Below are 56,271 nucleotides of genomic sequence, written 5' to 3'. Positions count from 1 at the left end.
CGCAGGTGGGCGGCGTACCCGGCAGACGGATCGGTCCGGCGGGCCTCCTCGATCCGGCGCTGCAGCACCTCGCGCAGCTGCTCGCCCTGCTCACGCGTGCGCAGGATCGAAGGACTGCGCAGCAGTTCGACGGCCGCCCGCACGTCGGCATCGACGTCGTCGTCCAGCTTCCACTGCAGTTCCACGCCGAGCCCGTGCGAGGTCCGTACGGTCCTGAGCGTGTCGTTCAGGGCGGAGACGAGGCCGGCAGCGGTGACGACCTGCGTGGACAAGTGGTCACCGAGTTCGCCGGCGAGGAAGCGCTGGAAGACCTCGCTCTCACGCTCGGTGAGCCGGCCGCGGGCCTCGGCGGCCCGGTCGGCGATGCGTTCTCCTACGACGGCGACGTCGTGCGGGCCGTGGTCGTCGACCAGGCGGCAGATCTTGATCCCGGCCAGTTCTTCGAGTTGCGCGTCGTACCCGCCGGCCAACTGGTCGCGCAGTGCCGTGTGCCCGTTGAGGAGTGTGCTGTCCGAAACCTCCTTCCCCGACCGGTCGAGACCGCCCCGCACCGCGTCGGCCAGCTCGCGCAGGGACCGGATGCGGTCACGGACGTCCGCACCGGGGTCGTCCAGCAGCAGTGCGGGCAGGGAGGAACGGTCCAGGGCGGCGCCACGGATCACCTCCGGACGACCGACCGCACCGCGCAGGGTGCTTCCCGCGGTGATGACGGCCGCCTGCCGGTCCAGCAGCAGTTCGCGGCTTCGCTTCTCGTCCTCCTCCGCACGGATCCTCCGGTCGCGGAGGTCGTCGTGCCCCCGCCGGGCTCCCGGCAGCGCCCCGGTGGCGGCTGCGACGCGCTGCCTGGTCTCCTCCTCGCGGGCGAGGATCTCCTCCTCGGAGGAGCCGACGGCTTCTTCGCGGGTGCGGAGGTCCTGCTGGGCCCTGCGCAGTTCCCCGAGTCGCAGGCCGTAGCCCTCCGCCGCCTCCAGGCGGTCGCCGTGGGCCCGTGCGTACCTGGCGTGATCGGCCCGGTGCCGGTCCAGCCCGTCGGCCACGCCGCGGATGGCCCGGCACATGCGTCCGGTCCCGTCGAGCAGGGTGGCGAGGGCGGTGCGTACGCGGTCCAGGGCGTCGGCGTCGGTGGGGAGGTCGTGGGCCGTCGCGGTCGCCTCCGCTTCACTGCGAGCCGCGACGGCCCGGGTGCGTGCCTCTTCCGCCAGGCGTGCCGCCTTCGTCGCCCTGGCCGTCATGTTCCGCAGGTCCTTCTCCCCGGAGTCGAGCTCGTGCCAGGCGCGGGTGAGGGACTGCGGCCGGGGGAAGCCGCGTTCCGCCGACGCCAGGTCCCGGCGGACGGCGTCGAGCCCGTCGAGCTGTCCGCGGTGGTCGGACAGCAGCTTCTCCGCCTCCGCCCACCGGACTTCCAGTTCGGCGAGCTTCCGGCGTCGTGTCTCGGCGCGTACGGCGGCGCCCACGTACTCGGCCCCGTCCTTGGAATGGCGGCCGCGCAGGGGACCGAGGCGCCAGCTGCCGTCGTGGAACACCGCGCAGGCGGCGGTGACTTCCCGGGCCGGGGCAAGGGCGACGGCGGACAGGAGGTGCCGGACCCGTTCGGGTGCGATGCCGGTGTCCGGGTGCGCTGCGGGGCGCAGCGCATCGACCAGAGTCGGTCCGTCCGGCAGTACGGCCCCCGGCTGGAGCAGGACGTCTCGCGTCAGGGGATCGAGGAGCGCTCCGTCCCAGGTCACCCAGGCGTCCAGCACCCCGCTCGCTTCGAGCGCCGCCTCCAGGCCCGCCCGGTCGGCGGGGGACAGGTCGTCACGGAAGTCCACCAGCCGGTAGAAGGGCGCTCCGGTGTTCGGATCGCGCTCGGCGGTGCGGTGGTACGGGACGGGCGGCTCCGGATCGGTTCGCCGCTCCCACTCCTCCTTCTCCCCGCTCAGGAGGTCGCGTTCCTCGGTCAGCCGGGCGACGCGCAGCGCGAGGCCGTCGCGCCGTTCGGTCAGCTGCACACCGTACGGCTCCAGCACCGTCAGGGCGGTCCGCTTCGCCTGCCCGTCGATGTCGGGCGGCAGCACCCGCTCGGCGAAGGGGGCCTGCGGCGAGGTCTCACAGGCGACCGTGGCACGGACCGCATCCAACGGAGGGCAGTCCGGGCCGGCCACGGCCCGCAGGCGCTCCAGCCACGCCTCCACCTGACGGAGGTAGCCCGCGCTCTCCTCGGCCACCTTCTCGCGGTGGCCTTCGAGGCGGCCCGCAGCATCCTCCGCCTCCCCTTCGAGCCGTTCGTGTTCGGCATCCGCGGCGGCAGCCCGCCCGCGTGCCTCCATCGCCCGGGCGACCAGGCCGACCACCTCCTGGACCCGCCGGATCCGGTGCTTCACCACCGTGCCGGCGTCCTCCAGCTGTCCTTGCCAGGACCGCAGGGCGGATTCCGCCGCGGTGGCGTCCACGGCGGTCACCCGTTGGTGCCGCACGATGCGGACTCCCGCGTCAGGTCCCGTGAGTTCCGCCGCCGAAGCCCCGGCCACATCCGCCCGGGGCAGGCCGACCGTCTCACCGAGATGGCCTGTGGGGAGTCCCGCCTTCTCGGCCTGCACGACGAGCTCGCGGTGATCCGTGCCCAGTTCGCCGAGGCGTTCGCCCAGCTGCCCGATGCCCTCGGCCAGGCGGTCTGCCGCGCCCTCTTCCGTGTCGTGCGCCTTGGTGAGCGCGGCGAAGGACGTTCCGGCCGACGTGTCCAGCGCGGCGACCGTGGTCCGGCGCTCGGACAACTCCTCCAGACTGCGGTACGCGCTGCTCGCACGCAGGGCGTCGAGTTCGGTCCGGGCGGCCTGCTCCTCCTCGCGCAGCGCGCTCAGACGTGCTTCGGCCTCGGCCTCCTGGCCCTTGAGGGCGCCCGTCCGCTTCGCCGCGTCCCCGGCCTGCAGGCGTTGCCGCGCCAGGGCGTCCAGTTCCGCGTCCACCTTCCCCGCACCCCTGAGCAGCACTCCGGACAGATAGCCGCGGTAGACGCCCAGGAAGGTGCGCAGGGCCCGGTCGGTACGCTCCAAGCGGCCGAGCTCCTCCCGGACGGCGTCGAGGTCGTGGAGGTTGCGCGCCACCTTCTCCACCACGTCGTCGTCGAGCCCGGGCAGCGTCTCGCTCAGCAGGGAGGCGACCCCGCCGGACTCGATCCGGTCCCCGACGGTGGGACGCCGCAGCCGGTGCAGGAGCTGTGTGAGGTTGCGGTACCGCGTGGTGTCGGTGATGCCGAACAGTTCACGCGCGACCCGCGAGCGGTGCTGGACGGAACGGTCCGTGACGTTCTCCGCGCCGACGGCCTCCTTGAGACGATCGACCGGCAAGGGCCTGCCCGCCTCGACCAGGCGGAAGTCCTCGCCGACCCGAAGCGGCGTGACGAAGAAGACCGGTACCGCCTTCTTCGTCGACTTCGACGCCCGGATGGCCGCCCCGAGGGTGAGGTACCGGACCCCACCGTCCTCCGTCGTCATGCGGAACTCGACCCACAGGTATCCGAGGCGGTTCGTCTGCTCGAAGCCGTCCAGCATCAGCCAGACGAGGCTCGTGCGACCCGTACCGGTGGCGTCCAGCGCGCGGGCGTCGCCGTCCAGCAGGTACGGGAGCAGCATCTCCAGGGCCTTGGACTTGCCCGCCCCGTTCTTCCCGCGCAGGAGCAGCCGTCCGTCGCCGAAGTCGAATTCCTGTTCGTCGTACTGCCAGACGTTGAGGATGCCTGCGCGGTGCAGGCGAAAGCGCGTGCCGGCCGAAGTGGCGGATCGCTGAAGGGGGATGGGGCCGTGTGCGCCCGGGGTCATAGCGGCAGCTCCTGCTGTATGTCGATGCCGGGTGTCGCTCCGGCGGGCCGGCGTTCGGTGACGTGAGTGGCGTAGCGCGCGGCCGCGGCGAGGAGTATCCAGTCGGTGTCGGTGTCGGTGTCGGCGGCGGCTGCGGTGGTGTCGGCGGTGCCGGGGCCGGTGCCGGCGGTGCCCGCCGCGCGGGCGCCCAGCACGTCGGTCACGGAGCGGCCCTCCGGGACCGCGTCGTCGTACCCCTCGGGCAGCCCCCGGCCGGTGGACCGGAGCGGACCGGCGGGGGCCACCAGCCGCATCCGGCTCAGCAGGTCCAGAACCGCCCTCCGCAACGAGGCGGGATCCTCCAGGTGGTCGCGCTGCCAGTTGCCGCGCTGCCCGTACTCCGTGACGAGCTCCGCCAGCAGCTCGTCCACCAGGCCGTCCGCAACGGCGACCCCGATGACGAGCCGCCCTCCCGTCGCCGGGTGCCCCGGCTCGGCGGGCCGCAGCCGTTCCACGAGGCGCTCCACCAGGAGGAGCGAAGCCTGGGCGACGGTTCCGGTACCGGGCAGGTGCAGGTCCGTCAGCTCCTCCTCAGGGTCCACCAGCGCCACGCCCTCGCCGCGGATCTCGGCCTCCAGCCCAAGGAGCTCGGAGAACGCCTGGGCCTCCCGGCGTTGCCGCGTCCGCAGCCAGTCCCTCTCGGCGTCGGTCAGCTCATCCAGGTACACGACGGGCGTTTCCACGAGCATCCGGCGCACATAGGTGCGGGGACCGCCGAACCCGGGGTCGGCAGCCCGCCTCACCAGGTCCGCCCCGTCCAGGCTCTGCGTGAGCGGGCCCGAAACGATGATCCGGGCGATCTCCCGGTCCACCGTGATCAGCGCCTCGCCGCCTTCCTCCTGCACGAGCGAGCCCACACTGCCTTCCGTCTCCGTCAGGACACCCCAGTCGATCAACTGGCGAAGGGCGGCGACCAGAGTCCGCTTCTCCACGGCCCGGCCCGTTTCCTCCAGCTTCACGCCCGCGTCGGCCGCCGCGGCCCTGATGTCGGCGACCAGCTGGGAAAGCAGCATCTGCTCCGGGGCGGTCACCAGCACGGACAGCGCGAGCGCGAGACAGGAGTAGGTGCGCGGGGTGAAGGCGGCACCGGTGGACCGCTCCAGCCGGTGTCCCGCGCCGGCGCCCAGTCCGGCCTTGAACAGCCTTGCGTAGGAGGTGTCGACCAGGAGCCGGTAGCCGAGCACCTGCTGGAACCGCTTGCCCAGCCAGTCGGCGTGCCGCCGTATCAGGGGGAACAGATCTGCGTAGGGACCGGCCGACGTCACCAGAGGACGGGCGAGTAGCAGCCGCCCGGCGGCACGGCGTTCGGTGGCCAGGGCCACGTCGTGTGCCGAAGGAAGCGTCACGACACGCCCACCTCGACCTCACGCCCGGCCGAGCCGGCCGCACGTCCGATCTCCAGCTCCAGGTCGTCCAGCAGAAGGTCGCCGTCGGCGGAGTGCAGCACCGTCCTCGCACCGGGGGAACGGCGTACGGTGAGCCGGACGCCGAGCTCGGCATCCTCGCTCTGCGCGGACTCCAGGCCGAACTCCGGCGCCTCGTCCAGGTCTCCTCCGGCTTCCCCGGCTTCCCCGGCTCCCGAGCGCCGCAGCCGGGCGTTCCCCAGTGCTGTCGCCAGCAGCTCCAGCAGCAGTCCGAGGGCCGCCGAGGTGAGGCGTACGTCTGCGAAGCGACCCGCAGCGCTGCGCAGTTCGTCCGCGGCCGCCCGTCTGGCCTCGGCCTGTGCACGGGCGGCCTCCTGCAGGTGCCGCTTCTGCGCCGAGTGGTCCTCCATGGCCGACGCCCGGCCCCGCTGCGCGCGACTGCCCCGCTCGCGCAGCGCCACCGGCACCTCGACCACCGGGCCGTTCCACCAGCTGGTGTACGCGGGTACCGCCTCGTCGGAGGCCGGCGGGACACCCAGGTGGCGGGCGCCGTAGAGACCGAAGGCAGCGACCGCGATGTCGTGCGCGTCCTCCGGAGACGCCTCGTCGAACCACCGGGCGAGCCGGAGGAGGTCCTTGCGCCGCGACATCTCCCCCGAGGCCGAACGCAGCATCCGCTTGGCGTTGGTCAGCAAGGACTGCAGCGCGCGCATGGTGGCGTCACGCAGCTGATCGACCTGGCTCCCCTGCCCGTCGACGTCGGAGAACCAGCCGCGCAGCCCCTCCCAGTCGGCCTTCTCCCGGCCCCGGCTGCGCTGCACCCGGCCCTCGGAGCGGCCGCCGGACCCCGGAACCCCTGACAAACCGCGGGCGTGGGCGTCGAGGCGCTCCAGCAGGCCGGGGAGGTGCGGCCACAGGAGGTCGAGGACCGACGCGATGCGGGGAGCGCGGAAGGCCACGTCCTCCCTGATCGCCTCGACGTAGTCGAGCAGCAGTTCCTTGAAGCCCTGGTACTCGGCACTGTCCAGGTCGTAGCGCGCCAGCACCTGACCGAGGTAGGCGTAGAAGTCCCGCACGGAGTCCGCGAACTCGGTGAACTGGACGAACAGCGTGCTGACCCGTTCCAGCGCGTCCTGCGGCTCTGTCCCGCCGGGCCTTTGCACCAGCTCGTTCAGCTCGCGCAGCCCGCGCTCGACCAGCGCCAGCAGCTCGCTGCTCACCTCGCGGGCCGCGTCCGCCCCGGCCAGGACCTCGTCGGCGTCCCGCTGGATCCGCTCGCCCAGCTTCGACAACTGGTAGCGGGACCGGGACCGCTGGTACTCGGTGATGCTCGACGCCTTCACCGAGTGGCTGCTCCGCAGCAAGGCACCCCAGTGCACCAGCCGTTCCAGCCGGGCGGTGAGCGTCTCCGCGTCCAGGGTGACCGCCGGCCCACCGGACTCGGCCAGTTTCGTCAGGACGTCCGGCACCGCGAGGTCGGCCAGGAGGGTGCCGCAGAAGACCCGCATGACGGCGACGTACTCCAGCCGCTCCGGCGCACTGAGATACGCGTATGCGTTCAGCCGTTGCCACGTATCGTCGCGGTCGGTCTCCGGTGATGACTTCTGTGCAGGTGCCCCCATGGCATCGAGGTTACGCACTGACACCGATGGCGTGAGGGGAGTTCGGCGATCTTCCGCGGGGCCCCGCCTCTGGCCGGAAAGGGGACCGGCCCTCCGCGTCCGGCCGAGACGGGGGAAGACGGTCACCAACCGATGCGGCGGCTCACGCTGAACGCCGCGCTCGACCTGTGGCCGTGAAAGAGCCTCAGTCCCCCGCCGGGGGCAGCAGGTGGGAGCAGGTCGAGCGTGCCACGAACGCGATGCCGTCGTAGTCCTCGGCCGGGACGAGCGGGGCGGTGTTCAAGCGGTAGAAGAAGCGTTGGACGTTGGCGCCGAAGCTGCGCTGTGCGTGCGGGGCGTGCAGCCAGGGCGCGGCGTCGGCGGGGGAACCCGCGGCGCGGAGGTCCGCGTAGTAGTCGCCGGGTACGGCGTGCGTGAGTCTGGCCTCCAGGGAGCGGAGGCCGGTGCCGATGCGGTGGCGGGCCGGCGGGCGCTGAAGATCGTTGCCGCGGCGGGCCAGGAAGGAGCCCTTGCCGAAGAGGAGGGCCAGCGCGTAGTAGGCGTCGCCGTACCGTTCGCGGAGTCTGCTGCCGAGGGCCGGCACCTGTTCCCCGTACGTGCCCTTCGCGATGTGCCCGTTGTGCGCCCAGACCATGACGCGCGCCCCGGGGTCGTCGTCCACGAGCCGGGCGACGGCCTCGGCCATGTAGCGGTCACGCGCGGCGTACACGCCGTCCTCCCCGGCCGAGGCCGCGAAGGGCCGGGTCACCAGGTCGGCGGCGCCGACCAGGATCCGCGCGTGTTCCAGAGCCTCGTCGGCGTCGTCGCCGGGACCCGACCGCTCGACGTGGTCCGCGACGAGGCGGGCGATCTCCTCGGCGCGCCGCATCAGGGCCTTGTCCGGGTCCGGAAGCGAGCCCGGGCGGGCCCGGGCCAGTACGTCCAAGGCGCCGACGCGCCCCGCCTGATCGGGTGCCGTCCGGCGCAGAAAGGCGGTGACGGCCTCGACCGAGTCGGTGCAGAGCTGGGGGTCCGTTCCCGCGAAGCGGACCCGGTGCTCTTCGGGCAGGCCGCGGTTGTGGGCGCGCAGCCACTCGACGAGGTCGACCATCTCGCGGGTGCGCCAGGTCCAGAAGCCCAGCCGGGCGACGAGCCGTTCGGGGGCGCCCGTGCCGTACCGGACGTACGCGTCGAGCGCGCGGGCGGCGGACTGGCTGGCCTCCATGGCGAGGGTGGTGAACCCCTCCTCACGGACCAGGAACTCCACGATGCGGTGCTTCAGCCGGAAGAACTCGCCCGTGCCGTGGGTGGATTCCCCCAGACCGACGATCCGTGTCCCCCGCAGTGCCTCGCCCAGTGGCTTCAGGTCCTCCACGGGAGCGCCGGGGGTCAGGGTGCTCAAGGGGTGGGCGTGCTCGTTGAGCCATCGGGCGATGTCGTCGGGCACCGTTTTGCCTCTCCTCCCCGCGTGCGGCAGGGCGGCACGGCGGCACGTGGGCGCGCCCCGGCCTCGCGCACCCGTTCATGAACCAGTTCGTCGCCTCCCGGCAGGCCGCGAGGATCTCCTGGAGGTCCCGTGCGGAGTCCGGTCGGCCATGCTCGGATTACACTCCCGCGACGTTGACGACAACCTCGTCCACCCCCGCCCGATCGTATTCGGACAGCATGTCGAGGGCCTGCAGGACCAGCGCGTTCTCGCCTTCCCCAGGGCTCATGGCCAGAGGCTGCAGCGATGCCCGAACGCGGCGGAGCGGCGCGGTGACTTGAGTGAGCGGCCGCGATTGCCGTGCCGTGGGGACCGCACCGAACCGGCGAGTTCGGCGGGGATCACGCACGTCCGATCGAGGGTTCGTCCAGTGATTCCGGCCGGTCGTGCAGGCAGCGGCGCTGGGTTCAGTGGCAGAGCTCCATGATGGTGTCGTCGAAGTCGGGGAACTCCTGGACCGCCAGCTCGATCACGGCTGCCGCCGGCCGCCGCTGGTGCGGTGCGAATCCTTCGGCGATGGCTGCCAACTCCGGATTGGGGCGTGCGTTCCAGTCGGGCTCGTACGAGGTGGCGGCTTCCCAGGGGCCGAAGCCGTCGGCCAGTAGCCACAGGAAGTCGCCCAGGTCGCGGGCGACGACACCGGTCTCTCCCTCGGACCCGAGGAAGACGACGGGCTGCTCGGCCAGAGGCCGGCTCGGGCGGATGAGCCAGAACGCCGCGTACCCGCCCGTGCCGTCCTGTCCGAACACGCGGAAGTCGCTGCCGTCCAGTTCGTCGTTCCCGGTCCATGCCTGGAACCAGTCGGTGGTCTCGGCAGCTGACAGGAAAGCCTGGAAGGGCTCGAAGTCGACCCCGGTCTTCCCATCGGCGTAGTCGAATCGAACGGCCATCGCAGTGGCCAGCGCGGCGGGGAACTGTCGGTCATCGGTCATCGGTCGGCGTCACGGAGACAGGCTAGCCAGGGGATCGGACATCGACGCTCTACGGGCCTGCCCCAAGGTGCGGGGGTGTGCCCGGCATGGGCCGGCCGGCTGCGGGTTCTCCCCGGGTTCTCCCCAGGAGCCCTGGGGGCCACTTCCGGACCTTCGCAGGAGCGAGGTTGGTCAACGGTGCTGATGTGCGGTCTACAGCCAGTCGCGCTTCTTGAAGATGACGTACAGGCTGACGCATACCGCTGCCATCAGGAGAATGGCGAAGGGGTAGCCCGCTGCCCAGTGGAGCTCCGGCATGGCGTCGAAGTTCATGCCGTAGATGGTTCCCACCAACGTGGGGGCGAAGAGGATGGCGACCCAGGCGGAGATCTTCTTGAAGTCGTCACCCGCACGCCGATGACCTGCGAAAATCGACTGGGAAGGCGCTCTGACCTGTGGCGATCCGTCTTTCCGACCCTTTCGCCCTGCTGTCGCCGTCCTGGTACTGACCCTGACGTTCTGGGCGGTGATCTGGCCTTACCTAGTAGGGGCGGTGGCCCTCGGCGTAGTCAGTGGTGGCGGTTGGTGGCTGTGGAGGACGGACCGTCTCGTGCGGGGCAATGACCAAAGGTGGCGCCACGAGAATGGGATCAGCGCGGGCCATCGGACGCTCGCCGAGGTCGACGTGATGGACGGCACGCGGTTCGAGGACTTCGTGGCCGACCTCTGCCGACGGGACGGCTGCACGGAAGTCCGCCGCGTCGGCCGCACGGGCGACGACGGCGCCGACGTACGTGGACGGCTGCCCGACGGTCGCACAATGGTGATCCAGTGCAAGCGGTACAACCCGAAGCGGAAGGTGTCCAACGGAGAGGTCCGCAACCTCCTCGGCTCCCAGGTGCACTTCAAAGCCGAGGTCGCCGTCTTCGTCACCACCACGTACTTCAGCGCCCCCGCCGAACGCTGCGCGGTGCAGAACGGCGTCGTCGCTGTCCACCGCGATCATCTCGGCCTGTGGAACAACGGCGCTGCGCTCCCGTCGCTTACCGTGGTGAACGGCGCTGGCCAGGGAGACCATCGACACCGTACCCTCCGAAAGGACACGTACGAGTAGTTCCCTGGGAGCCGAAGGGGCACCCCGAGGCCCGCCGCGAGGCTGATGGTGTGGGCTTACCAGTGCCGTTGCCCGACCAGGGGTGGCCTGCGGCACCCCTGTGTGTTCGTCATCGGCAGACGAGGATGCCTCCCAGGCAGGTGACGCGGAACGCGCCTTCTGCATGGATGGTCTCTTCCACTCTTTCTCGGGCGCGCTCTACCGTCTCCTTGAAGGGGACACCCATCTGATCGGCCCATGCCTCGTACGAGGCCAGGTGGGCGACCACGGGCGCCGGGTCGGTCACTTCGATCACTCCTGGGAGGGGGATCGTCCGTACGTCCTCGAAGACGGCGCCGAGGACTGCGGGGGCGTCCTCCAGGGTGAAGCGGGCAGAGAGCTGGACGCGTGCCGGACCCTCTGGGATGCCGAGGACCTCGCCGGCGGCTCGTCGCCAGAGGTCTTCCAGTTCATGTTTGTCGGTGCGGCTGTTGGTGGATGCGATGGCGATGCCGCCCTTGGCCAGGACTCGGCCCAACTCCCGGACGGCGCGTGCCTGGTCCTCCACGTGGTACAGCATGTGCATGGCCAGGGCGGCGCCCAAGGACCCGTTCGCGATGGGGAGCTGCTGGACGTCCGCGGCCACGGCGCCAGCGATGCCTGCCAGGATTCCGGGGGAGACGTCCATGGGGAGAACGGTCAGGTCCGGCCGCTGGGTGCGTATCCGCTGTACGAACTTGCCGTTTCCGCAGCCCACGTCAGCCACCGCGCCGCGTACGCCTGCCAGTTCCTCCACGACGAGGCCGGGCAAGTCGTGCCGCGGGGTCTGCCACTGGTAGAGGGACTGGCGGGCTGCCAAGTGCCGGCCGGTGCCGTACGCCTGAGTGGAGAGGAGGTGCCGGTCGGTGACCGAGGGCTCGTTCGTGGGCTGGGTGCTCATCGCGGCTCCGTGGGTGTGCTGGTGATCGCGGGGCGGGAGGTGACCTCGTGGATGTGTTCACGGAGATCGACTACCGACCGAGAGTCACGGTACGGCCCGCTGGCGATGAGCGTGTCCAGTTTGCGGAGCCTGATGGTGATGCTCGCCGTGTACTGCTCCGCCACGAGCACCGTGTCGAGTTCCGCACTGGCCACGTCCACCTGGCCGTTCGCGAGGTAGGCGGTGGCCAGGTCCAGGTGCGCGGCGTGCAGGTCTCCGGGGGAGCGGTCGTCTTCAGGCCCTGTCTGGTAGAGCTCCACCGCGCGGGTGGAGGCCGTGATCGCGCGCTGTACCTGTTCGTCACCGCCGACGGCCAGCAGCGTGGTGCCGGTATAGGCCCATTGCTTGGCCTCGGGGAAGGCGAACACCCCCGGCAGCTCATCCAGGTCGGCGATGGCACGGGCCTCATGGGCAAGGGCGAGGGAGCGCAGCGCGCTGCGCCCGTCTCCGCCGGCCGCGAGGGCCCGGGCTTCCAGGCTCAGCAGTCGTGCCGTGATCGTCCCGGAGCCCGGGCCCCGGCCATCCTCGTATCCGGACCTCGCAAGGTCTGCGGCCCGCCGGTAGTCGCCTGTCCAGTACGAGGCCAGTGACTGGAAGGAGCGCGCCCAGGCTCGCAGCCTCGGGTGTTCCGCGCTCTCGGCGCACTGCACCACGGTCCGGGCATGGGTGGCGGCCGAAGGCTGGTGGCCGAGGTCGAGGGAGACGTGTGCCGCGAGGCCCGAAAGCCATCCGGCGACGACGTACAGATGTCGGGTCTGGTGTGGGTGCTGGCGGCCTTCGACCAAGGCGAACACCTCGGTGCGCAGGGTGCGGATCTCAGGGATCAGCAGGGTCAGCGGCCGGCTGACGAAGTCCCTTGCGAGGCGTTCTAAGTCGGCGTCGAGCTGCTCCAGGACCAGGGCGTTGACGTTGGTGGCGGCAGCGTGTCGAGCGAGGCGGGCTGAGAGCTCCGCGTCCGCGATGATGCTGCCCGCATCGTCTGCGGGCGCTGCGGAAGTGCCGAGCGTGCGTGGTGTTCTTGAGCGTGGGGTCGCCCCCTTCGGGTGCAAACCCAGCACTGCCTCGTTGTCGACTTGGAACACCGCGCACAGAGCTGCCCGGTAGTCGCCGGAGGGCCAGGTGATCGCTCCGCGTTCCAGCCGGGAGATCCAGTTCGCATCGAGCTCGGGGTCGCGGCCGGTGGTCGCTCGGACTTGGGCGCAGACCTGCTCCGCTGCCTGTGCCTGAGTCCACCGGCGCTCGTTTCTGAACCTGCGCAGGGCCTCGTTCGCCATCATCCCGCCGTCCGCTGGTCGAGTCGGGCGCCCGGAATACTAGCGGGATTCTGCCTAGTTCGTGCCTACAACGTGCCTACAGGAATGCCCTGTTAGGGGCCCTGGTGGCGGAGTTGACTGAACCCCTGCCCCCCGCTCAGACAGCCCCGGGAGAGCCTCCGTGATCACCCACGCAACTCCGGTCCGGCGCGACATCACGTACCACCACGACGACCACCAGGCAACCCTGCCGATCGAGCTGCACCGCTCTGACGGCACCAACGAAACCGCGACCCTGATCCTCGACCCCACCCAGCTGGAGGTTCTGTACGCACAGCTGGACCGGGCGATCGGGATGCGCGAGGCGGCTGCGGGGCACTCGGGATGACGACTACCCCCGCCCCGCAGGCCCGCGTGCAGACGGACATCATTCGTGCCCCGTGTGCCCGTGTCCTCACGCCCGACACGTATGGGATACCGGGTGGCGAGGTACGGGCGGCCACGACCCTGCTGTCGGGCCACGTCCGACTGCTGCTCGGCGAGTCGGGTGGAGGTACTCAGGCCCGTACGGATGCCGAGCGGCTGCTGGCGCGGCAGCCCGGTGAGGGGCGGCTCGGGCCTGGATCCACATGCGGGCTCTTGCCCGCGTCTGCCGCGCACTCCTGATCGAGCACCAGGTGCACGGGAAGCGCGGCGTTGCCGCCTCCGGCCGGATCCCGCAGGACTTGAACGTGGTGGCGAGGCAGTGAGACAGCGGATCGCCGTGATCGACTACGTGATCCTCTGCGGCGCCATCGTCGGCTGTCTCCTGTCCGCTACCGAGCACTGACCACCCGCCGCTTGCGGCGGCGGGGAACGGCGGCTGCGTCCGCACCGCCGAGAAACCGAAGTGATGGAGGCACGTCATGAACCGACCCAAGCCCCAGACCAACCCGAGTACGGCCGTTACCGCGGAGGCGGTCCGCCGGCTGCAGCAGCGCGTGACGGCGTTCGCCGCCACGGGCACCACCAACAACTCCCCGACCACCTACCACCGGTAGATCCTGCCGGTCCGCGAATCGGTGCGGAGGGGGACGTCCGCTGTCTCCCTCCGCGCCACCCCCGCAATCCTTCCCGACCGTGCAAAGGAGCTCCCCATGGCAGCCGCCCCCGTCGGCCTGGAACTGACCTTCCTGGGCCACCAGACCTGGCACATCACCGACGGCCTCTCCTCCGTCCTCCTCGACCCGATCCTCGCGACCGCCTTCGGCGCAGGGAGCCTGGAGTTCGCGATCTGGCCGCCCCGCACCGTGGACACCCAGGGCATGCCCACCCCGAACGCCGTGATCCTCAGCCATGAGCACCTGGACCACTTCCACCTGCCCTCCCTCGACCTCCTGGCCCGCACCGTGCCGATCTACACCGGCACCACCACCCCGGCCGCCGTCACCGACGCCATCGAGTCCCTGGGCTTCACCGTTCACCGCCTGGACCACACCCAGCCGCTGAACGTCGGCGACATCGAGATCACCCTCTACCCCGCCGGCGCCCGTACCCTCTTCTGGGAGAAGCGGGTCTCCCAACCCCTGGTCCGCCTGTCTGGCACCACCGGGAACGACGTCTTCATCGGCGTCGACGCGGACGTCTCCGACCTCTACATCGAGCAGCTGGCCCAGGGCGTTCTTGCGCCGCCGCGGCTCGCGGTCGTGTCGAACAATGCCCAGACCGTCCCGTACGGAGCGCTCGGCGCCGACAACAATCTGCTGCCCGGCATGGACGGCCCCCGCAACCGCACCACCGGCGTCCAGATCCTCAACGGCCTCCTCATCGATTACCTCAAGCCCCTGGACGGAGTTCGCGACGTCGCCCTGTGCGGCAACGGCTTCACCGCGCCGCGCAGCCCCCACGGCCCCTTCCTCTACGCCGATCACCAGGCCCTGGCCGCCACCGCAAACGAGCTCCAGCACCTCTTCCGCGTACACGGTCCCCGCCCCGGTGACCGCCTGACCGTCCCGGCCGGCGACGGTCCGCTCACCACTTCCCGCGTCCCTTGGGTCACCCCCGACCCCGTGCTGGAGAAGACCGCCCTCGCCGCGCTCGCTTTCTTCCTCGACTCCCCCCAGCGCGTTGAGCCGACCCCGGTCACCCCGGCCCTGGACAAGGAGGAATGGGAGAGCGCCGAGAGCCTGGTGGCCGAGGAGCTGCCGCGCCTGGCCCGCGAGCTGATCGCCACCCGCACCGGCGCCCTGGCCACCAGCATCCACGACTACCTCCACGGCCCCCTCGGTGCCCACCGCGTCGTACTCCGCCTCCTCGACCCGCCCGGCCGCCCCGGCGACGTCGACACCTACGCGTGGAATATCACCGGACCCACGTGGAACAAGGTGGAGACGACCAGTCGAGAGGAGGCCATGGCCGCCTACCCCTTCGGCATCGAGATCTACTTCCAGGACCTGGCCGCCGTCTTTCTCGGCCGCGCCCAGATCTGGGACGTCGTCGGCGGCTCGTACCAGGGCTGGCACATCGGCGAGAACCTCGATTCCCCGGTCTACGCCCTCTTCGCGATCTACGGCGAGCACCAGCGGCCCGATCTCGCCGCCCGCTGCTACGCCCACAGCCTTGCCGCGCTCGGCGTCCACCAGGAGACCTCGGTATGACCACGGCCCCCGTCGGGCCGCTGGACGGTGCCGCCCGCACACGGCCCGACGGGTGGCTGGCCACCCCGCTCAGCACCGACCGGGCCGCTGCCGAGCGCGAGGCCCACGCCATCCTCGACCGGCACCACGCAGGCGAGCCGGGCCCGGTGTACTGCCTCACCGCCCGCTACCGCACCGCAGTCTTCGCCCTCGGGACACCACCCCGCCGGATCCTCAAGCGGCACGCGGACGAAGGCGCCTACCAAGGCGAAGTCCTCGCGTACGAACTGCTGGCCGGCGAGCGCGTCCTGCCGGACCTGCACCGCGTCTGCGACACCTCCCGCACCTTGCTCGTCGACTACGTCGGCCAGGCCGTCACCCTCACCAGTACAGACGCGTTCGACGAGCTGATTCGGGCGGTCGCCACGATCCACACGGCCTCCGCCCGCTGGTATCCGGTGGTCGGCGAGGCCATGGCAAGGTGGCGAACTGGCGCCGCCGTCAGCGCACCAGCGCCGCAATGGATCAGCCATGCCGACGACTGGCGCCGACTCCTCCAGCTCGTCAGCGATGCCCATGGCTCCGACCACGTGCCCCTCGGACACCTCGACCTCAAACCGGAACACGTACGCCGCCGCGACGACGGGTGCCTGGCCCTCATCGACGCCGAAACCCTCCGCCCCGACATCACGGGGCTGGCCGACCTCATCACGCTTGCCTTCATCGCAGGAGATGAGCCCAAGCTGGCGCCCCGCTGGGTGCGCCACGCCTACCTGCACCACGTCAACGAACTCGGCGCGCAGTGGAACGACCACAGCCTCGTATGCGCCCTCACGGCGTTCGCCTCCGCCACCAGCCTGCGTTCCCTGCACGGCGCCCACGAGTGACCGACACAGCGGTACCGTGCCAACTTCCCGACGCATAGGAGAACCCCAAGTGCTGCGCGGTATCCGCACCATCATGGTCTTCGTCGACGACCCCGAAGCCGCCGCCCGTTGGTGGGGCGACATCTTCGTATCCGAGGTCAAGCTCGACATCAACGGCACCGCCGTCTACGCCTGGCTGGACCTCGACGGACTCGAGTTCGGTTTCCACCAGGCGTCCCCCAAGGCCAACCCCCACGGTGGAAGCACCGTCCCGTACTGGCCCGTCGAAGACCTCAACACCGAACGCAAGCGCCTCCTGGACGCCGGCTGCATCCACCACCGAGGTCCCCTCGACGTGGAACCCGGCCGACGCATCTGCCAGCTCGTCGATCCGTTCGGCACGATCTTCGGACTCGACGGGCCTTGACACCGGAGCCTGCCCATGCGCCACTGGCCCATCACCGAACTGGAACTCTCCACCCCCGACCTCGTTCTACGTCTTCCCTCGAACGCGGAGCTCGACGAGCTCGCCCAGGTCGCCGCGGAAGGCGTCGTGCCCGACGGCGCCGTGTTCTTCCCGCAGCCCTGGGCCTCCGCCCCGCCGGCTGAGCGCGCCAGGAACGTCGTACAGAACCATTGGTGGGCGCGAGGCGACTGGAGCCGCGACAACTGGCGCCTTCTCCTGGCCGTCTTCCACGAAGGCCAGGTCATCGGCCAGCAGAACCTCTCCGCCCGCGACTTCGCCACGACAGGCGAGGCCCGCACGGGCTTCTGGCTCGGCCGCCGCTTCCAGGGCCAGGGCTACGGCACCCAGATGCGTGCCGCAGCTCTGGCCCTCGCATTCGACGGCCTCGACGCATCCCGGGTCACCTCCACTGCCTTCGCGGACAATGCTTCCTCCCGAGGCGTCTCGCGGAAGTTCGGCTATCAGCCCAATGGAGTGCACCGCATTGCCGTGGAAGGCCGGCCTTTCGATGCGTATGAGGAAGTCATCGCGTCAGCCGACTGGCAGGCGCATGACCGTCTCGTTCCGGTCGCGGTGACTGGTCTGTCCAGTGCCATCGAGTACTTCCGATGACCGACTCCCTGCCCAGTCCGGAGCCTGAGCGAACTCGACTGCGTATGTCGAGCCCGAAGAGTCGATCATTGCGTCGAGAACGCGGCATCGCCGAGCTCCAGCCAGGAGGGGTAGCGGTGAATTCCCTGACCGAGGCTGCGGTCGACGTCGAGCTCCCCTGGGGCGGACCGGAGCCCGACCGGGAGAAGCAGAGCTTCCCGCTCGTCCTCACGACGTCGTACGGCAACGCCATCCGTGCCAACATCTTCAACGACGAGGCCTGGAAGCCGGCCCTCGCCGCGGCCGGAGTCATTCCCGTACGGGAGAAAGGTGCGCGGTGGAAGGCTTCGCGCAAGGACGGCTTCCACGTGCTCCGGCACACTTACGCCTCGGTCCTCCTCGAAGCGGGCGAGTCCGTCGTCACGCTCGCCCGGTGGCTCGGTCACTCAAGTCCGACCATCACCCTGGACCACTATGCCCACTTCATGCCCGAGGTCGGCGGCAAGGGTCGCGCGGCCATCGACGCACTGCTCGGCACGGTGCCCGAGTACGTACCTGAGGGCCTCGTCTCGTCCCACCAGAGCACTACCGGTCTCACCGAAGCGTGACGAACCACCTCGACCCGCCGATGCCTTCAACAGTCGGTCACAGCGAGGAGACGCGCCGCATGGTCAGGGTCGAGGTCCCATTGCAGGGTGATGGCCGTCATGCCGTCCAACTGCAGGTAGTCCTCTGTTGGATGATCAGTCGCTCCTTGGGCGATGGCACTAGCGGGGTTCGCCACGCCAGAGTCCCGGATGGCTGGGCCCTCGGCTATCTCGCTCTCCACCCGGCGAGCGAGGGTGTCGAGGAAGTCGAGGATCACAGCGATGACCGGATCCTCCTGGTGGAGTCCCGTGATCACCCGGCCTGCCTGCCTGCCTGCTGGAAGTGCGCCACCGCCTCGTCGGCGGTGTTCTGGTGCCTCGCGTCTGTGTCCCTGAGCGTCGCGAGGTGAGCCAGCACGGAGAGGCACTGGAGGGCCTCGTGGGCGCCGATGGCAGCGTCGGTGAGCGGGGTCGGGTGCCCTTCAGGAAGCTCGGTGCTCCAAGCGTCGAAGAGACCGGTTCCCGGCCATAGGGTCGTCTGAAGCTGTTGCGCCATGAGCCTGACTGGCTTGCCGTCTACAAAGGGAACGAGCAGGACGGCCCTACGGCTGCCCGGGGAGCCGGGATCGTGCTTCAGCAGCGAGCACAGCTGTTCCACTGCCGTCGGCCACTGAGTGAGTTCGGCGAGCTCCACACCCACCGCAAGTTTCGCGGCAGGCCACTCCGTTGAGTCCGGGTCTGAGACGGGTCTGGTGTACACGCTGACGCGGATCCCTGCGGCCCTGGCGGTGGACTGGAGTTTCAGGGGCAGGGCATCTGCTCGTGCGGCGGCTCGGCGGGCAAGGTCTGCTGCCCGAGTGAGTGCCTGCGCGGAGGGTCCTGATCGCGCCGCGGCCGTGAGCTTCTTGGGTCCGAGGGTGCCCCCGGCGAGTTCGGCCAGAACGGCATGCAAGTCGGCGAGATTCCTTACGAGGTGATCGAGGACGTCCGGAGGATCCTGGCCGATGAGGTGCCAGCGCTCCTCATCCCGCACCTGCATGGCGAGGCTTGGCAGGCTGTCGCCGACGTAGCTGTGCTGGCGAGCGCTGCGTACCCGTTGGGGTCGGCGAGCCTTCGCGTGAGGTTCTCGGCGATCCCGTTCACCAGGTGTTTCAGGTGGTCGCTTCCGCCTCCTGGAACGTCGTCACCGACGGGGAGCGTCAGTGACGCGGCCCAGTCCTGGAGCGCTGCCTGCGTCGTGTGTAGGCCTTCGGCATCTTTGGGCCGACCATGACCGACGCACCAGGCTTGGGCCAGATCCGTCAGGTATTGGTGGAGCACGGGGAGCGAGGAGGCTGCGGTCGCGGCTCGGGTGGTCCAGTCGGTATGGGCAGCCACCGTTGTGCCGATCAGTGTGCGGGTGCGAGTCCACGCCACCGCGGCGGGTGATCTGTCGTATTGCCGCTTCAGAAGGCTGACCCCGCTGGTGAAGTCACCAATGGTCAGGGGCAGCCCACCGGGTAGCAGATTTCTGGATGTCGACACTCTCGCACTGTGGAAGGCAGCGCAGCAGCATCCGCCCGAGCTCCCTGACCTCCTGTTCGGCGTTCGGTCGTGCCTGGTCCGACGCGTGGAGCAGACGGGCGTATACGACCCGGCTGCCTTCGCGATCGACGATGGACGCCTCGTGACCCACGGTGAACGGGCCACGAGGGTGCCCAGCACACGCTCCTCCCCGCCTGCGAGTTGCAAGAGCTCTTCGGCCAGGGGCACCGATGCGGTCCGGGCTGTGGAGAGGATGTCGCCCAGGAGATCGACCGGTGCGCTGGCGAGTAGCTGGCCGAATGGCGAATCGGCGAGCACCGTCGGCCCACCCGCGAGATCCAGACCAGTCCCGGCAAGGACGGCGAGCAACCGCTGGGATTCGACCGGCTCCTCGCACTAGGACAGAAGGAGGCAGATCGCTACCTTGCCGAGCCGTTCCACCAGCGCGTCGCGCAGCGGCGAACCGGATGTATCCGCCGCTCGGATCTCGGTGATGGCCGCGGCGATCTCGGGTTTGAGCTGCGGCAGCAGGTCCCCGTCCACGAGCGCGAACTGAAGGCTGGTGCGGCGCAACGCGGGTGGGATCCGGTGTCGGTCGAGGGTCCGGAGCCAGTCGGCCGCAGTGCGGTTGACGTCGACCAGCCGAAGAGCCTGCAGAACGCCGGTGGTCGCCTTTACGGAGGGGCGCCGGCCGAGTTCGACCACGATCTGGTCCAGTACGACGGGATCCAGCGCGGGGTGTTCGGTGAGGACACCGGCGATGAACGGCTGAAGCTGTGAGTCTGCCAGCATGCGCATCACCGCGAGTACGGTCTCGTCCAAGATCGGCGGCGGAATCGCGTGCACGGCGTCGGCCAGATGCGCCGAGCGCAGCCGGTGCAGCCCGGACAGGAGTCCCCGTCGTTCGTGGACGAGATGCTCATCGGCCAGGCGGGACAACGCCGTGCGAAGGTCCGTGTCTCCAAGGCTCAGCTGTTGCTGAAGTGCCCGTACGGACAGGTCGGCGCCCCACTGATGGGCGATCGAGATCCTGGCCAGGATCTCGATCTCTGTCTGCCGCCCTTCGGCCACGCGCCGCTCGACCTGCTCTGACAGGACATCCGAGAGCCTGCGTCCGCAGGTGAGTAGATGCGTGAATTCCAGGGTCAGGCCGTTTGCCGCGTCGTACGCTTCCCGCCAATGCGCGGCAGCCGTGGTGCCGGTGGCCGACAACCCGGCGTGGATCTGCTCGGCGACCTCCTCATCGAGGGTGACCTCGATCTGGGTACAGTCGACCCGGCTTCGGAGGGGCAGAAGGTGTTCGCTCCGGACCGAGCCCAGGAGCAGGACACCGGGGATCGGGGCGAGCTCGCGGTAGGGGATATCCCATGCCTCGGCCGCTCCGATACCGATGCCGTCCACCACGAATCCGACCGGAGAGCGAGTCGAGGGTTGCAACGCCCTCGCCAGCCTTACGAGCGGGACGGCGTCGTCCGCCTGGAGCCGCCTGATGCGGTACCAGAGCACGTGTCTGGTCACGTAGGCAGCCGTCCACCTCACGGCGGACTTGCCGATGCCCGACGGGCCGGTCACGAGGACACTCTGACCCCGTTGGATCGCATCCGCCACCCGCCCGGTCAGGACAGGCCTGGGGGCCGGAAGCCCGGCAGTGATGTGGCCGGGCCGCACGTTGACGCCTTCGTGGAAGCCGGCGGCCTGGAGCGGCCGGTCGAAGTCGACAGGCTCGCAGAGGCCCGTGGCCAGTGCCTCCTCCAGCGATGCACGGTCGATGGGTTGCGCGACCTCGGTCGCAATCCCTGCAATGTTCGTTCGACTTAGTCCTGCCGCTCCCGACAGGGTCGTCTCAGCGTTGGCATCGGCCCGTCTTGCGACGGCGCTGCGCAGGGCCAGCACGACTGCCTCCGCAGCTACCGGCAGCAGCCCGAGCCGATGGGCTAGAGCGGTAAGGGTGTCGTAGGCGGCGGCACGCCATGGCAAGACGTAGAGACTGGCGGCATTGCACCATGCGTCGATTTTATCTTTGGTCAGGCCGGTCTTCGCGGCCTTCGCGGTGAATGCCTGTAGCAACCGGCGGCCTCGCGGTAGGTCACTCAAGGGGTCGCCCCACTGGGTGAACCATTCCCCTTCAACCGGCCGCTCCAGGACAAGAAGGGGGCGACCCTCCGGTCGAGCCTGTACACGCTTCGCGTGTGCCAGGGCCATGGCGACAAGGTGCTCGGCAACCTCGGGTGCGGTGAAGTCGCCGATCCGTTCCTGGCGGGACTTCACCTGGACGTGCCAGGGTGTCGGTCCATCACACGAGAGGTTTTCCAGACCCTCCGGGACGATGCGATCGGAGTAGAGGGCGCCGGACAGAACGCGGCCGCAGAGCCAAGCCCCCACAGCGTCTTGACAGTGGAACCCGCGGCCGGCGCGTGCTCCCGTACGCGTCGACACCCACAAGGCCTCGCCAGGTCCGTTGTTCGGTTCGCTTTGCTGCACGGGCACAGGGGGCTGGACCCGCCTGCTATGCCCCCTGCTCTTGCGGGTCATCCGAGAAGCGTTGCAGGCCCGTTGGACAGCCGTATGGCTTACCGGCACGAAGTCTCCGAGACGGTCGCTGAGGAGCTTCCTCAACGATCGCTTGTTTTCGCGCTGCCCAGGGGCGACGGGATCCGAATTGCCACTGGTGACTCGACACTCGCAGGAGCCGATGGAGATGGTCCAGGGCACGCCGGTGTGGTGGATGTTCTGCGGGCCGTTCGGCAGCTCCCAGGGAAGCGCTGGCGTTGTGTTCGCCGGCACTCTCGGTGACGGTCAACGGCGGCTGTCCGACTCAACCTGAAGCGCACGGAACGCGTGGAGCGGCAGGTGGGAGGGGCGCGGCTCGCTCCCTGGCGCCGCGCATTCTCCCCAGATTCTCCCCAGGGCCCCGGATTGGCTCCTCGGAGGCGTTCACTGTAGCGAACTCAACCAGAGACTCTTGCTCGCCGTCTACAGCCAGTCGCGCTTCTTGAAGATGACGTACAGGCTGACGCATACCGCTGCCATCAGGAGAATGGCGAAGGGGTAGCCCGCTGCCCAGTGGAGCTCCGGCATGGCGTCGAAGTTCATGCCGTAGATGGTTCCCACCAACGTGGGGGCGAAGAGGATGGCGGCCCAGGCGGAGATCTTCTTGATTTCCTCGTTCTGTTCGAAGCCCGCCTCGGCCAGGGCGCGCATTTCGGCGTTCTGTTGTTGGGAGACCAGGGTGGCGTTGACCGTGAGGATGTCCGTGAGGGCCTGGCGGAAGCCGTCGACGCGTTCGCTCGTGTGTGTCACGTGGTCCGCCACGTCGCGGAGGTAGCGCTGGAGCTCCTCGTCCGTGCCGTACTTCGCGAAGCCCGCCATCAGGCCGTGGAGCATGCCCACCAGGGGGCGGGTGGCGCGCTGGAACTCGACCATCTCACGGGAGAGTTCGTAGATGCGGCGGGAGACCGCCGGGTCGCCGCGGAAGACCTCCGTCTCGATCTCGTCGATGTCGGTCTGGACGCCCTCGACGACCGGGGCGTAGCCGTCGACCACTGCGTCGAGGATGGCGTACAGGGCCGCCTCCGGGCCGAGGGAGAGGAGTTCCGGGTTGCCCTCCATCCGGCGGCGGACGGCGGAGAGGTCCGGGGCGCCGCCGTGGCGGACCGTGATCAGGAAGTCCGGGCCGACGAAGATGTGGAGCTCGGCGAAGTCGACCTCCTCCTGGGCGTCGAGGTAGCGGGCGGCGCGCAGGACGACGAAGAGGGTGTCGCCGTAGCGCTCCAGCTTGGGGCGCTGGTGGGCCTCCAGGGCGTCCTCGACGGCGAGTTCGTGGAGGTTGAACTCGGCAGCCAGGGAGTGGAGTTCGGGCTCCGTCGGACGGTGAAGGCCGATCCAGGCCATCCCGTCGGGCTCCTCGCGCAGCTGCCGGAAGGTCTCGGCGAGGGTGGCGGGGGAGGCGATCCGGCGGCCGTCGCGGTAGACAGCCGAGTCGATCACGCTGCGGTGGTTCGGCGGAGCGGGGGCCTCCGGTGCGGGCTGCGGGCTGGTCGGCGGTCCCGCCGGAGGGGCGGGGGCGGCCGGGGCGGCGGGGCGTCGCCAACCCGTGCGCTTCGCGGCGGGCTGCGGCGGGCGGCGGTCTGGGCGCTCCGACATCGCAGGTCAGCTCCCGGTCGAACGTGTGTTTACGGGCAAGGGGCAGGATATAGCGGACAAAGGGGCGACCGATGTCGGGCAGGGGACTTCCGGCCCGCTCCGGACCGCTTCCGTTCGGGGTTGCGGACGAAAGCTGTCCGCAAGGGGGGTTAGTTTGCTGCCATGGCTTCCAGGACGACACACCCCGTACTCGGTACCCGCGCTCTGAACCGTGCCACGCTCGCCCGCCAGTTGCTGCTGAGCCGCGCCGAGATGTCCGCGGGGGACGCCGTCGCGCACCTGCTCGGGCTGCAGGCGCAGAACGTGAAGCCGCCCTACTTCCAGCTGCACGCCCGGCTGGCTGGCTTCCGGCCCGCGGAGCTGGCCGGGCTCATGGAATCCCGCGATGCCGTCCGGATGGTCACCATGCGGTCCACGATCCACACGCACACCGCCCAGGACGCCCTGACCCTGAGGCCCCTCGTCCAGCCCGCCCGCGACCGCGAGGTCAACTACTTCCGCAAGGGGCTCACGGGGGTGGATCTGGACCGGCTCGCGAAGCGCGCCCGCGCCTTCGTCGAGAGCGAGCCGCGCACCATGGGCGAGATCCGCGAGGAACTGCTCCAGGAATGGCCCGACGCCGACCCGCAGTCCCTGTCCGTCGCCGCCCGCTGCCGGCTGCCGCTGGTCCAGGTCACCCCTCGTGGGGTGTGGGGGCGCAGCGGTCAGGTCCGGCTCACCACCGTCGAGAGCTGGCTCGGGAAGCCCGCCGGCGCGGCGCAGCCCGTGGACGAGGTCGTGCTGCGCTACCTCGCCGCCTTCGGGCCGGCCTCCGTCAAGGACATGCAGACCTGGGCCGGACTGACCCGGCTGCGCGAGGCCTTCGAGCGGCTGCGCCCGGGTCTCCTCGTCTTCCAGGACGAGAACGGCGTGGAGCTCTTCGACCTTCCCGACGCCCCGCGCCCCGACGTGGACACCCCGGCGCCGCCGCGCTTCCTGCCGGAGTTCGACAATCTGCTGCTCTCGCACGCCGACCGCACCCGCGTGGTCGCCCCCGAGATCAAGGGGCGTACATGGACGGGGAACCAGGCCCACTGCACCCTGCTGCTGGACGGGTTCCTCGCCGGACTGTGGAAGCTGGACGGGCGGGCGCTCACCGTCGAGCTGTTCGGCCCGGTCCCGAAGGCGGCGAAGGAGGAGATCGTCGCCGAGGGGGAGCTGATGGTGGAAGGGATGGGGGAGGGGGAGGCCGGTGGGGGTGGTGGTGCGGCGGTGCGGTTCGGGGCGATCAAACCCTGACGTGCGTCCCCCGGACGGTCCGGGACGGTCCGGGGCGGTCCCGGACCGTCCCGGACCGTCCGGACCCGTCCCGGACCGTCCCGGGCGGTCAACTCACGGCTGACGCCGCACTGGTGGTCCGTACACCGAAGGCGGCACGATGCCCGTCATGACGACCGAGAGTACGCAGGACGACGCCACCGCCCGGTTCCTGGCCGCCCGGGACTTCCTGCTGGAACGCCGCGGCGACTACGAGGCCGCCCGCGCCGGGTTCACCTGGCCCCGCCCCCACCGCTTCAACTGGGCTCTGGACTGGTTCGACCACATCGCCGCCGGGAACGACGCCGACGCCCTGCGCATCGTCGAGGAGGACGGCACCAGCCGGGGCATCACCTTCGCGGAGCTCGCCGTACGCTCGGGCGCTGCCGCGAACTGGCTCCGCGGGCAGGGCGTCGCGCCCGGCGACCGGATCCTGGTCATGCTCGGCAACCAGCGCGAGCTGTGGGAGGTGATGCTCGGCGCGATGAAACTGCGCGCCGTCGTCATCCCCGCCACCCCGCTGCTCGGCCCGGCCGACCTGCGCGACCGGGTCGGACGCGGCCAGGTGCGCCACGTCATCGCGCGCGCCCTCGACACGGCCAAGTTCGACGAGGTGCCGGGCGACTACACCCGGATCGCCGCCGGGGAGCAGGTTCCCGACGGCTGGCTGCGGCTGGCGGACATGGCGGCCGCCGACGGCGATTTCACGCCGGACGGCGAGACCCTCGCCAGCGACCCGCTCATGCTGTACTTCACCTCCGGTACCACCGACCGCCCCAAGCTCGTCGAGCACACGCACGCCTCGTATCCCATCGGGCACCTCTCCACCATGTACTGGCTCGGGCTGCGCCCCGGCGACGTGCACCTCAACATCGCCTCGCCCGGCTGGGCCAAGCACGCCTGGTCCAACCTCTTCGCCCCCTGGAACGCCGGCGCGACCGTCTTCGTCCACAACTACACCCGCTTCGACGCCGAGCGGCTGATGGCCGAGATGGACCGGCACGGCGTGACCACCTTCTGCGCCCCGCCCACCGTGTGGCGGATGCTGATCCAGTCCGACCTCACCAAGCTGGCCAGGCCCCCGCGCGAGGCCGTCGCCGCCGGGGAGCCGCTCAACCCGGAGGTCATCGAGCGGGTCCGCGCGGCCTGGGGCATCACCGTCCGCGACGGCTTCGGTCAGACCGAGACCACCCTCCAGGTCGGAAACTTCCCCGGGGTGCCCGTCAAGCCCGGTTCCATGGGCCGGCCGGCACCCGGCTACGAGATCGTCCTGCTGGACCCGGTCACCGGCAAGGAGTCCCCCGACGAGGGCGAGCTCTGCGTGGACCTGCGCACCCGGCCCGCCGGGGTGACGACCGGCTACCGCGACGATCCGCAGCGCACGGCCGAGGCCATGGCGGACGGGCTCTACCGCACCGGTGACATCGCCGCGCGCGACGCCGACGGGTACCTCACCTACGTCGGGCGCTCCGACGACGTGTTCAAGGCCTCGGACTACAAGATCAGCCCGTTCGAGCTGGAGAGCGCCCTGCTGGAGCACGAGGCGGTGGCCGAGGCCGCCGTCGTCCCGGCTCCGGACGCGCTGCGGCTGGCGGTCCCGAAGGCGTACGTCACTCTCGCGGGCGGCTGGGAGCCGGGGCCGGAGACGGCCCGGGTGCTGTTCGAGCACTCCCGCGCGGTGCTGTCCCCGTACAAGCGGATCCGCCGCATCGAGTTCGCCGAGCTCCCGAAGACCGTGTCCGGCAAGATCCGCCGGGTGGAACTGCGGGAGCTCACCGCGGCCGGGTCGGCGGGGGAGTACCACGAGGCCGACCTGGACTGAGCGCAGCGCCTACGGGCTGCTGCGCGGCGCGCGCGGCAGCCCGTGCGGGCGTACGTACGGGGAGTACTACGCGGGCAGGTGCGCCTCGATCGCGGCGATGACCTCGGGGGCCTCCGGCTCGGTGCGCGGGCGGAAGCGGGCCACGACCTCGCCGGCGGGGGAGATCAGGAACTTCTCGAAGTTCCACTGGATGTCCCCGGCCTCGCCGTCCGCGTCCGGGGTCTTCACCAGCTCCGCGTAGAGGGGGTGCCGGTTCTCGCCGTTGACCTCGGACTTCTCCAGGATCGGGAAGGTCACGCCGAAACCGGCCGCGCAGAAGGTCTGGATGTCCTCGGCGTTGCCGGGCTCCTGCTCACCGAACTGGTTGCAGGGCACGCCGATGACGGTGAAGCCCTTCTCCTCGTACTTGAAGTGCAGGCGGGCCAGTCCCGAGTACTGCGGGGTGAGCCCGCACTGCGAGGCGGTGTTCACCAGGAGGATCGCCTTGCCCTTGTGGGCGGCGAGGCTGGTGGGCTCGTCGGACAGCGTGGTCAGCGGGATGTCGTACAGGCTCATCGGGCTCTCCTGGGCGAGAAGTAGGCAATGCCTACGAGCTTAGGGGGTAGCTTGCCGATCACGCCGGGCTCACCGGCACCACCGGCACCACCGGCACCCGCCCGGACCTACCCGCCCGAGCCTATGCGTCCGGGCCGACCAGCGCGTCCGCCGGGTCGTTGACCGGCTGTGGCATGCCCGTCAGGTCCATGACGAAGAGTGGTATCCCGAGATCGTCGGCGCGGGCCCGCGCGTCCTGCGTGTACCCCGCGAGCGCGAAGTAGACGCTGGTCGCGGAGGCCGTGAGCCCGTTCAGCCAGACGCACTCCACCGCCCGCAGCCCGGCCGGCGCCGTGGTCGGGTCCACCTGGGCGACCAGGCCCGGAGCCCGCAGGTCCACGGTCGCCGCCGGGATCGGGCGCCCGTCGGGCTGCCGTACGTCCCGGAAGCCGAGCCAGCGCAGGTACAGCGCGGCCGTGGCCACGGCGTCGCGGGCCGTACGGATGGTCACCGGCCGGAACGCGGGCCGCGGCACCGGTGCGGCCGGCGGCGGGATGTGCGCCGGGCGCCCGCCCGTGGATCCGCCCGCCGGGCCGCCTGCCGGCCCGCCTGCGGGGCCGCGCCCCGCACCGCCCGGATCCGGCCGGGCGGCCGTCTGAGGCGGGTCCGCCGGACCCGCCGGACCCGCCGGGCTCCCCGTCCCCTCCAGCGGGTGCACCGGAATCAGGACCACCGTCCCGCACGAGCCGCAGCCCAGCTCGGGATGCGGCCACTCGCTCTCCCGCCCGCACGTCGTGCAGCGCACCGTCACCCAGGTGTCCGACCAGGTCCGGTGGGTGAGTGGAACCGGCGGCGCCGCCAGGTCCAGCGGGGGGTGGACCGGGCTTCCGCAGGCGCAGGGGAAGACCGGGGCGGTGTAGCCGTTCTCGCGCAGGCACGCCGGGCAGCGCACCGGTACCGCTTCCGCCATGAGACCTGGACCCCCTCGTCGCTGTGCGTAGGTCCATGCTCCACCACCGGCGACCGCCGGGGGGAGGCCGCACGCCTTTTCCGGGGGATTCCCGCCGGTGGATCAGTGATTTGTACAAGTCGCCGACCGAGATGCGGCTTTTGGTGGCTTCCGAGGTCCCTTACCGCCTTGACGTCGCCGGAGTCGCCGCTTAGCTTGTTCCGTATAGCAGAACAAAACTTCCGGATTACGGAAAAGCCTGACCGCCAGACCCGCAGGAGAACTCGATGCCTCGTATGACAGCCGCCGCCGCTGCAGTGGAGATCCTCAAGCTCGAGGGTGTCGAACAAGCGTTCGGTGTCCCCGGTGCTGCGATCAACCCGTTCTACCGAGAGCTCAAGAACGTGGGCGGCATCGCGCACACCCTCGCCCGCCACGTCGAGGGCGCTTCGCACATGGCCGAGGGCTACACGCGTGCCAAGGCGGGCAACATCGGTGTCTGCATCGGTACTTCGGGCCCGGCCGGCACCGACATGATCACCGGCCTGTACTCCGCGATCGCGGACTCGATCCCGATCCTCTGCATCACCGGTCAGGCCCCGGTCTCGAAGCTCCACAAGGAGGACTTCCAGGCCGTCGACATCGCCTCGATCGCCAAGCCGGTCACCAAGAAGGCCACGACCGTCCTGGAGGCCGCGCAGGTCCCGGGCGTGTTCCAGGAGGCCTTCCACCTGATGCGCTCCGGCCGTCCGGGCCCGGTCCTGATCGACCTCCCGATCGACGTCCAGCTGACCGAGATCGAGTTCGACCCGGCCACCTACGCGCCGCTGCCGGTCTACAAGCCGCAGGCCACCCGCGCCCAGGCCGCCAAGGCCCTGCAGTTCCTGCTGGAGTCCGAGCGCCCGCTGATCGTCGCCGGTGGCGGCATCATCAACGCCGACGCCTCCGACCTGCTGGTCGAGTTCGCGGAGCTGGTGAACGTCCCCGTCATCTCCACCCTGATGGGCTGGGGCACCATCCCGGACGACCACGAGCTGGCCGCCGGCATGGTCGGTGTGCAGACCGCGCACCGCTACGGCAACGCGACGTTCCTGGAGTCGGACTTCGTCTTCGGCATCGGCAACCGCTGGGCCAACCGTCACACCGGCTACAACCTGGACGCCTACACCAAGGGTCGCAAGTTCGTCCACGTCGACATCGAGCCCACCCAGCTCGGCAAGATCTTCGCCCCGGACTTCGGCATCGCCTCCGACGCCAAGGCCGCGCTGGAGCTCTTCATCGAGATCGCCAAGGAGCTCAAGGCCGAGGGCAAGCTGCCGGACTTCTCCGCCTGGGCCGCCTCCGCGCAGGACCGCAAGGCGACCCTGCAGCGCCGTACGCACTTCGACAACATCCCCCTGAAGCCGCAGCGCGTCTACGAGGAGATGAACAAGGCCTTCGGCCCGGAGACCCGCTACGTCACCACCATCGGCCTCTCCCAGATCGCGGCCGCGCAGTTCCTGCACGTCTACCGCCCGCGCAACTGGATCAACTGCGGCCAGGCCGGCCCGCTCGGCTGGACCATCCCGGCCGCCATCGGTGCCGCCACCGCGGAGCCGGAGACCCCGATCGTCGCGCTGTCCGGCGACTACGACTTCCAGTTCATGATCGAGGAGCTGGCGGTCGCCGCCCAGCACAAGGTCCCCTACGTCCACGTCCTCGTGAACAACGCCTACCTGGGTCTGATCCGTCAGGCGCAGGGTGGCCTGGGCATCAACTTCGAGGTCAACCTCGAGTTCGAGAACATCAACACCCCCGAGCTGGGTGTCTACGGTGTCGACCACGTCAAGGTCGCCGAGGGCCTGGGCGTCAAGGCCATCCGCGTCACCGACCCGGACAAGCTGGGCGAGGCCTTCGAGGAGGCCAAGAAGCTGGCCCAGGAGTTCCAGGTCCCGGTCGTCGTCGAGGCCATCCTGGAGCGCATCACCAACATCGCGATGAGCAAGACGGTCGACATGAGCGACGTCACCGAGTTCGAAGAGCTCGCGACCGAGCCGGGCCACGCCCCGACCGCGATCAAGGCCCTGCAGGTCTGATCACCCCCGAAGGACCAGCACCCGGTCCGGCTGTACGCGGCGACCCCCGTCCCTCCGCAAGGAGGGCGGGGGTCGCTCCGTGTTCCGGGGCGCCGCCGCGGTCGCGTACGGAGACGCCGCCACGACGGCTCCTGTACGACGGCTCCCGTACGACGGCGTCCGTTCGGGGCTTCGTCACGTGTGTCGACCGCCGGCGGCCCGTGCGGGCGGCCCGGCAGAGGACACTGACCGGTGCTCCGCCGCGGCCGCGGGGGACAGCGGAGAGTGAGGTGGCCGGCGTGGCGGAGGCTTCGACGGGCGGGCAGGGCCGTGACGGCGAAGGCGACGGCTCCGCCGAGGCCGAGGCCGAGGCGGATGCCGGGGCCGATGTCGAGCGCGGGGGATACCGACAGGAGCTGAAGCGCACGCTGGGCTCCTTCCAGGTCTTCGCGATCTCGTTCGCCTTCATCTCGGTGGCGGTCGGTGTCTTCGGGACCTACGACGAAGTACTCCGGACCGCGGGACCGGTGGGGATCTGGCTCTGGCTGATCGCCGCGGTGGGGCAGACCCTGGTGGCGCTGGTGGTCGCCCAGTTCGCGGCCCGCATCCCGCTCAGCGGCTCCTCCTACCAGTGGGCCTCCCGGCTGGCCGACCCGCGGACCGGCTGGTGGTTCGGCTGGCTGACCTTCTGCTTCCTGGCGATCGCCGTCGTGGCGATCGACAACGCGCTGGCGAGCCAGTCGTTCATGCCGCTCGCCGGCATCGCGGCGGACGAGGACACCGCGCGCGTGATCACGCTCGTGGTGCTGCTCGTCCAGGCCGTCATCGCCATTGCCTCGACGCGCCTGGTCAGCTGGATCAACTCGGTGGCGGTGGGGCTGGAAGTGGCCCTCGTCGTGGTGGTGGCGATCGCGCTCGTCATCGCCGTGGCGGTCACGGGCGACGGCTCGGCAGCCAACCTCACCTCGCGCGGAGTCGCCGCGCACACGCCCGGCTACTTCGCCGTCGGCGGCGGGCTGATGCTGGCGATGATCATGGGTCTCGCCACCCTCGTGGGCTTCGACTCCGCCGCGAACCTGGCCGAGGAGGCCAAGGACCCCCACCGCACCGTTCCGCGCGCGATCGTGGGGTCGGTCGTCGCCGCGGGAATCCTCGGCATGCTCTTCCTGATCGCGCTGACCGTCGCGATCGAGGACGTCCCGCGGATCAGCGCCGACGGGTCGCCGGTCGCGGCGATCATGCGCGAGAACCTCGGTCCGGCCGCGGAGAAGGTGCTGCTCGTCGCGATCTCGTTCGCGTTCTTCGGCGCCGGGATCGTGGTGATGGTCTCCTGCTCGCGGCTGGTCTTCGCGATGTCGCGCGACGCACGCTTCCCCGCGCACCAGGTGATGCGGCGGGTGAACCCCCGTACGCGGACGCCGGTCCCGGCGACCCTGCTGATCCTCGCGCTCGGGTTCGTCCTGATGGTGGCGCTGCCCGGCGCTGCACTGCTGGAGCTGATCACGGCGTCGACGATCCTCCCGGCCGTCATCTACGGGGCGACGATCGTCCTCTACCTGGCCGTCCGCGGCCGCCTGGGCCGCCAGGAGGGCGCCTTCGACCTCGGACGCCTGGAGCTGCCGGTCGCCGTCTGCGCGCTGGTCTGGACCCTGCTCGCGCTGTTCGTCCTCGTGACGCCGCGCGAGGCGCTGGTCCCCGTCGTGGTCGTGGCCGGCCTGCTCCTCCTGGGAGGGCTGTTCTTCCTCGGCATGCTGGTGTTCGACCGCGAGGCGCTGGACACCGAACCCGGCGAGGACATCTTCCGCAAGGTCCACTGAGGAGAGCTCCCGTCCCGGGGCGGGGTCCTGCCCGGGCACGGCAAAGCGCCGAGTCACGGGACCGTCCGTGACTCGGCGCTCTGGTTTGTTACCGCCCGACGGTGCGAGGCTGGCGCGACAGGACGTTCGCACCGCCGGGCGGAGTGTGTGGGGAGGTGGGTACCTCCGCGTGCAGGGGGCTCTGTGCGTAGCCCCTGTGCGAAGAGGATCGGCTGGGACCGTGGCGGGCGGGCGACGAGAACTCCGGCGTCGTCTCCCTCAGGTCAAGAGACGGGCCTCGGAACCCATTACCACCGCACTGGCTCGCACGCTCGCCACGGTCCTCGTCCTGCCCTCACCGTGTACCACCCCTCATCCGGGTCCACGGGTCGGGCTGAGCACCCGGGGCCTGACCTCCCGTCAGGCCCCCGGTACAACCGGGTGGCTCAGGCGTCGCGCAGGGCGCGGACGGCCTCCTCGACGCGCTTGCCGTAGTCGGCGTCGGCGGCGTGGAAGTGAGCCAGGTTCTTCTCGATGACGTCTTCCAGGGTGACCTGCGACAGACCGCCGGCGATGTTCGCCACCAGACGCTGCTTCTCGGCCTCCGACATCAGGCGGTAGAGCTCACCGGCCTGGAAGAAGTCGTCGTCCTTGGTGTGGGCCGGAGCCTCGTGGGTGCCCGTGTAGCCGGAGACGGCCTTCGGGGCGCCTAGCGCCAGACCGGTCTCGGCCGGACCCTGGTACGAGTTGGGCTCGTAGTTCTTGTCGTGGCGCGAGCCGTTGCGCAGCGCCATGACACCGTCGCGGCCGTAGTTGTCGGCCTCCGTCGCCTTCGGGGCGTTGACCGGCAGCAGGGTGTGGTTCACACCGAGGCGGTAGCGCTGGGCGTCGGCGTAGGCGAAGAGGCGGCCCTGGAGCATCTTGTCCGGCGAGGCGGTGATGCCCGGGACGAAGTTGTTCGGGGAGAAGGCGGACTGCTCGACCTCGGCGAAGACGTTGTCCGGGTTGCGGTCGAGGACCAGACGGCCCACGCGCTGCAGCGGGTAGTCGCTGTGCGGCCACACCTTGGTGAGGTCGAACGGGTTGAAGCGGTAGTCCGCGGCCTCGGCGGCGGGCATGATCTGCACGTGCAGGGTCCACGAGGGGTTCACACCGCGCTCGATGGCCTGCAGCAGGTCGGTCTGGTGCGAGTTCGCGTCCTTGCCGACGAGCTCGGCGGCCTGCTCGCCCGACAGGCTGCGGATGCCCTGGTTCGTCTTGAAGTGGTACTTGACGAAGAAGGCCTCGCCCTGCTCGTTCGTCCACTGGTACGTGTGGGAGCCGTAGCCGTTCATGTGACGGTACGACGCCGGGATACCGCGGTCACCCATGAGCCAGGTGATCTGGTGCGTCGCCTCGGGGGCGTGCGCCCAGAAGTCCCAGACGTTGTCCGGCTCCTGCTTGCCCGTGAAGGGGTCGCGCTTCTGGGAGTGGATGAAGTCGGGGAACTTGATCGGGTCCTTGATGAAGAACACCGGGGTGTTGTTGCCGACGAGGTCGTAGTTACCCTCTTCGGTGTAGAACTTGAGCGCGAAGCCGCGCGGGTCGCGGACCGCGTCCGCGCCGCCGAGCGAGTCGGCGACGGTGGAGAACCGCAGGAAGGTCTCGGTCTTCTTGCCGACCGTGTTCAGGAACGCGGCGCTGGTGTACGCGGTGACGTCGTCGGTCACCTCGAAGTAGCCGTACGCGGCCGAGCCGCGGGCGTGCACCACACGCTCCGGGATGCGCTCACGGTTGAAGCGGGCGAGCTTCTCGAGGAGCTGCTGGTCCTGGACCAGGAGCGGGCCACCGACGCCGGCGGTGGCGGAGTTCTGATTGTCGGCGACCGGGGCGCCGGACTCGGTCGTCAGCGTGCGCTTCGACATGGTGACCTTCCGTACGGGGTAACTGCTGACGGAAAGCGTCTTCCGTCATGCGGAACAGCCTAATTTCGGCACGAACTAAACGTCAACAGTTTGTTGAACGAAGTTGAAGGGTGAGTGGTAATCCGGACGGCGCCGGCGCTTGGGCGCGACAGGACAGGTGTCAGCACCGGCGCCATCCGGAAACTCAGGTCCCCCGCGAGAGGGGGAGTGCTCAGATCTGAGCGCCGGAGAGGCGCTCGACGGCACGGAGCAGGGCCGAGTGGTCCAGGCCGCCGTCACCCTGGGCGCGCAGCGAGGCGACCAGCTGGGCGACGACCGCGCCGACCGGCAGGGCGGCACCGACGTTGCGGGCGGCGTCGGTGACGATGCCCATGTCCTTGTGGTGCAGGTCGATCCGGAAACCGGGCTTGAAGTCGCGGTTCAGGAAGTTGTCCTTCTTGCGGGTCAGGACCGTGGAGCCGGCCAGACCGCCGTTGAGGACGTCCAGGGCGGCGGTGAGGTTCACGCCCGACTTCTCAAGGAAGACGACGGCCTCGGCGCACGCCTGGATGTTCACCGCGACGATGAGCTGGTTGGCGGCCTTCACCGTCTGGCCGGAGCCGTGCGGGCCGCACAGGACGATGACCTTGCCGAGGGCTTCGAGGACCGGCAGGGCCTCGTCGAAGTCGGCCTGCTCGCCACCCACCATGATCGACAGGACGGCCTCGATGGCGCCGGCCTCGCCGCCGGACACCGGGGCGTCGATGACGCGGATGCCCTTTGCGGCCGCATTCTTCGCGAGGTCGACCGAGGTCTGCGGGGTGATCGACGACATGTCGATGATCAGCGCGCCGGACTTCGCGTTCTCCAGGATGCCGTTCTCACCGTAGGAGATGGCCTCGACCTGCGGGGAGGCGGGCACCATCGTGATGATGACGTCGGCGTCCGCCACGGCCTCGGCGATCGAGCCGGCCGCGGTGCCGCCGGCGGCGGCCAGACGGTCCAGCTTGTCCTGCTCCAGGGTGAAGCCGGTGACCGGGTAGCCGGCCTTCAGGAGGTTCTCGGCCATGGGGGAGCCCATGATTCCGAGACCGATCCAGGCAATCTTGGGGAGGTTGCTCATGATGAGGGTCCTTCTCTTAATGCTTTGTACGAAAAGTTCGTGAAGTGCCTGGCTGATCGCCCGGACTTTGTCCGCCTACTTCGCGGCGCGGGCCTCGGCCGGCAGCCATGCGAAGGAAGCGGCAGCGTCGGCGGCCTTGTACTCCAGGCCTACGTAGCCCTCGTATCCGGCCTTCTTCAGCTGGTCGAGCAGCTCCTCCAGGGGCAGCTCGCCGGTGCCGGGGGCACCGCGTCCGGGCTTGTCCGCGATCTGGACGTGCCCGGTCTTGGCGGCGTACTTTTCGATGACCTCGGAGAGGTCCTCATCGTTCATCGCCAGGTGGTACAGGTCGAGCAGGAACTTGGCGTTGCCGAGGCCGGTGGCCTCGTTCACCTTGTCCACGACCTCGATGCCGGCCGGTGCGCTCACCAGGGGGTAGAGCGGCGACTCGGGCTTGTTGAGGGTCTCGATCAGGAGGATCGCGCCGACGCGGTCCGCGGCCTGAGCCGCCACGACCAGGTTCTTCAGGGCGAGCTCGTCCTGAACGGCCGGCTCCACGCCTTCGACGCGGTTGCCGTAGAGGGCGTTCAGTGCCTTGCAGCCGACCGAGGCCGCGAAGTCCGCGGCCACGTTGATGTTGGCGTTGAAACGCTCCGACTCCTCACCGGGTACCGAGACCGCACCGCGGTCCGGGCCCGGCAGTCGGCCGGCATAGAAGTTCAGTCCCACCAGCTGGGTGCCGGCGTCCTCAAGAGCCTTCTTGAGGGCGTCGAGCTCCTCCTGTGCGGGGGTGGGGGTCTCGATCCAGGGCCACCACAGCTCGACCGCCGTGAAGCCCGCCGCGGCGGCGGCCGCGGGGCGCTCCAGGAGCGGGAGTTCCGTGAAGAGGATCGACAGGTTCACATCGAAGCGCTGGTCCGTGTATCCCATGAGGGGTGTGCGCTCCTTCCGTATTGCGGAAGTTATTTTCTGTCTGATGGAAGATTGCATGGGGGTCCGCGCGGATGTCAAGTGCGGACTGCCGAAAAGTCCTCCCCGCCCGCCGCCCGACCGCCACCCCTCAGGGAGGCGCTGTCGCGCCGCCCCTTCCTGCCCGGGTAGCTTGACGGCGTGCGATTGAGAGTGGAGTTCACGACCGAGCCCTTCGATCTGGAAGAGGCTCCTGCCCATGCCGTGGCGGCCCGCGAGGTCATCCAGAAGGCCCAGCTGGACGCGGTGGACGTCGGCCCCTTCGGCAATACCGCCGAGGGCGAGGCCGACCGGGTGCTGGCCGCGGTGGAGGCGCTGCTGCGCGACTCCCTGGAGGCCGGCGCCACGCGTGTCTCGCTCCAGGTCAACGTGATCGGGGAGGAGGTGTCATGACCGAGCCCCGCGACCACCCCTTCATCACCGCGGTCAAGCCGCTGGTGGACGCCATGGGCGGCGAGCTGATGGATCCCTCCCTGGCGCAGCCCGACGACGTCGTGCTCGCCTGGGAGGGCCAGGACCTGCTGGCGGTGCGCCTGCCGCAGCTCTCGGACTCGCTGGACCACATCCTGGCGGCCCTGGAGCGCCGGTTCGGCGTACCGTTGGCGCAGCTCGACCGAAAGTCCAAGCAGGACGTCGTACGGATACTGGAGGCGCGAGGCGCCTTCTCCGTGCGGCACGGCGTGGAAACGGTCGCGGGCGCCCTGGGCGTGAGCCGCTTCACCGTCTACAACTACTTGAACAGGGACTCCGGCACCCCCAAGGGGGCGGGCAAGAGCAGCCAGGAGTGAACGGCGTCTGACTCACGGTGACGAGCCGCCGCCCAATTCACCCGGGCGGCGGCTTTTGTGTACGGGAAGTTTCAACAAAGTGTTGACGCCGTGTTGTCGAGGGCGTTAGCTATGCGCAGCCCGTCAAAGCAACAACAGGCCACGGAGGCCTACCGTGACTTCGAGTCCGACCCCGGGTCTCACCCGGTTCAACGCCTTGGACGACAGCGCGGCCACGGCCGAGCTGCACGAGGTGTGCGCCAGCTCGGCGTGGGGGAGCAAGATGCTCGCCCAGCGCCCCTTCGCCACCGCCGACTCCCTGTTCGCCGCGAACGAATCCGCCATGGCGGAGCTCACCGCGGACGACCTGGGCGAAGCGATGGGAGGCCACGCGCCGATCGGCCGGCCGAAGCCGGGAGACCCGACCTCCGCCCGCGAGCAGCGCGGCATGGCCGGTGCCTCGGAGGAGCTCAAGAGCGAACTCCTCGAACTGAACCTGGCCTACCAGGACAAGTTCGGCCACGTCTTCCTCATCTGCGCCACCGGTGCGACCGGTGAGTTCATGCGTGACGCGGTCAAGGTCCGGATCGACAACTCGCCGGAGCAGGAGCGGGAGACCGCCCGCGGCGAGCTCGTCAAGATCAACAAGATCCGCCTCACCCGTCTCGTCGAACGCGCAGAAGCAGAAGCAGAAGGAGCGTGACCATGAGCACCGAAACCACCGCGTCGGTGTCCACGCACATCCTGGACACCAGCATCGGCAAGCCCGCCGAGGGCGTCGCCATCTCCCTGTCGGCCCGTACGGGCCTCCACGGCGAGTGGGCGGCCCTGGGTGGCTCCGCCACCGATGCGGACGGGCGCTGCAAGGACCTGCCGGCGCTGCCGGAGGGCACCACACACGTGCGTCTCGACTTCGAGACCGAGACGTACTTCGAGAAGAAGCAAGCCGAGGCGCAGCAGGACGCCCCCCGCGTAAGGGACAGCGGTGCGTTCTTCCCCGAGGTCACCATCACCTTTGCGGTGAACCCGGGCGAGCATTACCACGTACCGCTGCTGCTCAACCCGTTCGGCTACTCCGTTTACCGAGGGAGCTAGCATGGCCACGATTCTGGGCCAGAACCAGTACGGCAAAGCAGAGAACCGCGTCGTCAAGATCACGCGGGACGGCGACACGCACCACATCAAGGACCTGAACGTCTCGGTCGCCCTCTCCGGCGACATGGACGACGTCCACTACTCCGGCTCGAACGCCAACGTCCTGCCGACGGACACCACCAAGAACACGGTGTACGCCTTCGCCAAGGAATACGGCATCGAGTCCGCCGAGCAGTTCGGCATCCACCTGGCGCGCTGGTTCGTCACCAGCCAGGAGCCGATCCAGAAGGCACGCATCCGGATCGAGGAGTACTCCTGGTCCCGGATCGCCACCTCGGACGCCAACTCGAAGTTCATCGGCTCCGACGAGGTGAACCACTCCTTCGTCCGTGAGGGCCAGGAGACCCGGGTCACCCAGATCACGTACGACGGCACGAACTGGGAGGTCATCTCCGGCCTCAAGGACCTCGTCGTCATGAACTCCACGAACTCCGAGTTCTGGGGTTACGTGAAGGACAAGTACACGACGCTCAAGGAGGCCTACGACCGGATCCTGGCCACCCAGGTGTCGGCCCGCTGGCGCTTCAACTGGTCGGACGACGAGCAGCGGATGCCCAACTGGGAGAAGTCCTACGCCGAGGCCCGCAAGCACATGCTCCAGGCCTTCGCGGAGACCTACTCCCTGTCGCTGCAGCAGACCCTGTACCAGATGGGTTCGCGCATCATCAACCACCGTTCGGAGATCGACGAGGTCCGCTTCTCGCTCCCGAACAAGCACCACTTCCTCGTCGACCTGGAGCCCTTCGGCCTCAAGAACGACAACGAGGTGTACTTCGCCGCGGACCGTCCGTACGGTCTGATCGAGGCCACTGTTCTCCGGGACGGCGCCGACGCCCGTATCCCCGTGGACATGACCAACCTCTGACGCGGGACGCGCGTCCCGGGGCTCCGCAGTGGCCCCGGGATCGCGCGACACTCCCAGCTTCCTGAATCGGCACCCGGACGTATCACACGGGGCGGCAGTACTGTCAGCTGTCAAGGCCCCCGGCTCCGGCACTCAAATCTCCTGGGCCTTGCCGTGCCCGCACCGCCACTGAAAGCACGAGGAAGTCCCATGGCAGCATCGGCAGCCCATGACAGCGCCGCCCTGCGCATCGTCATCGAGAACTGTGCGATCGCGACCGTCGACGCGAACGACACCGAGTACGCCTCGGGTCACATCGTCATCGCCGGCAACCGGATCGAGTCCATCGGCGCGGGCAAGGCCCCCGAGAACCTCGACAACGTAGTCCGCCGCATCGACGGCACCGGGCACCTCGTGACCCCCGGCCTGGTCAACACCCACCACCACTTCTACCAGTGGATCACGCGTGGTCTGGCCACCGACCACAACCTCTTCAACTGGCTGGTCGCGCTGTACCCGACGTGGGCGCGCATCGACGAGCAGATGACGTACACGGCCGCGCAGGGCTCCCTCGCCGCGATGGCCAAGGGTGGTGTGACCACCGCGATGGACCACCACTACGTCTTCCCCAAGGGCTCCGGCGACCTGTCCGGCTCGATCATCCGCGCCGCGTCCGAGATGGGTGTCCGCTTCACCCTCGCCCGCGGCTCGATGGACCGCAGCGAGAAGGACGGCGGCCTGCCGCCGGACCACGCCGTCGAGACCCTCGAAGGCGCGCTCGCCGACACCGAGGCGACCGTCAAGAAGTTCCACGACGCCTCCTTCGACTCGATGACCCAGGTCGCCGTCGCCCCGTGCTCCCCCTTCTCGGTCTCCACCGAGCTGCTGAAGCAGGGCGCCGAGCTGGCCCGCCGCCTCGGTGTGCGCATGCACACGCACGGCTCCGAGACCGTCGAGGAAGAGCAGTTCTGCAAGGAACTGTTCGGCATGGGACCGACCGACTACTTCGAGTCGACCGGCTGGCTCGGCGAGGACGTGTGGATGGCGCACAGCGTCCACATGAACGACTCCGACATCGCCGCGTTCGCCCGGACCAAGACCGGTGTCGCGCACTGCCCGTCCTCCAACGCCCGTCTGGCCGCCGGCATCGCCCGCGTCCCGGACATGCTCGCCGCCGGTGTCCCGGTCGGCCTCGGCGTGGACGGCACCGCCTCCAACGAGTCCGGCGAGCTGCACACCGAGCTGCGCAACGCGCTGCTGATCAACCGCCTGAACCCGGTCCACCGCGAGCGCGCCCTGAACGCGCGCCAGGCCCTGCGCCTCGGTACGTACGGCGGCGCCCAGGTCCTCGGCCGCGCCGACAACATCGGTTCGCTGGAGGCCGGCAAGTGCGCCGACCTGGTGCTCTGGAACCTCAGCACCTTCCTGCACTCCTCGATCGCCGACCCGGTCACCGCGCTGGTCTTCGGTGCGGCGGCCCCGGTCACCGCGTCGTTCGTCAACGGCAAGCAGATCGTCGAGAACAACCGCCTCCTCTTCGCCGACGAGGACGCCATCGCCGTGTCCACGCGGGAAGAGGCCCAGCGCCTCGCGCGGATCTCCGCGCAGGCCTGATCCCACGGAGTCCGGCCGGGGGGGACGGCCCCCGGCCGGCAGCCGCGGACCCGAGCGGGGTCCGTGGACAGCCGTTCCCGGGTAGCGCCTGAGGAAATCCGAAGGCGCCCCGGGGGCGGTGACTCGTGCAACCAGCCCCGCGGCGCGCAGGACGCGCCCTTGCCGCGGCACCCCCAGCTCACGAACCGGTCCGGCTCGCTCCGGCCGGGGCCCTGAGCCGGACCGCAGCGCGGAACCGATGATCGGGCGACTCGTTTCCGCACCCCTTGGGACAAGTATTCGCACCACCCACAACCGCATACAGGCTCGACTCGCACCGCTTTCGCACCACCTCCAAGACACCATGCCCCTGCCGGCGTGTTCAACCGAACGGAGGAAGCCGTGGCCCAGGCGCCCAGGTTTCGCAAAGATGCAGATGCAGTCGCAGTACCGGAGGAGAAGCATCCGGTCGATGAGACCCTGCCTCCGCTGAAGATGTTCACGAGCGGTCTGCAGCACGTGGCCGCCATGTACGCGGGAGTCGTGGCCCCGCCCATGATCCTCGGACCGGCCGTCGGGCTCTCGGCCACCGAGACCGCCTTCCTGATGGGCGCCTCGCTCTTCACGGCAGGCCTCGCCACCCTCCTCCAGACCCTCGGCTTCTGGAAGATCGGCGCCAAACTCCCCTTCGTCAACGGCGTTTCCTTCGCCGGAGTGACCCCGATGATCGCGATCGGCAAGGGGGAGGGGGAGAACGCCCTTCCCGTCATCTTCGGCGCGATCATCGTCGCCGGAGCCGTCGGCTTCTTCGCCGCCCCCTACTTCGGCAAGCTCGTCCGCTTCTTCCCGCCGGTCGTGACGGGTACGGTCATCACCCTCATCGGCATCTCGCTCCTGCCCGTCGCCTTCAACTGGTCACAGGGCGGGAACCGCACCGCCACCGACTACGGATCCCTGCGGAACATCGGCATGGCCGCCGTCACCCTCGTGATCGTCCTGCTGATGCGCAAGTTCCTGCGCGGCTTCCTCCAGCAGATATCCATCCTCCTCGGCCTGGTCGCCGGCACCCTCATCGCCCTCCCGCTCGGCATGACCAGCTTCGACGCCGTCAAGAACGCCTCGGTGGTCGGCTTCCCGACCCCCTTCCACTTCGGCGCCCCGCAGTTCCAGGTCGCGGCCGTCATCTCGATGTGCATCGTCATGCTGGTCTGCATGACCGAGTCCACCGCCGACATCCTCGCGCTGGGCAAGATCGTCGGCCGTCCGGCGGACGCGAAGACCATCGAGGGCGGCCTGCGCGCCGACACCCTCGGCAGCGCGATCAGCCCGCTGTTCAACGGGTTCATGTGCAGCGCCTTCGCCCAGAACATCGGGCTGGTCGCCATGACCAAGGTGCGCAGCCGCTTCGTCGTCGCCGCGGGCGGCGGGATCCTCATCCTCCTCGGCCTTTGCCCGATGGCGGCCTCCGTCATCGGCGTGGTCCCGCTGCCGGTCCTCGGCGGCGCCGGCATCGTCCTCTTCGGCTCGGTCGCGGCCAGCGGCATCCAGACCCTGGCCGGAGCGGCCATGGAGAAGGGCGAGAACGCCCTGATCGTCGCCGCCTCCGTGGGCATCGGCCTGATCCCGATCGCCGCGCCGGAGTTCTACCACGCCTTCCCGAAGGACCTGCTGGTCGTCCTCGACTCCGGTATCAGCACCGGGTGCGTGGTGGCCATCCTGCTGAACCTGGCCTTCAACCACCTCGGCGCCAGGAAGGGCGCGGCCTCGGGGGCCGCGCCGGACCCGGTACCGGTGCACTGACACCCGGCTCCCTGCCACCGGGCGCACGCAGCGGCGGCGCGTACGCCACCCACTGCGGGTGTGGCGTGCGCGCCGCCGTGTCCGTGCCCGTGTCCGTGCCCGTGTCCGTGCCCGTGTCCGTGCCCGGCTCAGCAGGTCGAGTGGAAGAGGCCGCCGACCCGCCCGTCCCGCGCCAGCCGGTTGTAGATCTCCACGGCCTCGGTCGTCTCCGCCGCGTGTACCTCGACCCCGGCGGCCCGGAGCACCTCCAGCGTCTCCGGTACGACCCCGAGGCGCTTCTCCATGCCCTGGCCCAGCACGACCGCCGTCACCCCGAGGCCGAGGAGCTCGCGCACCTCCTGGGGCCGGATGCCCGGATCGTGCCGCGTACCGTGCTCGGACCAGTCCCAGGGGCGGCCACCGCCCGGCCAGAGCTTGAAGTCCTTGCCGGGGGCGAGCCCTTCGGCCTCGATCCGGCCCCACGAGAGGTGAGTGATGCGCGGGGACCGTCCGGCGGCCGGGGCGGACACCGGGGGAGGGGTCCACAGCATCAAGTTGCTCATCAGCTCGGCCTGTTCGATCGCGTCGTCCAGGGCGTGGTGCGTGTGGCGCCGCCGCGACAGCAGCCCGCGCGGCATCCGGCCCTTCACGGCGGCCCGCAGCGGCACCCGCGCCTTCGCGGCGTAGAGGGTCTTCATGTCCAGGCAGCCGGAGTGGCCGAAGGGGCTGTCCCCGCCGAACCGGATCAGGTACCAGTACAGGAAGGTCCAGTCGAAGGAGGCCGGGTAGCCGCACATCACCGGCTGCGCCCCCGCGGACACCTCCCGGACCCAGGTGCGGAATTCGGCCATGGCCGCCGCCGGATCGGCGCCCTCCCGCACGAGGCGGTCGCGGTCCAGCCCGCTGACGGCCAGCGCCTCGGGCACGAACTCCTCACTGATGGGCTGCAACTCCCGGTAGAAGGTGAGCTGTTCCGGATCGGCGGCCGTATACGAAGCGCCGTCCTGGCGGCCCGCGACCGAGGCCCCGAAGCTGATCATCGAATACGGTCCTGGAATGGGTCCGTCCGCCTCGATGTCGACGGATATGTAGAGACTGGGACGTGCGTCACGGGCTGCCATGCGCCCGAGCATGCCAGCCCCCCTCGCACCGATCACCCCGATTTCCGCCGGGCGCCGACGTGTGGAATCGCCGCCCGGCCGTCCCGGAGGGACCATGGGAAGCGGGGCTCCCCGGACCGGAGGAACGGCCATGTTCGAAAACAGCAGGGCATTCAGCGGATTCGCGGTCGACGACCTGGAGAAGGCCAAGGAGTTCTACGGCACGACCCTCGGCCTGAGCGTCTCCGAGGATCAGGAGATGGGCCTGCTCCGCCTCGACCTCGCAGGCGGCACCTCCGTCATGGTCTACCCGAAGGAGGACCACCGGCCCGCGGTCTATACGATCCTGAACTTCCCCGTGGACGACGTCGAACGGGCCGTGGACGAGCTCACCGCGCGCGGAGTCGCGTTCGAGCGCTACGAGGGCTTCGAGTCGGACGCCAAGGGCATCGTGCACGGCGAGGACGGCATGCCCACGATCGCCTGGTTCAAGGACCCGGCGGGCAACATCCTGTCGGTGCTCACCGCCCCCGACCGGTGACCTGCGCATCGGCGTGCTCGCGTACCGCGATCCGGGCGAGCTTCGTCAGCATCATGCCGTTGCGGATGGCGACGACGTAGTCCACGGGGAGTCCGTGCATCCGGGTGCCGGGTCCCCGCAAGGGGTGCCAGTCGAGGGTGAACAGGGTGTTCTCGCCCCAGGGGGCCAGGTGCATGGCGATGCGCGCCGCGCCGAAGGGTTCCGCCCGCGCTTCCAGTTCCAGGCGGCGTTCCGGTTCGCACCGGCGGACCACGCACGTGTCGTCGAGGGTGAGGGGGCCTGCGCCGACCCGGACCTTCAGGCGGGCCCCCACGTCCGGCCAGTGCGGATCCGCGGCCAGGACCTGCCGGGTTCCCGTGACCCACTCGCCGTAGCGGTGGCCGTCGGACAGCAGGCGCCAGACCTCGGACGGCGTGCTCAGGATCAGGCGGCGGTTCCGGGCCACGCCGATCACGCTCCCTCCGGACGCGGCGCGCCGCGTCGGGCCCGCGGTCCGTCGCCCAGTCCGTCACCCCCAGACTCGCGCCGAAGGACCGTTCGCGCAGTCCCACTGACCCGAACGGGCCCCCACGGGTCTCCACCGGGCCGTGTCGCCCGGTGGAGCCCCGACGGCGGGACCGCTCAGGAGGCCGGGGTCAGGAACATGCCCGTCTGGTCCCCGCCCGCGGTGTTCTTGCAGCTGAAGCCGGAGCTCGCGGGCTGGGCCACGACCAGGGCCAGGCAGCGCCCCGCGGCCAGCTGGCCGAAGTAGTTCGGGTGCATGGACTCCTGGATCAGCCCCTGCGACTCGTTGTTGTCGATCCAGCGCGCCCACTCGCTCGTCTTCGCCGAGGCCGGCACGGTGGAGCTCACCTGCTTGCTCGCCTTCGCGCACACCTCGCGGCCCTGCATCATGTCCCGCAGGTCCAGGAACTGCACGCCCTTGGCCGCCGCGACGCCCTTGATCCGGTTCGCTATCTGCGGCACGAGCGAATCCCGCGCCCAGTCGGAGTCCCGGTTCCAGAAGGGGCAGCCGCCGGTGTTGAGCCGGCTCCAGTCGCTCTGCGTGTACCGGTTCTCCGCGCCGCGCGGGATCGGCGACGGGTAGGACTGCAGCACGATCCGGTACGAGGAGTCGGCGTACCCGGCCGCGCGCATCACGGCCCGGATCTCGTCCACGGACTTGCCGACCTTGCCCATGACCGCGTCGATCTTCTGGTCGACGCCGTACTGCTGGTCGTCGTAGCAGTACGAGTTCCAGATGACGAAGTCGAGCGCGCAGTCCTTGATGATGTCGGCGAAGCCGAGGTCGTTCCCGCCGATGGACAGGGCGATGACCTTGACGTTGTGGCTCGCGGCCACCGCGGCGAGCTGATCGGCCTGCGGGGCCTCGCCCTTGTAGGCGACGCCGCCGTTGGAGGCGCGGAACACGTTGTCCGAAACCGCCCCGGAACAGGCGAGGTTGACGGCGACGTCGGCGATCGCCCCGGCGCTGCGCACCTCGGCGGAGTCGGAGCGGTGACATCCGCCGACGGTGGTCCCGTAGACCTTGGCGGGGTCGTAGGTGCTGCCGCTGACCCAGCCCCGGTCGGTCCCGTTCCGGCTGCCGCTGTTGGTCAGGCTGTTGCCCTTCCAGCGCCCGGCCTCACCGGAGATGTAGCTGTCGCCCATGGACACCACGGCGGTGGGTCCCGTTCCCGGGCTGGCGGCGGAGGTCCCGGCTCCGCCGGCCAGCAGTGCGGCGGCGAGCGGTACGGCCATTCCGGCCCCGGCCAGCCGTCGCATCCGACTGTGGTCCCGGTCCTTGTTGGCGTTGCGGAATCCGATCACTGCGGAACTCCTGCGTTCGGCCACGCCGAAGTCGGCGACGACTGTGTCGCGTGGCTGGGAAGTGGGGGTACCGCCGGCCGGTGGCATCGGAAAGGTGACACGGGCCCACTTGTTACCGCTAGGTACAGTCACGTTACGAACAAGTAACGACCGACCGGTCGTTCGGGAGTTGGTTCTTCCTGTTGTGGAACGCAAACGGCTCCGCCCCCGTGCCGTGAGGCGACGGGGGCGGAGCCGGCAGGCTTCGGCCGCTGTGCGTTTCAGCCGAATCCGGGTATCAGCCGACCAGCTGGTCGTAGGCGGGGAGGGTCAGGAAGTCCGCGTAGTCCGCGTCCAGGGAGACCTGGAGGAGAAGGTCGTGGGCCTGCGTCCACTTGCCGGACGTGAAGGCCTCCTCGCCGACCTCGGCGCGGATGGCGGTCAGTTCCTCGGCCGCGATCTTGCGGGTCAGTTCGGCCGTGGCCCTCTCGCCGTTCTCGAACACGACGCCCGCGTTGATCCACTGCCAGATCTGCGAGCGCGAGATCTCGGCGGTGGCCGCGTCCTCCATCAGGCCGAAGATGCCGACGGCGCCGAGGCCGCGCAGCCACGCCTCGATGTAGCGGATGCCGACCTGGACCGCGTTGCGCAGGCCCTCGTACGTCGGCCGCGCGTCCAGGGAGTCGATCGCGATGAGCTCGCCCGGGGCCACCGAGACGTCCTCGCGCAGCCGGTCCTTCTGGTTCGGCTTCTCGCCGAGCACCGCGTCGAAGGAGGCCATCGCGATCGGGACCAGGTCGGGGTGGGCGACCCAGGAGCCGTCGAAGCCGTCGCCCGCCTCGCGGTCCTTGTCGGCCTTGACCTTCTCGAAGGCGACCTTGTTGACCTCGGCGTCCTTGCGGGACGGGATGAAGGCCGCCATGCCACCGATGGCGTGCGCGCCGCGCTTGTGGCAGGTGCGGACCAGCAGTTCGGTGTACGCCCGCATGAACGGGGCGGTCATCGTGACCGCGTTGCGGTCCGGCAGGACGAACTTCTCGCCGCCGTCACGGAAGTTCTTGACGATGGAGAAGAGGTAGTCCCAGCGCCCCGCGTTCAGGCCGGCCGCGTGGTCGCGCAGCTCGTAGAGGATCTCCTCCATCTCGTACGCGGCGGTGATCGTCTCGATGAGGACGGTCGCGCGGACGGTGCCCTGGGGGATGCCGACGTAGTCCTGGGCGAAGACGAAGATCTCGTTCCAGAGGCGGGCCTCCAGGTGCGACTCCGTCTTCGGCAGGTAGAAGTACGGGCCCTTGCCGAGGTCGATCAGGCGCTTCGCGTTGTGGAAGAAGTACAGACCGAAGTCCACGAGCGAGCCGGAGGCCGGGCCGCCCTCGAAGCGCAGGTGGCGCTCCTGCAGGTGCCAGCCGCGCGGCCGCATGACGACGGTGGCGAGCTGGTCGGCGGGCTTCAGCGCGTACGCCTTGCCGGTGCGCGGGTCGGTGAAGTCGATGCGACGCTCGTACGCGTCGATGAGGTTGAGCTGGCCGAGGACGACGTTCTCCCAGGTGGGAGCGGAGGCGTCCTCGAAGTCGGCGAGCCAGACCCTGGCGCCCGAGTTGAGGGCGTTGATGGTCATCTTGCGGTCCGTCGGACCGGTGATCTCCACGCGACGGTCGTTCAGCGCGGCCGGGGCCGGCGCCACCTTCCAGTCGCCCTCGCGGACCTGTGCGGTGTCCGGGAGGAAGTCGAGGGTGGAGGTCCGGGCGATCTCGGCACGGCGCTCGGCCCGGCGGGCGAGGAGCTCGGCGCGGCGGGGGGCGAACCGCCGGTGGAGCTCGGCCACGAAGGCGAGGGCCGCTTCGGTGAGGACTTCGTCCTGCCGGGGCAGGGGCTCGGCGTCGACGATGGCCAGCGGGGACGGCGCTGGTGCGGACATATCTGTCACTCCTTCAGCGGCGGTGCCTGGCGGCCGCGGGGGAATGCTCGCGCGAGACGGCACGCAGTGCCGTCGGGTGTGGAGAGTTCCGGAATACGGTCGCGGGCGCCGTCTGGGGGTTCAGGGCGCTTCTGACCAGTGGATAGTAATTTCCTCATGGTGGAAGTTCAATGGTTTGTTGATGTCGAGATTCTCTGAGTCGACAGATTCCGCTTCCCGGTGGCCCTCAGTGCCATTGCCGTCACACCGTGCTCAGAGGAGTCGTGCCAGGTCGGGCGGCGTGTCGATGTCGAAGGCCTCCGCGATGTCCGAGCACTCCACCAGCATGAGCTCTTCGGCATGTCGCGCAAGATGCACCCGCGCGCCCTTGTCGCCGGTCGCCGTCGCGGCGATGTCGGCCCAGCGGTCCGCGCCGAACAGCACCGGGTGGCCGCGCTCCCCGCCGTACGCCGCCGCCACCAGGCTCGTGGGGGAGCGGTACGCCGCCAGCACCCGGGCCACCGCCGCCGGGCCGATGCCCGGCTGGTCCACCAGCGAGACCAGGGCCGCGCGGGCGCCCGTACCGGCGAGGGAGGTGAGGCCGACCCGCAGCGAGGAGCCCATCCCCTGAGCCCAGTCCGGGTTGTCCACGACCGTGCAGCCGGCCAGGTCCGCGCGCTCGCGGACCTCGGCCGCCGAGGCGCCGAGCACCACGTGCACCGGGCCGCAGCCCGCCTCGCGCAGGACCCGTACGGCGTTCTCGACGAGCGGGCGGCCGCGGTAGGGGAGCAGGGCCTTGGGGCGTCCGCCGAGCCGGCGACCGCCGCCGGCGGCCAGGAGCAGGCCCGCGATCAGGGGTGGATCGGAGTGTGTGTGGGATGACATGCCACCGATTCTCGCTGCTGCGTACGCGCGTGGGACCGCCGTGCCAGGGTGCGCCGTACGGAGGCCAGCGCGGCCCCGATCCGCAGCGGTCGGGCGATCCGGTTCTCGGCGGCGGCCAGCAGGGAACGTTCGTCACGGTCGGTCAGCATCTCGGGATCTCCTTGCCAATCGAGGGCCAATACAGCGAGTCTGGTCCTCGATTGGCCTGGCCGTCAGAGCCAATCAGGGGAGGTTGGCATGGCAATCGGGCGAGTGGTCCAGACAGCGGACAGAACCATCGGCAGCCGTCAGCTCGCGGCCCTGCTGCCCGCCGACGTCCTGGCCCGCCCCGGCTACCGGGCGCTCGCCGACGCCGTCCGCACGCTGATCCTCGACGGACGCGTCGCCCTGCACGTCCGGCTGCCCGCCGAACGTGAACTCGCCGAGGCGGTCGGCGCCAGCCGGGCCACCGTCACCGGCGCCTACGACCTGCTGCGCGAGAGCGGCTACGTCCGCAGCCGGCGCGGCTCCGGCACCTGGACCGAGCTCCCCGACGGCCACCGCCCGGTCGGAGCCCACGCCCTCCTCGGCGCCGGCGGATACAGCGCCGACGGCGATCCCGGTGTCGACCTCGCCATCGCCGCCATGGGAGCGCCGGAGGGCAGCCTCGCCGACGCGTTCGCCCGGGCGGCGCCCCGGCTGCCCGAGTTCGCCCGCAGCCCCGGCTACCACCCCTTCGGCCTGCCCGACCTCCGCAGCGCCGTCGCCGACCGGTTCACCCGGCGAGGACTCCCCACGCGCCCCGAGCAGATCCTGGTGACGGCCGGGGCCCAGCAGGCCTTCTCGCTGGTCGTCAGCCTGCTCTGCGGGCCCGGGGACCGGGTCGTGACCGAGAACCCGACCTACGCCAACGCCCTCGACGCCCTGCGCCACGCGCGGCTGCGCACCGGATCCATCGCCGTCTCCGACGCGGGATGGGATCTGGAGATAGCCGAGTCCACGCTGCGCCAGACCGTGCCCAGGCTGGCGTACGTGATCCCCGACTTCCACAACCCGACGGGCGCGCTGATGCCGCCGGAGCAGCGGCTCCGGCTGCTCGCGGTGACCCGAGCCACCGGGACCTGGCTGGTCGTCGACGAGACGATCGCCGACATCGCACTGGACGTGCCCGCGCCCGCGCCGCTGGCCTCCCTCGCCCCGCGCGGGGGCGCGGACCACGTGATCACCATCGGCTCGCTCAGCAAGACGCACTGGGGCGGGCTGCGGGTGGGGTGGATCCGGGCCACCGCGAAGATGATCACGGAGCTGACGGCCGTACGGGTCTCCGCCGACATGACCGGCTCGGTGCTCGACCAGCTGGTCGCGCTCCCGCTGCTGGACGGCATGGAGCGGGAACTGCCCGCACGGCTGGCGCAGCTGCGGAGCCGGCGCGAGGCCCTGGTGCAGGCGCTCCAGCGGCACACCCCGGAATGGTCCTGGCAGGTCCCGCCGGGCGGACTCTCGCTCTGGGTCGACCTGGGCGAGCCGGTCAGCTCCGCCCTGGCCGAGCGGGCCGCCGCGGCCGGGGTGCACATCGGCCGCGGCGCGCGCTTCGGGGTGGACCCGGGCACCTTCGAGCACCGGCTCCGGATCCCGTACACGCTCCCCGCCCACCGGCTCGACGAGGGCATCCGCCGCCTCGCGAGCGCCTTCCACGACGGGATCCCGCTGCCGTCGGCGGTGGAGCGGCCGCACTGGGTGGCGTAGAGGGTGCCCTGTCGGCCGGGCCCTACGCGGACCTGCGGAAGTACCGGTTCGCCGCCGGCCGGAACATCAGGACCACGGCCGTCAGCACGGCCGCCAGATGGACCGTCCTGCTGACGCCGAAAACCCACTCCAGGGCGTCCGCGCGAGCGAGCGCGGCGGAGAGCGACCCGCCGTCCAGGAGGTACCCGAGCGGTTCGGCCACCAGCGAGGCGGTGCCGAGGATCCCGAGGCCGATCGCCAGCGTGATCCGGGCCCAGCCGGCGCCGCGGCGCATGCGTAAGGCGACCAGCACGGCGGCGGTGAACACGGCGAGCCGCACCGCCAGACCCGCACCGATCCCGTCGGCCGGAGCCCGGCCCACCATCAGCGCGGTCTCGAAGGCGCCCGCGGCCACGGCGCTGACCCAGAGCACGAAGGCGGCCCGGACGGCGGCGGGCGGCGGGCCGGGGTCGCGGCGCTCCGCCGCACGGCGCGCGGGGATGGACGTGGCAGGCATCGTGGGCTCGCTCTCGTTCCGGGGACTCGATGGCTCGACACCCCCGATGCTCCCGTCGGCCCGCGCCGCGCACCCGCCTGCAGCCCCGCCTGTCCGCCCTGGGGCCAGCCCCCCTACGGCGTGCGGATCAGCCGGCGCGTGGCGGCCGCCGCGACCGCCGCGGTGCGGGAGTCGACGCCGAGCTTGGCGTAGACGTGCACCAGGTGGGACTTGACGGTGGCCTGGCTGAGGAAGAGCTTCTTGGAGATCTGCTGGTTCGACAGGCCGTCCGCGACCAGTTGCAGCACCTCCAGCTCCCGCTTCGTCAGCGCCTCCGCGGGGGTCCGCATGCGGTCCATCAGACGCAGCGCCACCGCCGGGGCCAGCGCCGACTGGCCCGCGGCGGCCGTCCGTACGGCCGCCGCGAGCTCCTCCGGCGGGGCGTCCTTGAGGAGGTAGCCGGAGGCGCCCGCCTCCACCGCGGCCAGGATGTCCGCGTCCGTGTCGTACGTGGTCAGCACCAGCACCCGGGGCGCGCCCGGGCGGGCGGTGATCAGGGCCGTCGCCTCGGAGCCGTGCATACCGGGACCGGGACCGAACTGGAGATCCATCAGCACCACGTCCACCGGTTCCCGGGCGGCCAGCTCCACCGCCCGCTCGGCGGTCGCCGCCTCGGCCACCACCGCGAAGTCCGGTTCGGTGTCCAGCACCGCGCGCAGCCCGGCCCGGACCACCGGGTGGTCGTCGGCGAGCAGGAGACGGATGGTCACAGGGCCTCCACGGCGTCCGGATGTACGGGGTGATCCGCCTGTTCCACGCGATCCGCCTGATCCGCGTGTTCCAGATGTTCCAGGGGCAGCGGCAGGGTGACGGCCACGGCGGTGCCCTGCCCGGGGTCGGACTCCACGGTGAACAGCCCGCCCAGGGTCTCGGCGCGCGAGCGCATCGCGGGCAGCCCGAAGCCGCCGTCGCCCGCGCCGGACGCGACCGAGGACGGGTCGAAGCCGTGCCCGTCGTCGACGATGTCCAGGGTGACCGAGGCGTCCATGAACGTCAGGGTGATCTCGGCGCGCCCGGCCCGCGCGTGCCGCACCACATTGGCCAGTGCCGACTGGGCGATCCGCAGCAGGGCCACCTCGTACGGCGTGGGCAGCACCCGCGGGCTGCCGCTCAGCGAGAACCGCACGCGCGGTCCCGGGACCCCCGCGCACAGCCGTTCCAGAGCCGCCGCGAGCGACCCGCGCTCCAGGTCCGGCGGGGTGAGGGCCCGTACGAAACGACGCGCCTCGGCGAGGTTCTCCTGGGCCGCCTCGCGCGCCCGGGCGATGTGCTCCAGCGCCGGAGCCTGCGCCGGCAGCGCCGGCAGCGCCCGCTCGGCCGCCCGCAGCAGCAGCTGGATGGAGGACAGCCCCTGGGCGAGGGTGTCGTGGATCTCCCGGGCCAGGCGCTCCCGCTCGGCCAGGATCCCCGCACCCCGCTCGGCCGCGGCCAGCTCGGCCCGGGTGGTGATCAGCTCCTCGATCAGCTCCCGGCGGCGCTCGCTCTCGCGGTACAGCGCCTGGTAGCCCAGTACGGTCGCCACCGCCACCGCCCCGCCCAGCAACGGCCCGAGGAAGGCCCCGGGGGTCACCGAGCTGCTGTGCGCGAGGAATCCGGCGATGGCCGCGCACGCGGTCACCGCGACGGCCGTGACCCCCCAGCGCAGCCGCAGCAGATGCAGCTCCAGGAAGTACAGCGGGAAGGCGATCCACAGCCCGTCGGGGCAGACCACGAGCAGCGCCGCCCAGGCCGCGCCGAGCCCGGCCAGCCACAGCGCCCCGGCGCGCGGGGAGCTGTGCACGGCGGGGGCCCGTACGCCGCCCGCGTAGACGGCGGCGAGCACCGCGCAGGCGGCGATCACCCATCCGGCCCGGGGCGCGGAGTCGGTGACGGCCCGCCCGGCGGCGAGCGCGAGCAGGCCGAAGAGGAGTGCGTGCAGGCACAGCCGCAGCACCTTCGACACGGGCGTCAGGGCACGCGCGGTGGGGCGAGCGGGGCGAGCGGGGGAAACGGGAGCAGTCATGTCCGGACCAGCGTAAGTGGGGGCGGACCGGACCCGGTCAACCGAAAGTTTGATGTCCGCAGGCACCCTTCGATACGAGGATCACTACTGTGGCGCGATGCCTTGTGTCCACGCGGAAGACCAAGGTGGGGAACATGTTCGTCGCATGGAGAGATCTACGGTTCGCCAAGGGCCGATTCGCCCTCATGGGTTCGGTCGTGCTGCTCATCACGCTGCTGGTGGGCCTGCTGTCCGGGCTCACCTCCGGCCTGGCCCGGGAGAACATCTCGGCCGTCACCGGTCTGCCCGCCACGCACCTGGCCTTCGCCGCGCCCACCGGGGACCAGAAGGTGTCCTTCACCAACTCCCAGGTGCCCGAGCCCGCCTGGCTGGCCTGGCGCAAGCAGCCCGGGGTGAAGGCGGCGGAGCCGCTCGGCATCCGCACCACCAACGCCGTCTCGGGTGAGCGCACCGCCGCGGTCTCGGTCTTCGGGGTGGACTCCGCCGGGGGACTCGCGCCGCGGAACGCCGGCCTCACCCAGGGCCAGGTGGTCCTGACCGGGAAGGCCGCGAAGGAGCTGGGCGGTCTGACCGCCGGGGCCAAGCTCAAGATCGGCCCGCTGGAGCTGACCGTGGCGGGCGTGTCCGGGACCGCCGCCTACAGCCACACCCCGGTCGTCTGGATGGACCTCAACGACTGGCAGCGCGTCGGCAACCCCGGCACCTCCATCGACACCCTCGCCACCGTCGTCGCCGTCTCCGGTGGCGGCGGCGTGGACCTCGGCGCGGCCGACAAGGCCGCCGGGACCAAGGCCCGGACCGTGGACGAGGCCCTGGGCGCCATAGGCTCCTACCAGGCCGAGAACGGGTCGCTGCAGCTGATGCGCGGCTTCCTGTTCGTCATCTCGGCCCTGGTGATAGGCGCCTTCTTCACGGTGTGGACGATCCAGCGCAGCGGGGACGTCGCCGTCCTGAAGGCACTGGGTGCCTCCACCCCGTACCTCCTGAAGGACGCCCTCGGCCAGGCCGTCGTGATGCTCGCCATCGGTACCGGGCTGGGCACCGCGCTCGCGGCCGGCTTCGGCGCGCTGATCAGCGGCGGACCCGTGCCCTTCGTCCTCGACGCCGCCACCGTGCTCGTCCCCGCCGCGATCATGATCCTGCTCGGCGCGCTGGGCGCTGCCCTGTCCATCCGGCGGATCACCGCCGTCGACCCGCTGACCGCCCTCGGGAGCGCCCGATGACCCTCCTCGTCCACGACGTCACGCTGACCTACCCCGACGGCGAGAGCCGGCTCACCGCCCTCGACGCGGTCGGTCTGGAGGTGCCCGCCGGCACGCTGACGGCGGTCATAGGACCCTCCGGCTCCGGCAAGTCCAGCCTGCTCGCGGTCGCCGCCACCCTCGTCACCCCGGATTCCGGCCGGGTCGTCGTCGCGGGCCAGGACACCACGAAGCTCGGCCCCGCCGAGAAGTCGGCCCTGCGCCGGGAGAAGATCGGCATCGTCTTCCAGCAGCCGAACCTGCTGGCCTCGCTGACCGCCGCCGAACAGCTCCAGGTCATGGCGCACCTCTCCGGCCGCCCCTCGCGGGTGCTGCGCCGGCGGGCGCTGGAGCTGCTGGACGCGGTGGGCCTGGCCGACAAGGCCGACAAGCGCCCCCACCAGCTCTCCGGCGGCCAGCGGCAGCGGATCAACATCGCCCGTGCCCTGATGAACGAGCCCGCCGTGCTGCTGGTCGACGAGCCGACCAGCGCGCTCGACCACGAGCGCGGCGCGGCCGTGCTCGACCTGCTGGTCACCCTGACCCGCGAGCGCTCCACGGCCACGGTGCTGGTCACGCACGACCACGCCCACCTGGAGCGGATGGACCGTACGGCGACGATGACGGACGGCAGCCTGACCCTGAGCCCGACCCCGGTGCCCGCGCCCTGAGCGGCGTACGCAAGGCATGGAAGGCATGGAAGGCATACGGAAGGCATACGCGAAGGCCCCGGCCGCCCCTGCGAAGCGAGGGGGCGGCCGGGGCCTCGTACGACTGCGTGAACCTACGCGGGGCTCTGGTTGGCCAGGGCCACCGAGAGCTCGGCGGCCACACCCTGCAGGATCGGCACGAAGGACTCGGCCACGGCCTCCGTGACCCGGCCCGCCGGACCCGAGATGGAGATCGCGGCGGCGGTCGGCGAGTTCGGCACCGACACGGCGAGGCAGCGGACTCCTATCTCCTGCTCGTTGTCGTCGACCGCGTAGCCCACCTTGCGGACCTGCTCCAGCGCCTCAAGGAAGCCCTCGGGCGTGGTGATGGTCTTCTCGGTCGCCGCCGGCATCCCGGTGCGGGCCAGCAGGGCCCGTACCTCGTCGGCCGGGGTGTAGGCGAGGAGTGCCTTGCCCACGCCGGTGGAGTGCGGCAGCACCCGGCGGCCGACCTCGGTGAACATGCGCATGGAGTGCTTGGACGGGACCTGGGCGACGTAGACGATCTCGTCGCCGTCGAGGAGGGCCATGTTCGCCGTCTCCCCGGTCTCCTCGACCAGGCGGGCGAGGTAGGGGCGGGCCCAGGTACCCAGCAGGCGCGACGCGGACTCGCCGAGGCGGATCAGACGGGGGCCGAGGGAGTACCGTCGATTGGGCTGCTGGCGTACGTAGCCGCACGCCACCAGCGTGCGCATCAGGCGGTGGATCGTGGGCAGAGGCAGACCGCTGGCGGCGGAGAGCTCGCTGAGGCCGACCTCGCCTCCGGCATCGGCCATGCGTTCGAGCAGGTCGAAGGCGCGCTCAAGAGACTGGACGCCACCGCTGGCGGCGGGGGTCTTCGAGGAAGCGTCGGTGGTGCTGGCGCTGGACGTCGGCACGGCGCGGTCCTTTCGGTGCTGGCAGGCAAGGGAGCAGCCTACCCGGCGGTCGGCGTCGGCCCCAGTGTTGGGGTCGAGGTCGTCTCCGCCGGTCAGAGAGGGTTTGTCCTGGTGGTGGACGTCCTCGGGAAGTTATCCGCCCGGTTGCCGGTGGTGGTAGCTACATTCTGTATAGCGAAATCTTAATTCCATCCTGTGGAAACCTCCAATTGCGGTCCTGGTGTGTCAGTGGTCCGTCCGGACGCTCTTGACTGGGTACCGATCGCCGGGAAGACTCCGTCAACAGAACGTTGAATTTCGCTCTGTGGAAGTAGATGGGGAGGTTCGGTGGCCGACGTGGCTGTGGAACTGGTACTGCGCTCGACGCGCGTCATCACCCCCGAGGGGACGCGCGCCGCCTCGGTGGCCGTCGCCGGCGGGAAGATCGCGGCCGTGCTGGCGTACGAGGCCGAGGTACCGGCCGGAGCCCGGCTGGAGGACTTCGGCGACGACGTCCTGCTCCCCGGCCTGGTCGACACCCACGTCCACGTGAACGACCCGGGCCGCACCGAGTGGGAAGGCTTCTGGACGGCCACCCGCGCAGCGGCGGCCGGCGGCATCACCACGATCCTCGACATGCCGCTGAACTCCCTGCCGCCCACCACGACGACCGGCAACCTGCGCGTCAAGCAGGAGGTCGCCCGCGCCAAGGCGCACGTGGACGTCGGCTTCTGGGGTGGCGCCCTGCCGGACAACGTCAAGGACCTGGCGCCGCTGCACGACGCCGGCGTCTACGGCTTCAAGTGCTTCCTGTCGCCCTCGGGCGTGGACGAGTTCCCCGAGCTCGACCAGGAGCAGCTGGCCACCTCCCTCGCCGAGATCACCGGCTTCGGCGGCCTGCTGATCGTGCACGCCGAGGACCCGCACCACCTGGACGCCGCCCCCGTCGTTCCCGGCCCCAAGTACGCCGACTTCCTCGCCTCCCGGCCGCGCGACGCCGAGAACACCGCGATCGGCAACCTGATCGCCCAGGCCAAGCGGCTGAACGCCCGCGTGCACGTGCTGCACCTGTCCTCCTCCGACGCGCTGCCGCTGATCGCCGCCGCCAAGGCCGAGGGCGTCCGCATCACCG

At 70.4% G+C, this 56,271-nt stretch carries 49 protein-coding genes and 2 pseudogenes (2 of these 51 running past the window's edge); 24 read left to right on the top strand and 27 right to left on the bottom strand.

The genetic code is table 11. The features are described from left to right. The 6 genes and pseudogenes from ACFY0D_RS16535 to ACFY0D_RS16510 all read right to left on the bottom strand — a co-directional run. Positions 1-3,797 carry the 5' portion of a TIGR02680 family protein gene (locus ACFY0D_RS16535; protein ID WP_390798989.1) on the bottom strand. Its footprint begins 436 nt before the window's first position, so the window shows 3,797 of its 4,233 coding nt (coding positions 1-3,797); the start codon lies at positions 3,795-3,797; its stop codon lies off the left edge, out of view. Then, positions 3,794-5,182: a TIGR02678 family protein gene (locus ACFY0D_RS16530; RefSeq protein WP_390798988.1), complete on the bottom strand. Its 1,389-nt coding sequence runs from the start codon at positions 5,180-5,182 to the stop codon at positions 3,794-3,796. Before ACFY0D_RS16530 ends, ACFY0D_RS16535 begins: the two co-directional genes overlap by 4 nt. Continuing rightward, positions 5,179-6,822 carry a TIGR02677 family protein gene (locus ACFY0D_RS16525; protein ID WP_390798987.1) on the bottom strand — a complete coding sequence of 548 codons (1,644 nt, stop codon included), beginning with the start codon at positions 6,820-6,822 and terminating at the stop codon, positions 5,179-5,181. The genes ACFY0D_RS16530 and ACFY0D_RS16525 overlap by 4 nt, the downstream gene beginning before the upstream one ends. 184 nt (positions 6,823-7,006) lie before the next feature. After that, complete coding sequence (locus ACFY0D_RS16520; RefSeq protein ID WP_390798986.1) at positions 7,007-8,248, bottom strand: erythromycin esterase family protein; 1,242 nt, start codon at positions 8,246-8,248, stop codon at positions 7,007-7,009. Between the two features lie 446 nt (positions 8,249-8,694). Next, positions 8,695-9,219, bottom strand: coding sequence for an SMI1/KNR4 family protein (locus ACFY0D_RS16515; protein WP_390798985.1), 525 nt, complete (start codon positions 9,217-9,219; stop codon positions 8,695-8,697). 192 nt (positions 9,220-9,411) lie between these two features. Next, positions 9,412-9,603, bottom strand: a pseudogene (locus ACFY0D_RS16510) (CorA family divalent cation transporter); the annotation flags it as partial. A 121-nt stretch (positions 9,604-9,724) separates the two neighbouring features. Between ACFY0D_RS16510 and ACFY0D_RS16505 the strand changes: the two are divergent. Beyond that, a complete protein-coding gene (locus ACFY0D_RS16505) occupies positions 9,725-10,312 on the top strand; it encodes a restriction endonuclease (RefSeq protein WP_390798984.1) in 588 nt (195 codons plus the stop codon). A 109-nt stretch (positions 10,313-10,421) separates the two neighbouring features. On the opposite strand, the gene ACFY0D_RS16500 is transcribed toward ACFY0D_RS16505, so the two are convergent. Both ACFY0D_RS16500 and ACFY0D_RS16495 read right to left on the bottom strand, forming a co-directional pair. Continuing rightward, positions 10,422-11,231 carry a class I SAM-dependent methyltransferase gene (locus tag ACFY0D_RS16500; RefSeq protein ID WP_390798983.1) on the bottom strand — a complete coding sequence of 270 codons (810 nt, stop codon included), beginning with the start codon at positions 11,229-11,231 and terminating at the stop codon, positions 10,422-10,424. Next, entirely contained in the window at positions 11,228-12,547 is a 1,320-nt protein-coding gene (locus ACFY0D_RS16495; RefSeq protein WP_390798982.1) for a multiprotein-bridging factor 1 family protein, read from the bottom strand. The genes ACFY0D_RS16500 and ACFY0D_RS16495 overlap by 4 nt, the downstream gene beginning before the upstream one ends. 157 nt (positions 12,548-12,704) lie before the next feature. Here ACFY0D_RS16495 and ACFY0D_RS16490 point away from each other — a divergent pair, with 157 nt between their 5' ends. The 7 genes and pseudogenes from ACFY0D_RS16490 to ACFY0D_RS16460 all read left to right on the top strand — a co-directional run. After that, positions 12,705-12,911, top strand: a complete 207-nt coding sequence (locus ACFY0D_RS16490) for a hypothetical protein (RefSeq protein ID WP_390798981.1) — start codon at positions 12,705-12,707, stop codon at positions 12,909-12,911. 517 nt (positions 12,912-13,428) lie between these two features. Further along, positions 13,429-13,563: a hypothetical protein gene (locus ACFY0D_RS16485; protein ID WP_390798980.1), complete on the top strand. Its 135-nt coding sequence runs from the start codon at positions 13,429-13,431 to the stop codon at positions 13,561-13,563. Positions 13,564-13,659: 96 nt separating this feature from the next. Beyond that, positions 13,660-15,159: an MBL fold metallo-hydrolase gene (locus ACFY0D_RS16480; protein ID WP_390798979.1), complete on the top strand. Its 1,500-nt coding sequence runs from the start codon at positions 13,660-13,662 to the stop codon at positions 15,157-15,159. Then, the gene (locus ACFY0D_RS16475; protein ID WP_390798978.1) at positions 15,156-16,025 is read left to right on the top strand and encodes a hypothetical protein; all 870 of its coding nucleotides are present in this window, start codon (positions 15,156-15,158) and stop codon (positions 16,023-16,025) included. Before ACFY0D_RS16480 ends, ACFY0D_RS16475 begins: the two co-directional genes overlap by 4 nt. 49 nt (positions 16,026-16,074) lie before the next feature. Beyond that, the gene (locus ACFY0D_RS16470; RefSeq protein ID WP_390798977.1) at positions 16,075-16,431 is read left to right on the top strand and encodes a VOC family protein; all 357 of its coding nucleotides are present in this window, start codon (positions 16,075-16,077) and stop codon (positions 16,429-16,431) included. Positions 16,432-16,446: 15 nt separating this feature from the next. Then, complete coding sequence (locus tag ACFY0D_RS16465; protein WP_390798976.1) at positions 16,447-17,082, top strand: GNAT family N-acetyltransferase; 636 nt, start codon at positions 16,447-16,449, stop codon at positions 17,080-17,082. A gap of 140 nt (positions 17,083-17,222) precedes the next feature. Further along, positions 17,223-17,669 (top strand): annotated as a pseudogene (locus ACFY0D_RS16460) (tyrosine-type recombinase/integrase); the annotation flags it as partial. Between the two features lie 26 nt (positions 17,670-17,695). Here ACFY0D_RS16460 and ACFY0D_RS16455 read toward each other — a convergent pair. The 4 genes from ACFY0D_RS16455 to ACFY0D_RS16440 form a co-directional block, all read right to left on the bottom strand. Further along, positions 17,696-17,965: a hypothetical protein gene (locus ACFY0D_RS16455; RefSeq protein ID WP_390798975.1), complete on the bottom strand. Its 270-nt coding sequence runs from the start codon at positions 17,963-17,965 to the stop codon at positions 17,696-17,698. Next, complete coding sequence (locus ACFY0D_RS16450) at positions 17,962-18,681, bottom strand: hypothetical protein (RefSeq protein ID WP_390798974.1); 720 nt, start codon at positions 18,679-18,681, stop codon at positions 17,962-17,964. Before ACFY0D_RS16450 ends, ACFY0D_RS16455 begins: the two co-directional genes overlap by 4 nt. Before the next feature lie 887 nt (positions 18,682-19,568). After that, entirely contained in the window at positions 19,569-21,440 is a 1,872-nt protein-coding gene (locus ACFY0D_RS16445; RefSeq protein ID WP_390798973.1) for a hypothetical protein, read from the bottom strand. Positions 21,441-22,145: 705 nt separating this feature from the next. Next, positions 22,146-23,315, bottom strand: a complete 1,170-nt coding sequence (locus tag ACFY0D_RS16440) for a magnesium and cobalt transport protein CorA (protein WP_390798972.1) — start codon at positions 23,313-23,315, stop codon at positions 22,146-22,148. Positions 23,316-23,477: 162 nt separating this feature from the next. Here ACFY0D_RS16440 and ACFY0D_RS16435 point away from each other — a divergent pair, with 162 nt between their 5' ends. Beyond that, positions 23,478-24,593, top strand: coding sequence for a winged helix DNA-binding domain-containing protein (locus ACFY0D_RS16435; protein WP_390798971.1), 1,116 nt, complete (start codon positions 23,478-23,480; stop codon positions 24,591-24,593). Between the two features lie 148 nt (positions 24,594-24,741). After that, positions 24,742-26,433 carry an AMP-binding protein gene (locus ACFY0D_RS16430; RefSeq protein WP_390798970.1) on the top strand — a complete coding sequence of 564 codons (1,692 nt, stop codon included), beginning with the start codon at positions 24,742-24,744 and terminating at the stop codon, positions 26,431-26,433. 66 nt (positions 26,434-26,499) lie between these two features. Here ACFY0D_RS16430 and ACFY0D_RS16425 read toward each other — a convergent pair whose 3' ends face one another. Both ACFY0D_RS16425 and ACFY0D_RS16420 read right to left on the bottom strand, forming a co-directional pair. Next, positions 26,500-26,988 carry a glutathione peroxidase gene (locus tag ACFY0D_RS16425; RefSeq protein WP_390798969.1) on the bottom strand — a complete coding sequence of 163 codons (489 nt, stop codon included), beginning with the start codon at positions 26,986-26,988 and terminating at the stop codon, positions 26,500-26,502. A gap of 121 nt (positions 26,989-27,109) precedes the next feature. Next, complete coding sequence (locus ACFY0D_RS16420; protein WP_390798968.1) at positions 27,110-27,937, bottom strand: hypothetical protein; 828 nt, start codon at positions 27,935-27,937, stop codon at positions 27,110-27,112. Between the two features lie 266 nt (positions 27,938-28,203). On the opposite strand from ACFY0D_RS16420, the gene gcl reads away from it, so the two are divergent. Continuing rightward, a complete protein-coding gene (gene gcl, locus ACFY0D_RS16415) occupies positions 28,204-29,991 on the top strand; it encodes a glyoxylate carboligase (RefSeq protein ID WP_189967828.1) in 1,788 nt (595 codons plus the stop codon). Between the two features lie 278 nt (positions 29,992-30,269). Then, the gene (locus ACFY0D_RS16410) at positions 30,270-31,787 is read left to right on the top strand and encodes an APC family permease (protein WP_390798967.1); all 1,518 of its coding nucleotides are present in this window, start codon (positions 30,270-30,272) and stop codon (positions 31,785-31,787) included. 425 nt (positions 31,788-32,212) lie between these two features. Here ACFY0D_RS16410 and ACFY0D_RS16405 read toward each other — a convergent pair whose 3' ends face one another. The 3 genes from ACFY0D_RS16405 to ACFY0D_RS16395 form a co-directional block, all read right to left on the bottom strand. Continuing rightward, positions 32,213-33,670 carry a catalase gene (locus ACFY0D_RS16405; protein WP_390798966.1) on the bottom strand — a complete coding sequence of 486 codons (1,458 nt, stop codon included), beginning with the start codon at positions 33,668-33,670 and terminating at the stop codon, positions 32,213-32,215. Positions 33,671-33,881: 211 nt separating this feature from the next. Next, positions 33,882-34,772 carry a 2-hydroxy-3-oxopropionate reductase gene (locus ACFY0D_RS16400; protein WP_390798965.1) on the bottom strand — a complete coding sequence of 297 codons (891 nt, stop codon included), beginning with the start codon at positions 34,770-34,772 and terminating at the stop codon, positions 33,882-33,884. Between the two features lie 75 nt (positions 34,773-34,847). After that, on the bottom strand, positions 34,848-35,681 hold the full coding sequence (locus tag ACFY0D_RS16395) for a TIM barrel protein (protein ID WP_327738274.1): 834 nt from the start codon (positions 35,679-35,681) through the stop codon (positions 34,848-34,850). A gap of 180 nt (positions 35,682-35,861) precedes the next feature. On the opposite strand from ACFY0D_RS16395, the gene ACFY0D_RS16390 reads away from it, so the two are divergent. The 7 genes from ACFY0D_RS16390 to ACFY0D_RS16360 all read left to right on the top strand — a co-directional run bounded on the left by ACFY0D_RS16390 (position 35,862) and on the right by ACFY0D_RS16360 (position 41,879). Continuing rightward, the gene (locus tag ACFY0D_RS16390; protein ID WP_390798964.1) at positions 35,862-36,113 is read left to right on the top strand and encodes a thiamine-binding protein; all 252 of its coding nucleotides are present in this window, start codon (positions 35,862-35,864) and stop codon (positions 36,111-36,113) included. Continuing rightward, positions 36,110-36,508, top strand: a complete 399-nt coding sequence (locus tag ACFY0D_RS16385; protein ID WP_390798963.1) for a helix-turn-helix domain-containing protein — start codon at positions 36,110-36,112, stop codon at positions 36,506-36,508. Before ACFY0D_RS16390 ends, ACFY0D_RS16385 begins: the two co-directional genes overlap by 4 nt. A 154-nt stretch (positions 36,509-36,662) precedes the next feature. Beyond that, positions 36,663-37,190 carry a 2-oxo-4-hydroxy-4-carboxy-5-ureidoimidazoline decarboxylase gene (gene uraD, locus ACFY0D_RS16380; RefSeq protein WP_390798962.1) on the top strand — a complete coding sequence of 176 codons (528 nt, stop codon included), beginning with the start codon at positions 36,663-36,665 and terminating at the stop codon, positions 37,188-37,190. 2 nt (positions 37,191-37,192) lie between these two features. Further along, positions 37,193-37,582 carry a hydroxyisourate hydrolase gene (gene uraH, locus ACFY0D_RS16375; RefSeq protein ID WP_327382449.1) on the top strand — a complete coding sequence of 130 codons (390 nt, stop codon included), beginning with the start codon at positions 37,193-37,195 and terminating at the stop codon, positions 37,580-37,582. A 1-nt stretch (position 37,583) separates the two neighbouring features. Then, positions 37,584-38,507 (top strand): factor-independent urate hydroxylase, encoded by a 924-nt coding sequence (gene pucL / locus ACFY0D_RS16370; protein ID WP_390798961.1) that lies wholly within the window; start codon positions 37,584-37,586, stop codon positions 38,505-38,507. 189 nt (positions 38,508-38,696) lie between these two features. After that, entirely contained in the window at positions 38,697-40,100 is a 1,404-nt protein-coding gene (locus ACFY0D_RS16365; protein ID WP_390798960.1) for an 8-oxoguanine deaminase, read from the top strand. A gap of 381 nt (positions 40,101-40,481) precedes the next feature. Further along, entirely contained in the window at positions 40,482-41,879 is a 1,398-nt protein-coding gene (locus tag ACFY0D_RS16360; protein WP_390799097.1) for a nucleobase:cation symporter-2 family protein, read from the top strand. 128 nt (positions 41,880-42,007) lie between these two features. Here the strand turns inward: ACFY0D_RS16360 and ACFY0D_RS16355 are convergent, their stop codons facing one another. Next, positions 42,008-42,979, bottom strand: coding sequence for an MTH938/NDUFAF3 family protein (locus tag ACFY0D_RS16355; RefSeq protein ID WP_390798959.1), 972 nt, complete (start codon positions 42,977-42,979; stop codon positions 42,008-42,010). A 130-nt stretch (positions 42,980-43,109) separates the two neighbouring features. On the opposite strand from ACFY0D_RS16355, the gene ACFY0D_RS16350 reads away from it, so the two are divergent. Next, the gene (locus ACFY0D_RS16350; RefSeq protein ID WP_390798958.1) at positions 43,110-43,499 is read left to right on the top strand and encodes a VOC family protein; all 390 of its coding nucleotides are present in this window, start codon (positions 43,110-43,112) and stop codon (positions 43,497-43,499) included. On the opposite strand, the gene ACFY0D_RS16345 is transcribed toward ACFY0D_RS16350, so the two are convergent. The 5 genes from ACFY0D_RS16345 to ACFY0D_RS16325 form a co-directional block, all read right to left on the bottom strand. Then, complete coding sequence (locus ACFY0D_RS16345; protein WP_390798957.1) at positions 43,480-43,944, bottom strand: SRPBCC family protein; 465 nt, start codon at positions 43,942-43,944, stop codon at positions 43,480-43,482. The two genes, ACFY0D_RS16350 and ACFY0D_RS16345, sit on opposite strands and share 20 nt — an antisense overlap. 176 nt (positions 43,945-44,120) lie before the next feature. After that, positions 44,121-45,263, bottom strand: coding sequence for a GDSL-type esterase/lipase family protein (locus ACFY0D_RS16340; protein WP_390799096.1), 1,143 nt, complete (start codon positions 45,261-45,263; stop codon positions 44,121-44,123). Between the two features lie 322 nt (positions 45,264-45,585). Beyond that, a complete protein-coding gene (gene aceB, locus ACFY0D_RS16335) occupies positions 45,586-47,205 on the bottom strand; it encodes a malate synthase A (RefSeq protein WP_390798956.1) in 1,620 nt (539 codons plus the stop codon). A 252-nt stretch (positions 47,206-47,457) separates the two neighbouring features. Further along, a complete protein-coding gene (locus ACFY0D_RS16330) occupies positions 47,458-48,069 on the bottom strand; it encodes an NTP transferase domain-containing protein (RefSeq protein WP_390798955.1) in 612 nt (203 codons plus the stop codon). Continuing rightward, a complete protein-coding gene (locus tag ACFY0D_RS16325; protein WP_390798954.1) occupies positions 48,036-48,218 on the bottom strand; it encodes a hypothetical protein in 183 nt (60 codons plus the stop codon). Before ACFY0D_RS16325 ends, ACFY0D_RS16330 begins: the two co-directional genes overlap by 34 nt. 88 nt (positions 48,219-48,306) lie before the next feature. Here ACFY0D_RS16325 and ACFY0D_RS16320 point away from each other — a divergent pair, with 88 nt between their 5' ends. Beyond that, positions 48,307-49,794 carry a PLP-dependent aminotransferase family protein gene (locus ACFY0D_RS16320; protein WP_390798953.1) on the top strand — a complete coding sequence of 496 codons (1,488 nt, stop codon included), beginning with the start codon at positions 48,307-48,309 and terminating at the stop codon, positions 49,792-49,794. Between the two features lie 22 nt (positions 49,795-49,816). Here ACFY0D_RS16320 and ACFY0D_RS16315 read toward each other — a convergent pair whose 3' ends face one another. The 3 genes from ACFY0D_RS16315 to ACFY0D_RS16305 form a co-directional block, all read right to left on the bottom strand. Further along, positions 49,817-50,290, bottom strand: a complete 474-nt coding sequence (locus tag ACFY0D_RS16315) for a hypothetical protein (protein WP_390798952.1) — start codon at positions 50,288-50,290, stop codon at positions 49,817-49,819. Positions 50,291-50,403: 113 nt separating this feature from the next. Further along, positions 50,404-51,039, bottom strand: a complete 636-nt coding sequence (locus tag ACFY0D_RS16310) for a response regulator (RefSeq protein ID WP_390798951.1) — start codon at positions 51,037-51,039, stop codon at positions 50,404-50,406. Then, positions 51,036-52,331 (bottom strand): sensor histidine kinase, encoded by a 1,296-nt coding sequence (locus ACFY0D_RS16305; RefSeq protein ID WP_390798950.1) that lies wholly within the window; start codon positions 52,329-52,331, stop codon positions 51,036-51,038. The genes ACFY0D_RS16310 and ACFY0D_RS16305 overlap by 4 nt, the downstream gene beginning before the upstream one ends. Positions 52,332-52,465: 134 nt before the next feature. On the opposite strand from ACFY0D_RS16305, the gene ACFY0D_RS16300 reads away from it, so the two are divergent. Together ACFY0D_RS16300 and ACFY0D_RS16295 are read left to right on the top strand one after the other, a co-directional pair. Beyond that, positions 52,466-53,554 carry an ABC transporter permease gene (locus ACFY0D_RS16300; protein WP_390798949.1) on the top strand — a complete coding sequence of 363 codons (1,089 nt, stop codon included), beginning with the start codon at positions 52,466-52,468 and terminating at the stop codon, positions 53,552-53,554. Beyond that, positions 53,551-54,243, top strand: a complete 693-nt coding sequence (locus ACFY0D_RS16295) for an ABC transporter ATP-binding protein (RefSeq protein WP_390798948.1) — start codon at positions 53,551-53,553, stop codon at positions 54,241-54,243. The genes ACFY0D_RS16300 and ACFY0D_RS16295 overlap by 4 nt, the downstream gene beginning before the upstream one ends. A gap of 113 nt (positions 54,244-54,356) precedes the next feature. Here ACFY0D_RS16295 and ACFY0D_RS16290 read toward each other — a convergent pair whose 3' ends face one another. Then, positions 54,357-55,160, bottom strand: a complete 804-nt coding sequence (locus tag ACFY0D_RS16290; RefSeq protein ID WP_390798947.1) for an IclR family transcriptional regulator — start codon at positions 55,158-55,160, stop codon at positions 54,357-54,359. A gap of 336 nt (positions 55,161-55,496) precedes the next feature. Here ACFY0D_RS16290 and allB point away from each other — a divergent pair, with 336 nt between their 5' ends. Then, positions 55,497-56,271, top strand: partial view of an allantoinase AllB gene (gene allB, locus ACFY0D_RS16285; protein ID WP_390799095.1) — the 5' portion only. 560 nt of this gene lie beyond the right edge of the window; only the first 775 of its 1,335 coding nucleotides appear in the window; its start codon is at positions 55,497-55,499; the stop codon falls past the right edge of the window.

This window comes from Streptomyces sp. NPDC001502 (assembly GCF_042894785.1).
GTDB classification, from domain to species: Bacteria; Actinomycetota; Actinomycetes; order Streptomycetales; family Streptomycetaceae; genus Streptomyces; species Streptomyces kutzneri.
This window is presented reverse-complemented; position numbering and strand designations above follow the sequence as displayed.

What these genes read in the sequence shown, in the direction of transcription:
- ACFY0D_RS16525 (WP_390798987.1), bottom strand. Translation starts at nt 6,822, where the DNA reads ATGGGGGCACCTGCACAGAAGTCATCACCGGAGACCGACCGCGACGAT.
- ACFY0D_RS16515 (WP_390798985.1), bottom strand. Translation starts at nt 9,219, where the DNA reads ATGACCGATGACCGACAGTTCCCCGCCGCGCTGGCCACTGCGATGGCC.
- ACFY0D_RS16500 (WP_390798983.1), bottom strand. Translation starts at nt 11,231, where the DNA reads ATGAGCACCCAGCCCACGAACGAGCCCTCGGTCACCGACCGGCACCTC.
- ACFY0D_RS16495 (WP_390798982.1), bottom strand. Translation starts at nt 12,547, where the DNA reads ATGATGGCGAACGAGGCCCTGCGCAGGTTCAGAAACGAGCGCCGGTGG.
- ACFY0D_RS16485 (WP_390798980.1), top strand. Translation starts at nt 13,429, where the DNA reads ATGAACCGACCCAAGCCCCAGACCAACCCGAGTACGGCCGTTACCGCG.
- ACFY0D_RS16480 (WP_390798979.1), top strand. Translation starts at nt 13,660, where the DNA reads ATGGCAGCCGCCCCCGTCGGCCTGGAACTGACCTTCCTGGGCCACCAG.
- ACFY0D_RS16475 (WP_390798978.1), top strand. Translation starts at nt 15,156, where the DNA reads ATGACCACGGCCCCCGTCGGGCCGCTGGACGGTGCCGCCCGCACACGG.
- ACFY0D_RS16465 (WP_390798976.1), top strand. Translation starts at nt 16,447, where the DNA reads ATGCGCCACTGGCCCATCACCGAACTGGAACTCTCCACCCCCGACCTC.
- ACFY0D_RS16440 (WP_390798972.1), bottom strand. Translation starts at nt 23,315, where the DNA reads ATGTCGGAGCGCCCAGACCGCCGCCCGCCGCAGCCCGCCGCGAAGCGC.
- ACFY0D_RS16435 (WP_390798971.1), top strand. Translation starts at nt 23,478, where the DNA reads ATGGCTTCCAGGACGACACACCCCGTACTCGGTACCCGCGCTCTGAAC.
- ACFY0D_RS16430 (WP_390798970.1), top strand. Translation starts at nt 24,742, where the DNA reads ATGACGACCGAGAGTACGCAGGACGACGCCACCGCCCGGTTCCTGGCC.
- ACFY0D_RS16425 (WP_390798969.1), bottom strand. Translation starts at nt 26,988, where the DNA reads ATGAGCCTGTACGACATCCCGCTGACCACGCTGTCCGACGAGCCCACC.
- ACFY0D_RS16420 (WP_390798968.1), bottom strand. Translation starts at nt 27,937, where the DNA reads ATGGCGGAAGCGGTACCGGTGCGCTGCCCGGCGTGCCTGCGCGAGAAC.
- gcl (WP_189967828.1), top strand. Translation starts at nt 28,204, where the DNA reads ATGCCTCGTATGACAGCCGCCGCCGCTGCAGTGGAGATCCTCAAGCTC.
- ACFY0D_RS16405 (WP_390798966.1), bottom strand. Translation starts at nt 33,670, where the DNA reads ATGTCGAAGCGCACGCTGACGACCGAGTCCGGCGCCCCGGTCGCCGAC.
- ACFY0D_RS16400 (WP_390798965.1), bottom strand. Translation starts at nt 34,772, where the DNA reads ATGAGCAACCTCCCCAAGATTGCCTGGATCGGTCTCGGAATCATGGGC.
- ACFY0D_RS16395 (WP_327738274.1), bottom strand. Translation starts at nt 35,681, where the DNA reads ATGGGATACACGGACCAGCGCTTCGATGTGAACCTGTCGATCCTCTTC.
- ACFY0D_RS16385 (WP_390798963.1), top strand. Translation starts at nt 36,110, where the DNA reads ATGACCGAGCCCCGCGACCACCCCTTCATCACCGCGGTCAAGCCGCTG.
- uraH (WP_327382449.1), top strand. Translation starts at nt 37,193, where the DNA reads ATGAGCACCGAAACCACCGCGTCGGTGTCCACGCACATCCTGGACACC.
- pucL (WP_390798961.1), top strand. Translation starts at nt 37,584, where the DNA reads ATGGCCACGATTCTGGGCCAGAACCAGTACGGCAAAGCAGAGAACCGC.
- ACFY0D_RS16365 (WP_390798960.1), top strand. Translation starts at nt 38,697, where the DNA reads ATGGCAGCATCGGCAGCCCATGACAGCGCCGCCCTGCGCATCGTCATC.
- ACFY0D_RS16355 (WP_390798959.1), bottom strand. Translation starts at nt 42,979, where the DNA reads ATGGCAGCCCGTGACGCACGTCCCAGTCTCTACATATCCGTCGACATC.
- ACFY0D_RS16350 (WP_390798958.1), top strand. Translation starts at nt 43,110, where the DNA reads ATGTTCGAAAACAGCAGGGCATTCAGCGGATTCGCGGTCGACGACCTG.
- ACFY0D_RS16340 (WP_390799096.1), bottom strand. Translation starts at nt 45,263, where the DNA reads ATGCGACGGCTGGCCGGGGCCGGAATGGCCGTACCGCTCGCCGCCGCA.
- aceB (WP_390798956.1), bottom strand. Translation starts at nt 47,205, where the DNA reads ATGTCCGCACCAGCGCCGTCCCCGCTGGCCATCGTCGACGCCGAGCCC.
- ACFY0D_RS16330 (WP_390798955.1), bottom strand. Translation starts at nt 48,069, where the DNA reads ATGTCATCCCACACACACTCCGATCCACCCCTGATCGCGGGCCTGCTC.
- ACFY0D_RS16325 (WP_390798954.1), bottom strand. Translation starts at nt 48,218, where the DNA reads ATGCTGACCGACCGTGACGAACGTTCCCTGCTGGCCGCCGCCGAGAAC.
- ACFY0D_RS16320 (WP_390798953.1), top strand. Translation starts at nt 48,307, where the DNA reads ATGGCAATCGGGCGAGTGGTCCAGACAGCGGACAGAACCATCGGCAGC.
- ACFY0D_RS16315 (WP_390798952.1), bottom strand. Translation starts at nt 50,290, where the DNA reads ATGCCTGCCACGTCCATCCCCGCGCGCCGTGCGGCGGAGCGCCGCGAC.
- ACFY0D_RS16305 (WP_390798950.1), bottom strand. Translation starts at nt 52,331, where the DNA reads ATGACTGCTCCCGTTTCCCCCGCTCGCCCCGCTCGCCCCACCGCGCGT.
- ACFY0D_RS16300 (WP_390798949.1), top strand. Translation starts at nt 52,466, where the DNA reads ATGTTCGTCGCATGGAGAGATCTACGGTTCGCCAAGGGCCGATTCGCC.
- ACFY0D_RS16295 (WP_390798948.1), top strand. Translation starts at nt 53,551, where the DNA reads ATGACCCTCCTCGTCCACGACGTCACGCTGACCTACCCCGACGGCGAG.